This is a genomic window from Ruegeria sp. YTSA168 (genome assembly GCF_059610045.1).
In genome coordinates this window covers 1-57,083 of the sequence record NZ_JBXWMW010000014.1, presented here as the reverse complement: position 1 = coordinate 57,083, position 57,083 = coordinate 1, and the positions used below count along the sequence as shown (strand labels likewise).

The window sequence follows — 57,083 nt, the reverse complement described above, 5'->3', positions numbered from 1 at the left end:
GAAGCGGCGGAAGCGGACTGGAAGCAGGTAGAGCCTGCGATTTTCGGCACGCTTCTGGAACGCGCGTTGGACAAAAAGCAACGCCACAAGCTGGGAGCGCACTATACCCCTCGGGCTTATGTGGAACGTCTGGTGACACCAACGATTATGGAACCTCTGCGAGAGGATTGGCGCAACGTGCAGGCCGGGGTGCAGCGCTTGACTGCGGATGGTAAGGACGGGGCCGCACTGAAACTGGTTAAGGACTTCCACCATCAGCTCTGTGAGACAACTGTACTGGACCCGGCATGTGGATCGGGCAATTTCCTTTATGTTGCGCTAGAGATGATGAAGCGGCTAGAGGGTGAAGTCACAGCGCTAATCCATGAGTTGGGGGAAAGTCAGACCAGTTTCATCACAATCGACCCGCACCAGTTCCTAGGAATCGAGTTGAACCCATGGGCAGCCAACGTTGCGGAACTGGTGTTGTGGATCGGTTATCTGCAATGGCATTTCCGAACCCACGGTACTGCGTCACCCTCGGAACCTGTGCTTCGTGACTTTAGGAATATCACTAACGCCGACGCAGTGCTGGAATGGGAAGATCGTACGCCCCGTATGGATGAACAGGGCAACCCAGTGACCCGATGGGACGGGGTTACAACGACCATGCACAACGTAACTGGTGAAGAGGTGCCAGACCCTACCGCCCGCGTGCAGGTCTACGACTACAGCAAGCCCAGTGTGACGGTCTGGCCCGAGGCCACATTTATCGTTGGCAATCCGCCTTTCATCGGTTCGTCCCGCCTGCGCGACAGCCTTGGTGATGGCTATACCGAGGCACTGTGGAAAGCCTATCCCACTATCCCACAAAGCGCCGATCTGGTCATGTACTGGTGGGAAAAGGCAGCTCTTGCTGCGCGGAGATATGATGCGAAGAAAGGCACCGGCACACGCCGCTTTGGCTTAATCACCACCAACAGTCTGCGACAGACCTTTAACCGCCGTGTGTTGGAGCCGCATCTGAACGACTCTAATAAGCCACTGTCACTGTTGTTTGCTGTGCCGGACCATCCATGGGTGGATACGCTCTATGGGGCAGCGGTGCGGATTGCCATGACTGTAGGAGGCATCGGCAATCGGGCGGGCAGGTTGTTGACCATCGCCAGCGAGGGAAAACAGGACAGCGCAGAAGCTGACGGAAAGCCTGTGAGCTTTGCCGTGCGGCTTGGTAAAGTCTTTGCCAACTTGCAGATCGGTGCAGATGTGGCAGGGGCGAAGGCCTTGCAGGCGAACGCAGGTATTGCCGGTCGCGGTGTCCAACTGATGGGGCAAGGCTTTCTAGTTGGTCAGGCACAGGTATCAACACTTGTTGGCGAGGATGATGAATTAAACCAAAAGCACTACAAGCGTTATTGCAACGGGCGCGATCTTACGTCGTCTTCTCGAAACCTATGGGTACTGGACTTCTTCGGACTGACCGAGCCCGAGGTCAAAGCCAACTTCCCAATGGCTTATCAACATATTAAAGACTCGGTTTACCCAGAACGCATGCAAAACAACCGTGCCGCCTACCGTGAACGCTGGTGGCAGTTTGGTGAGAACGTTCATGCCGTAAGAAAAGCTCTGGCGACTTTGCCACGCTATGTTGGCACTGTTTATACAGCGAAGCACAGGGTATTTCAGTTTGTCTCTGGTGATATCATTGTTGATGCAACAATTAACGTAATTGCAACTGACGACGCCTCGTACATATCGCTGCTGTCTTCAAAGCACCATGTCATTTGGTCTTTGGCAGCAGGTGGCCGGTTAGGTGTGGGCAATGATCCTCGCTACAACAAGTCGCGCTGCTTCGACCCCTTCCCCTTTCCAGACCTCACAGACGACCAAAAAACCAAACTCCGCACCCTTGGCGAAGAGCTAGATGCTCATCGCAAACGCCAGCTATTAGCGCATCCCAAGCTAACAATGACGCAGATGTATAACGTCCTCGAAAAGCTTCGTGCGGGTAAGTTGATCGAAGGCAAGGACAGAGAGATTTACGATCAGGGTCTCATCGGCATCTTGCGTGACCTACATGATCAGATCGACGCTGTGGTGGCAGAAGCATATGGCTGGCTTGCAGACATCTCAGACGAAGAAATTTTGTTCAAGCTCGTCGCACTCAACCATGAACGTGCCGAAGAAGAGGCACGAGGTCACATTCGCTGGCTGAGACCTGACTATCAGAACCCATCCGGCGCTGTGGCAGAGGTGGGCAAAACTTCGGAAATGGATTTGGGCGCAAAACCCAAGGCAGAGAAAAAACCTCCATGGCCAAAAACCCTGCCCGAACAAATCGCCTCCGTGCGCGAGGTATTGGAGCAGTTGGGTGAAGCAACCCCCGACCAGATCGCACGCAACTTTGCCAGAGGCCGCAAATCCGCCGTACAGCCCTTGCTGGAGGCCCTCGCAGCATTGGGCGAGGCCGAAGAGATCGAAGAGGGTCGCTACGCAGCTTGAGGGCGCGAGGGGATCATAAATTTCCGGCACATTTTTTCGTGCTCCTATCTATGACTTCCCGCACCCGAGTTTCCCCCATAGCCCCCTATTCCGCTGCGCCTCCGCTGCACTTACGCTGCAATCTAGGCGATCCTGTCGGAGTTCGTTAGTCGGCTTGCTGATGTGGGGACTTGCGTACTCGTCGCGGGTGTGAAATGTATAAAGCACTGACAACACAAGACATCTTACTAATGCGATGTTAGTGGCGGCAGTGGAATACAGTACCTTGTTGCACGTGCGGATTGGGTTAGAGCGCTTCGTTTACACCGAAGATGTCGGGAGTTCGAGTCTCTCATCACCCACCACACTATCCCTTTGATACTAAAGAAAACTCTTGCAAATAAGGGCGTTTGTCCGTTTCAAGGTTACAACTTTGGTTACAAAAGGTGTTCCCATGGCAGGCAAGGTAATGCACTTAATCAACCGCAATGGCCGGTATCATGCCCGGCTTGTGGTGCCCAAAGACCTGCGTGGAATCATCGGCAAGACAGAACTCCGCACCCCGTTAGGTGGTGATCGCCGTCAAGCGCTTATGCGGGCCGGATCGTGCTGGTATCCGGTCAGGATGTCATCGCCGAGCACAAGCGGCGCTTCACCCGCTACGTCAGTTATTTTGAACCCTGGCACTATGTTCCCTTGCTGGATCGCAAGCCCGGCGCTCTGCGCGATGGTGCCCCATTCGTGGGCTGGCAAAGGTGGGGATCGGGAGTTCGTCGATCTGCTTCTTCTGGCCCAGGATCACGGGATCGAGGTGGTCGAGACGGCTTGCGAACTGGCGGTGGAACAAAACACCCTGCGCCTTCCCGCCATCATCAACCTGATCAACCAGTTGGTGGAGCCGGTCCTCACGCCGCTCAGCGACACCTATACCTACCCGCAGCTGACGATGCGGCCCGAGGCCGATTGCAAGCGCTATGAGACATTGTGCTCGGCTGAGGAGGCTGCCGCATGAACGCCCTCATCGACCAACTGACCGCCCTTCGCTTACATGGAATGGCAGCTTGCGCCCATGATTTGCTGTCCGCGCGCAAGCCACCAAGTCTGACCACAGCGATAAAGCAACTGATCGACGCCGAGACTGTAGAACGCCGGGTGCGCTCCATCCAGTATCAAATGCGGATCGCGAAGTTCCCCCACCACAAGGACTTCGCCACCTTCGATTACGGCGCGGCGGCCGTCACCCAGAGCCAGATCGAACCGTTCTGCTCAGGCCAGTTCACCGAAGAGGCGCATAACCTCATCCTGGTAGGCGGAACAGGAACCGGCAAAACCCATATCGCCATCGCGCTTGGAACAACGCTGATCAACAACGGCAAGAAGGCCCGCTTCTTTAATGCCGTCGACCTGATCAATGCGCTGATTAAGGAACAGGCCGAAGGCAATGCCGGGAAGATCATTCGGCAACTCTCGGCCCTGGACTGTGTCATCATCGATGAGTTGGGTTACATCCCGTTCCCCAAATCCGGCGGCGCGCTGCTCTTCCATCTGATCAGCAAGCTCTATGAGAAGACCAGCGTCATCATCACCACCAACCTTGAGTTCGGGGAATGGGTCTCGGTCTTTGGCGATGCCAAGATGACAACCGCGCTTCTGGATCGCGTCACGCATCACTGCGCAATCATCGAAACGGGCAACACCTCATACCGGTTTGCACAAAGCAAGCGACGCATAAAAACATAAACGTCCCGCAAGCAAAGCCCCCAGACGGACTCGCTATATGAGGGCGGCCCGCCTGGGGGCTTTGCACCACATAAGGTGGGTCAAATTTAAACGCTGAAACCGGATCAGTTTTGAACGCTCATTGACATTTCACCGTGGCTCTGTTTGGTTCCGGGTTTCTTTCTCATCTCCACTCCTTGGCGGTTACGATGAGCCAGAAACCCTCTCTTATCAAATCGCCCTAAACCGTCCCATTGGTGCTGACGTCAGACACACGGCCCAGGCGCTGCGAGCGCGCGCCATTTGCACAGGTGATGGTGCCGACGTTCGTCATCGTTGGCAGCGAAAACAAGGCCACGCTTCGCGGTGCACGGCTGAGCGCCAACAAGATCACGGTTGAGATCCTTACCGGCGGGCACTTTTTGCATATGGACAACCCTTGCGGTCTCCGGCGGTCTATCTCGGCGTTTTTGTCGCGCAATGCAGAACCAAACAACACTTCAACTGACTTGTGAGGTACTTCATAAAACATAAAAAGCGGTCCGCTTTCGCAATCCTCATCGCCGTGGCCGTCGCAGTCTTTGTCGCTATCACGCAGGGCAATTAACCTTTCGGCGCTCAACCCCCCGCTAAAGCACGATCGGGAAAGCATCGCTTACGAAAATCATTAACTAGTCGCCGGAGCCGTATATGCCAAACACAGGATTGTATCATGAGCTTCTCTTTTTGCCGCCTACCGACCGTCTCGCGGCTGGCGTCTGCTATCGCGCTTTTACTTGTCATGTCGGACGGTCACGCGTTTGCACAAACCGTCTTGCGCGGCCTGCCGGAGCAAATCTCGGCCGATACCCGTTACATCATCTATGTGCACGGACGCATTATCGAAACCGAAGGCCCCGAGGCCGTTTCGGACCGGTTTGGCCCTTACGATTTTAAAGGCATCACCGAGGCCCTGTCTTCACGCGGCCATGTCGTGATAGCGGACCTGCGAGAGCCGAGCGGGCTGGAATATGTCGAAACAATCGTCGGCCAGGTACGCGCCTTGCAGGGTGCCGGTGTCCCAAGTGATAACATCACGGTCGTCGGGTTCAGCAAGGGCGGATACATGACGCTGCGCGCCGCGCGGGAGCTGCGAGACCCAGAGGTCAACTACGCGATCCTCGCCGGCTGCATCGCCGAGACGATCGCCGGAGACGACCTGTCCGCCGACGGCCTCGACGGCCGTTTGTTGTCGATGGCCGATAACATCGATGGCCTGGGCTTCCCGTGCACTCCGCTTTTCGAGCGCAACGAACAACTCTCCAGTCCGATATCCATTGTCTTCCACGAAGGGACCGGGCATGGGCTCTTCTATGCCGCCGACCCGGTGTGGCTCAGCCCGCTGATGGCCTGGATTGATATGCCGGAGGGGCGCGTGGAACCAAAGCACTCACACTAAGTGATCTCCGGAACCTTTCATGACAAAACAAGCGAGATATCTGACCCACCCGCAGGTGGCGATTGACCCAAAGATCCCGGTCCCGGAATGGGGATTATCGGAGACCGGCCTTGCCCGCGTAGAAAGCCTTGCGCGGGCAGCGCCCTGGCCTAACACAACGCGCATCGTTGCCAGCGCGGAAAAGAAGGCCATCGAGACCGCGGCATGCCTGGCTGCGGCTTGGCAGGTTCCGATGGAGGTCTGTCCGGAAATGCACGAGAATGACCGGTCTGCGACGGGCTACCTTTCTCCACCTGCCTTCGAGGTTGCGACAAACCGCTTCTTTGCCGCACCAGGCGAGAGTTTCCGCGGCTGGGAAACGGCCGAGGCGGCACAGGTGCGGATCGTTAGCAAGGCTTTGGATTACGCCTGGCATCACTTTGATGGGGATATGCTGTTTGTCGGTCATGGGGCTGTGGGCACATTGCTCTATTGTGCCTTGGCCGGGCGTCCGATCGACCGGCGATACGACCAGCCCCAAGGCGGGGGAAACTGGTTTTCGTTCGACATCGATAGTCGGCAAGTCCGCCACCATTGGCGCTCTATGGAAGAAGCATTTGACGCACAACGCGAGGCAGATGTCGCACTCGGGAAAGCGGCACACGCATGAGCACGGCGCTTCACTGGACCAAACGTGGAGAGGGTCCACCGCTTTTGCTTCTGCACGGGTTCACCGGGGTTGGCACCGACTGGGACGCTGTCTTTGGAGACACCGTCACCGACTACACACACGTGATGCCGGATTTACCGGGCCATGGCACGTCCCTGCCCCTCGACAGGTTCTCCTTTCGCCAGGCTGCGCGCATGGTGGCGGATGACTTACATGAGATGGGCGTCGGACCGCTTCCTGCGATGGGCATGAGCGGTGGTGGGCAGGTCTTGCTGCACCTTGCAACGGGGGTGCCAGAGCTGATCACAGGCTCCGTCCTCGTCAGTACGGCCGCCTACTTTCCCGCGGCAGCGCGCGCCCTGATGAGGCAAGCGACGGCTGACGCGCAACCGGATGACGCCTGGATCGAAATGCGCTCCAAACATCCCGGCGGCGATGCCCAGGTGCGGGCCTTGTTCGAGACTGCCCACGGGTTTCACGCAAGCTACGGCGATGTCGCGTTCACGCCTGACCTTCTGGCACGTGTCTGCGGCCCATGCCTCGTGGTTCATGGAGACGCGGATCCGCTTTATCCGGTGACGAGCGCCATGGAGCTTTATACAGGCTTGCCGAATGCCAGCCTGTGGGTCCTGCCAGGGGCCGGTCATTGTCCGGTCTTTGGTGATCACGCGCAGTTGTTCGCCGAGGTCGCGCTCCGATTTCTGGCGGATGCGCAATACGGGCGATGAGACGCTCCATATACAAGGGATTTCACGATGATTGGCTATGTAACACTCGGCACCAACGACCTCGAAAGGGCCAGCACCTTCTACGACACTCTATTGGCTCTGTTCGGCGCAAAGCGCGCTTATACGCTTGAACGTATGATTGCTTGGAGCAACGATCCGGCCAAACCAATGTTGGTTGTCACGCACCCGAGCGATGGCAATCCAGCTGGGCCGGGCAACGGTGTCATGGTCGCGTTGATCTGTAAGGACGCCGATCACGTGCGCAGCGCCCACATGCGGGCGATCGATCTCGGGGCAGAAAATGCTGGCTCGCCAGGAGCTTATGGCGAACAGTTTTTCGGGGGATACTTTCGCGACCCTGACGGCAATAAAGTTTGTGTCTTCGTCACGACCTAGGGCATAGCGACCACGCACTTCAGTGTTCGTCTCCGCCCGACAGAATCCTCAAGCGCGCGGGACATCCGCCAGCCATTCGTCGCCAGCGTTGATTTGCTGTTGCGGCGTTTTGGGCGAAATCTCCAGGATCCGTGTGGGTCTCACTGTATCTGCCGCGCCGGTCCTGCGTTTTTTCCAACTGTGCTTTTCGCGATGGGAAAGTAAATTAGCGCCGAGAGCTCATCTGGCGCGGCGTCTGGTGTTGTGCTCAGATAGGTTTCAAACATCCAGCCGGGACGGAACTTCGCGCCGACCTGATTGAACCCGGCGCGCACGCAGCGGTTCCATGTCAGGTACAATGCGGCCAATGGGCCGTAATGTGGGAACACCGCATACAACCCTGCATCAAACCTTTTCCAGTCGGAGGGCCATGTCAGTTCCACATGCTCGGGCAAAATCGCGCCGTAATAGGCTTTTGCGTTGAGGTCGCGGAACCCTGTGGGCGCTTTGCACACCGCGGTGCAGATCATGGCGGGTCTGCCATCCAGCTCTTTCCGCAAGTCCCCAAACTCCTGGTGGATTTGCGCCGGGTCTTCGAAGAATCGTCCGTCGCGAACTCCTTGTGTCTCCCGCGCGCACAGCCAACAGTCGGAGATTGAGACCTCGTCCCAATGCGCGCAGAAGTTGCGAGACCTCTGAGACAAAAGATATGGCCGAGCAGGCAGGTCAGAGCACCGCGACAGCCTGCCGGTTGCCCGAAACTGCCGGGGGCTGGTCCCGAAATGGCTGCTGAACGCACGGGTCAGGGCGGCGTGTGTCTGGAACCCTGACTCGAGCGCAATGTCGATCACCCGTTGCTGCGTGTCTCGCAGAAGCTGGGCCGCACGTTCCATCCTGCGCGCCCGAATATAGCCTGCAACGGTTTCTCCGGTCACGGCCGCAAACTGCCGCTGGAAATGGTGCTGCGCCATCCCCGCCATCCGCGCCAGCGTGGCGGTGCGCCACGGCGCTGCAAGGTCCGCTTCGATGCGAGAGCACACATCAGAGATGCGCAAGGATGGGGCGCGTGGCATGGGTTAACTCGCGTTCGGGGCGCTTGCGACAAGCGATGCGACATCACCCACCTCCAAGGCCGGAAGTGCCTCTTCGATGGCCTCCTTCGGCCAATCCCACCAGCGCAACTCGAGCAGGGTTTCGATGTCTTTATCCGTGAAACGCATGCGGATGACCTCGGCGGTGTTGCCTCCGATGACCGCATAATCGGGAATGGTGCCTCGGACAACAGCATTGGCCGCATCAATCACACCATTGCCCAGTTCGGCACCGGGCAGGAGCACCGCGCCACGTCCGATCCAGCAATCATGGCCAACAATCGTATCACGGCCCCGAGGCAGGCTCGAGCGGTAGCCGCCAAAGCGGGGCGGATCAAAAACGGCAAAAGGATAGGTCGAAAGCCCGGCCATCGGGTGATTTGCCGTGGCTGTAAGGAACTCAACCCCTTCGGCAATCTGGCAAAAACGTCCGATCGTTAACCGCTCAGGGGCACCGGGGAACAGGTACGGTGCAAGTGTTTCGGCATAGCTTTCCGGTAGACGTCTGTCGTTGTAGTAGGTCCAATCACCGATCTCGATGTTCGGGTGATCGATAACCTGATTCAGGAACACCGTGGCGGGGTCATAATTACCATCTGGGAACACGAGCGGGTTGCGCAGCGTTGGATCGGGCAAGGTGTTAGGCATTGTGTGCGGTCCTGTTGGGAAGGCTCGGTCGGTCAGGTGTGGGACCTTGGCCATGTGATACTTGGTTCATCGAAGTCGCCATTTCTATCGTCGGGTTGTCTCAAACATCTGCCATCTTCCTTTTTAGACTGCGCCCAATCGCCGCTGCGCCAAACTCATTTGACGTGTCGCCGCCGCCGAAATGATTGCGGCTTTGCACAGGGTGTTTTTGCTGATGTTAACGGCCCGTCTCCACACTTGCCCGCAAACCGTCCGCGATCCGTCTTGCGGCACGGCGACCGCTGCGTATTGCACCTTCGACGTACCCTGCAAAGTCAGTGTCAAGCTCGGCTCCCGCGAAAGACACCGGCCCGGACCATTCCGCGAGTTGTGCCGCGGCATCCGCAGGTCGGTCATTGCGGACATAGACGTTGTACCCACCGCCGGACCACGGATGGTCGACCCAGATGCCTTCGTCGATGACGTGCGGGTGGGCGGCCTGTGCCCCGAGAACGCTGGAAAGGTCTTTCAGAAGAAACTCATTGCGCTCTGTTTTGGTCAGACTGGCGCGTGCGCGGGCCTCCGGGCCACCCAAGAACGCCGTCAACCTCGGTTTTCCTTTATCGTCAAAGCTGGTGTCTCGGACTTCCAAGCCAAGTGGGGAAGCAAACGACACTGATCCGCTGCGCCCATGTGCGCGCCAGAAGGCACGATCGTAGACCAGGGTTGTTTTTATCATGGCCCCGTCCGAAAAAGCCGACAGTAAGGCATGTAACTCTTCGCTGCGGTCAATATCGAATGCTATCCGGCGCGCTATAGTCGGCGGGACGGCAACAATCACACGCTCCGTGTGATACCCCCTCGAGGCCGTCGATCCCTGAACGCCGTCTTCATCGACGGCAATGCGTGTGACCGGCATACCCAATTCAGGCTTCCGGGAAAGCGTGCTTGCAAGCCGTTGGACGATCCGAGTCATACCTGCAGTCAAATGAAACTCCGAGTCGGTTGGACCTGTACGACCTATTAGCTTTCTTCATTGCGAGGGCGCTTATCTCGTCGGGATGTGCGCCGAATTGCTCGGTGATGACCGTCCGCACGATAGCCTCATCTTCGGCGCAAAGGAGCAGACGGCTGATCGCACATCCAAGGCTATCTTTCGGCGGGGTTGAGCGTGTGAATGCAAACTCCGCTCCACGTTTGACTTCGCCAAGACTATCCCAAGGCGCGGTCCACCAGCGGTACAAGGCCAGCGTCGAATCGAAGATTTCCCTTGGTGAAGACCAGGATCGAATGGCATCGTCCAAGAGTGCCTCGGCTTCATCTGCAGAAACAAGGTCGCTGCGTTGCAACACCTCTTGATTCACGTAGCAAAGATCGCGTCCCGTTGCTGGTACAGGGGACAGGTGGACCTTCCTGATCCACGAGCTCAAGGAACGCATTCATGTCACCATTGACCATTTGCGCGCCGCCATCATGCTCGGCAGTGTGGATTCGACCGCCGAGTCGCGGTTGCGCTTCGATCACCTGAGCGGATGCACCCAAACGTTCCAACTCTGCTGCTGCCGCCAAACCAGCGGCGCCGCCTCCAACGACAACAACATTGACTTCCGGCATTGTGTTTCTCTCCCATGGATTGAGCAAATGCTCAACAGTTTTTGGCGATGTCAAGGTGGAGTCGGCGTGAGCCGGTTGTTCGGACAAGAACGCCGCGAACAGATCATTGAAAGCGCATTCGAAGTCACTCTGAAAAAAGGTTTGGTCGGGCCCGCGACACGAGATGCAACCCGTCGCCACTTGGTTCTCTGCTGCCGATTGCTCGCGCAGCGAAGACCTGCTTCCTGCAACTGAAACGTCGGCCTAATAATGCCTTCGATCTACAAAGTCCTACGCCTTGGCGCGATATTGCGATGGCGTCATCCCGATCTCACGCTTGAAAGCCGAATAGAACGATGAGCGAGAGTTGAACCCAACGTCAAAAGTTATGGTTAGAATGGTGTCGTCAGTGCTGCGTAACCGATCGGCGGCATCACGAACCCGCCACCCATTCACGTAATCAAAGAAACGCAATCCAATTTTCTCGTTCAAAGCCTGTGACGCGTAGTGAGTCGTTACTCCGATCTTGTCTGCCAGATCCCAAAGCGAAAGATCAGGCTCAAGGTAGAGCTTCTTGTCCTGCATCAGCGCTTCTATCTTTGCCGCAATCCTATCAAGGCGATCGTCACTTAAGCCCGACTTGCCGTATTTTCTGAACTGCAAGGGTTTCGATCCGCTGATCGGTGCCGTTGCTTTTGGCGGAACAAGTCCCGGTCGTTGCCGCGTACCCCACAAAGCGATGCTCCACATCAAAGCAAAGCGGACGATAATTGCGGCTGCAAGTGAATCAAGCATGGCCACGCCCGGAAAGGACAGTTGTAGTTCCGTGGCAATGATTCCCAGTAAATTGAATATCCAAAATATGAAGACTGCCGCCGCGAGCCACCAGGCCCAAGCCAATTCGCGGCCCTCTGTACTGGCAAACAACTCCTTCAATCGGCTTCTATACTGCCTCAGTCTTCGGAGGATCAAAAAAGCGTAGATCGGAACAAGCGCATAGAAGAGTACCGTCGCGCCATACAGCCCAAGAAGTGCGATAGTTTGCCATATCACCAAATCCTTCGCACCAGGTCTTAGGCCGGCTTGCAGTGAGGGAGGCAAAAGCAAGATGTAGGCATAGACGATACAGGCAAATCCGATGGGTAGTATGTGCCAAACACGCCGCACAGGGACCGTTTTCTGTGTGGTATCTTTGGTCAGGCGATAGACATAGAGCCACAATAGATACGGCTGCACCATTGTCAGCGGGATCTCACCCAGTTCAAGCGCGATCATCGCGGGCCCCGGGCGTTCAGTTGGAAACAGAACAGAAACGGGAAGTGCCAACAGATCGGCCGCGCTGGCCATAAAGAACATGGCAAGTGGCAGCCGACTGTAGCGATCGCGGTCGGGCAACAGAAGAACGTTGCTGCAAAACAGTGACAAAACCAAAATGCCAACAGCCGCAGTTAGGCGCAATGTCTCTAGATCGAAATGTGTCGGTACAAGGTCCATAAACAAAGGTCATTTATTATGCAGTGCAAGGGCGCAACCAACACTGATTGGGTGCGCCCTGTGTCCTAGAGTTTTCGTTCAGAAGAGGAAACAGTCTTCTGTCAATGGGTCGCAAGAGGTTCCAAAAATCATAACCTCCGCGTCGCCATAGCTAATTGTTGTGAAGGTGCCATGCGTTTCTATTTCAAGATCGTCAAAGGCAATCCCGGTTTGAGAAAAGTCGAGGAGGTCTTCTTCTGCGTTGAAGCCGAAGATGCGATCCTGACCGGAATTTTCCTGGAAGACAAACGTGTCTGCTCCGTCACCGCCCCACATCAAATCGCGTCCGGTGCCGCCGTTCAGTATGTCGTCACCCTCGCCACCACGGATCATGTCATCACCTTCCCCGCCGGACAACGTGTCGTCGCCATGACCGCCACGGACGTGATCGCGCCCGTCACCCCCGTCGATGATGTCATCCCCGTGATCGCCGCGCAGAAAGTCATTTCCCTCGCCGCCGGAAATGCTGTCATCACCATCGCGCCCCCGGATGAAATCGCGCCCTTCACCCCCGTCGATCTTGTCGTCGCCATGGCCACCACGCAGATGATCATTGCCGGCGCCGCCGATCAGTTGGTTGTCGCTGTGCGCTGCATCAGGTGTTTGGCGAAGAACGTCGATGAAATCCCGACCATCTGTGCCGATCGACAGGGTCGAGCCGTCCGAAAAGGTGAAGCGGCCCGTATCCAGATCACCCAGCCGGCCATCGAAAGTCAGGCTGGCGTTGCCCAGTTCCAAAACTGTTTCCGGCCCGCCCGGCGCATCTTCATCCTCTGTCAGCGAAACATCGGCTGCTGTGCCATCGATCGTGAAGCTTTCGTCTGATGGGTCGAATTTGGCCCAGTTGTCGTCGTTGTAAATTGCGGAAAACGCTTCGAGCAAAAGATAACCGGGTTCGATCTGGGAAAATGTCGTTGCAATCGAGAAGATCGTGCCGGATTCGACATGCAAGTAGGTCGCCGTGTTTGTTCCGAGTGTACCGCCCGAGAACCCAATGAACTGTTGCCCAAACAGAACGGCTGACACCAGACCAAGGCTTTCTCCCTCCAGGCTTGGGGTGCCATCTTCTGCACGGAAGTCCAGCATCTCTTCCAGTTGTTCGGGGGGCAGCAGCGTCCGAGAGACCAGCAACGCGTCCATGAAACGAATGATGTCCGAAGTAGTCGATACAACACCGCCAGCCGCACCGAAATCCATGGGTACATCTGAGACGTCCCTAATTTGGCCGGGGAAAATCTCCGCATAGGACCGAAGCATACCATCTGTGTCGAACTCGGATCTCATTGAGCTGTCATCCATGCCGACGACCGAGAAGATGCGGTCAGACATCACTTCTGCAAAACTGTCGCCGGTCTTTTGTTCGATCAGCTTTTGCAACAGCAGGTAGTTTGTATTTGAGTACGCGTACCCCTCACCAGGCGCAAAGTCCGCAGGCTGATTTGCGGCCAGGTCCAACAACCTGTCTGGCCCCAACGTCTGCGTTGGATCGGCCAAGAGCAGTTCGATGAATGCCGGCAAGTCACCTTGACCCGGAACCGTGTTGAAATCGGGGATACCAGACCGATTTGCCAGCAACTCGCGCACGGTCACTTCCCCAATGTTGGGAATGTCTTCGAGACCCGTGAGGTTCATCTGCTCTGCCAAAGGCGCGTCGAAATCGATGACGCCTTCACCGACCAGCTGTTGCACGATCACAGATGTCATCATCTTGGTCTGCGACCCAACTTCAAACGTGTTGTCCGTGCTGGCAGCTTCAGAGCCATAGCGTTCAGTCGTTCCGGCTGCATTGCGGACCGACAAACCGCCCCGCGCGATTTCCATGAGCACCGCAGGCGCGTCTTCGTTATCTTCGGCAAAGTCCTGCAAAGCTTTTGCAGGGCTGGAGTTCAGGGCGTCGGGGTCAAATAGGGACATTGTGTCAATCCTTGTTGATGTCAGAATAAAGACGGACCGTGCGGCCCGTTGGGCATCACTTGGTTGAATTGATTGTGCGATGCGTCCGGATTGATCGGGACGGACAGAAAGTCTGCTCAAAGCGCTACTTCCATGAGGATTTAGCTATTTGTCCTTATCCTAACTGACGTATTTGGGCGAGCAACGGCAGGGACGGGCTGCTCCCCCTGCCGTCAGATTTGAATGCGAAGCGATGCTGCGTGGCGCGAGAAGGCAGAGTTGAACCAATTTGATCGAAGAGTTGAGCAGCCTCATCTGACTGGTCCAAGTTGATTGTTAGTGCATCATCGGCCTCTGATCCATCGGGATGATGGTTTCAGGCGCTGGCGGGCGATAGCCCAGTGCACTGTGGGGGCGTTTTGTGTTGTAGTGTCTCCTCCATTGTTCGATCAGGGTTTGTGCTTCGCGCAAGCTGTAGAAGATTTCACCGTTGAGCAGCTCATCCCTGAACCGGCCATTGAAGCTTTCACAGTATCCGTTCTCCCATGGGCTCCCAGGTTCGATGTAAGCTGTCTTGGCGCCAACGGCGGCGATCCAGTCTCGGACAGCCTGGGCGACAAATTCCGGCCCATTGTCAGAACGTATGAAACTCGGCGCGCCGCGAAGTATGAACAGGTCTGTCAGGACATCGATTACATCGGTCGAGTTCAGCTTCCGCTCGACCCTGATAGCCAAGCATTCCCGACTGTACTCATCAAGGATGTTCAGCGTCCGGAAAGCTTTGCCATCATCGGTTCGGCAATGGACGAAGTCATAGGACCACACGTGGTTGCGATACTCCGGCCTCAGACGGACGAAGGGGCGATCTGCATAGAAGGTTCGGGCGGCCTCGAAGCACATCTCAGTTGTCGCTTTGCCGTGTGCGTAGATGGTCACGAGGATACCTCGCGTCATTGGTACGAAATGCGGTGTGAAAACTAACCTTTCAGCGGGTGCTGAGCCGAGCTGGCCAATTGTCTCGGCCAGCTCTGGCATATGGGTGTGCTGAAGCAGGCCGTAGGGTATAAGATTTTCGTTGGTCTCCGCAAAGCTGAACCCACCTCCACCGCCTCGACCTGCGCCGGAGATGCCGGTTTTTGCATCTACCGTGATGCCTGCCGTCTCTATCAGACCTTCAGAAAGTAAAGGTGCGAGGGCAATCAAGGTTGCTGCCGGAAAGCAGCCGGGGTTTGCCACGCGACTTTGGCCCGTGATTTTGTCAGGCCAGATATCTGCCAGACCATATGTCCATCCGTTCGCATAGCGATGGTCTCCGCCAATATCGACGATCTTTACACAATCCGGAACATTTGCGAGTGCCGCCTCCGATGCACCGGTTGGGAGCGAGGAGAATAGCAAATCAAGGTCTGGCAAACCGAGAGGGTCCCATCGTTTGTGAATCGGCATGCAAAATTGACCCACTTTGGTGGGTTATGAGCGAGTAAAATTGACCCACCTGTTTTCGTAAACATCCGCACAAGAAGTGCGGAGGAAAGAGCAGGTGTTATTGATGGAAAGCGTATCGAAGATCCGAAGATGGATATTGCGGGAGGGTCGCAGCATCCGATCTGTGGCGCGGGCAACGGGATTATCGCGGAACACGATCAAGAAGTATCTGAAGGATGCGCGGCCCCCAAGCTACCAACGTCAGGCTCCGCCGGTTCGGCACAAGCTGTGCAATGGGTTTGATCTTCGGCTTCAGGAACTGTTCGAGCAGGATCAGAAGCGTCCACGCCGGGAACGTCGAACAGCGCAGAAGCTCTTTGAGCAGCTCGTGTTGGAAGGCTACACCGGGTCCTATTCGCCGGTTCAGCGTTTTGTCCGCGATCTGAAGCGGGCGGGTGCCGGTTCGGGCGAGGCTTTTATCCCGCTGCATTTTGCTGCTGGTGACGCACTGCAATTTGACTGGAGCGAAGAACGGGTTGTGCTGGGCGGTGTCGAACAGAAGATCAAGGTCGCCCATTTCCGCCTCTGCCACAGCCGCAAGCCCTTTGTCGTGGCCTATCCAGGCGAAGCCCAGGAGATGGTGCTGGATGCGTTTGCACAGGCGCTGTCTTTCTATGGCGGTGTTCCGCGCCGGGTGATCATCGACAATCCCAAAACGATGGTGACCTATGTATCGCGTTCGAAGGACCGGAAATTCCATCCCCGGTTCCTGGCGCTGATGAACCATTATGTGATGGAACCTGTTGCCTGCACCCCCGCCGCAGGCTGGGAGAAGGGACAGGTCGAGAACCAGGTCCAGTTTTTGCGCGGCCGGTTGTTTGTTCCCAAGCCAGCCTTTGATGATCTCGATGCGCTGAACGCCTGGCTACGCCTGCGCTGTGAAGAGCTGGCAAACCGGCCCCATCCCGAGCAATCGGATCGCACGGTTGCCGAAGTGTTCGAAGACGAACGCGTCGCGCTGCGCCCCCTGGGCCGGGCATTTGATGGCTATGTGGAGAAGACCGTTCGTGTCCGCTCCACCTGCCTGGTTCAATATGCCTCCAATCGCTACAGCGTGCCGTCCCACTTTGCAGGACAGCATGTCTCCCTGCGCGCCTATGCGGGCCGGATCGTGCTGGTATCCGGTCAGGATGTCATCGCCGAGCACAAGCGGCGCTTCACCCGCTACGTCAGTTATTTTGAACCCTGGCACTATGTTCCCTTGCTGGATCGCAAGCCCGGCGCTCTGCGCGATGGTGCCCCATTCGTGGGCTGGCAAAGGTGGGGATCGGGAGTTCGTCGATCTGCTTCTTCTGGCCCAGGATCACGGGATCGAGGTGGTCGAGACGGCTTGCGAACTGGCGGTGGAACAAAACACCCTGCGCCTTCCCGCCATCATCAACCTGATCAACCAGTTGGTGGAGCCGGTCCTCACGCCGCTCAGCGACACCTATACCTACCCGCAGCTGACGATGCGGCCCGAGGCCGATTGCAAGCGCTATGAGACATTGTGCTCGGCTGAGGAGGCTGCCGCATGAACGCCCTCATCGACCAACTGACCGCCCTTCGCTTACATGGAATGGCAGCTTGCGCCCATGATTTGCTGTCCGCGCGCAAGCCACCAAGTCTGACCACAGCGATAAAGCAACTGATCGACGCCGAGACTGTAGAACGCCGGGTGCGCTCCATCCAGTATCAAATGCGGATCGCGAAGTTCCCCCACCACAAGGACTTCGCCACCTTCGATTACGGCGCGGCGGCCGTCACCCAGAGCCAGATCGAACCGTTCTGCTCAGGCCAGTTCACCGAAGAGGCGCATAACCTCATCCTGGTAGGCGGAACAGGAACCGGCAAAACCCATATCGCCATCGCGCTTGGAACAACGCTGATCAACAACGGCAAGAAGGCCCGCTTCTTTAATGCCGTCGACCTGATCAATGCGCTGATTAAGGAACAGGCCGAAGGCAATGCCGGGAAGATCATTCGGCAACTCTCGGCCCTGGACTGTGTCATCATCGATGAGTTGGGTTACATCCCGTTCCCCAAATCCGGCGGCGCGCTGCTCTTCCATCTGATCAGCAAGCTCTATGAGAAGACCAGCGTCATCATCACCACCAACCTTGTGGTGAGGGAACTGGGTTGGTTACAGCACTCCCTAGATGTCGCCTGTGAGGATTGGGGGCAGAACCTGCCACAAGGAAACCCAGTAAAGCCTATCCGACGACCAAAGATTGACAACCGCCGAGAGAGACGACTGCAGGAAGGGGAATGGCATGCGTTGTTGGGTGCCGTGAACCAAGCTCGGTCTCCGCTGATGAAACCGCTACTTACGCTTGCTTTAGCGGGGCTTTTGTGGAGGTGTCTGCGAGGAAAACCACAGCCTTCTTCCAAACCGACCCGAACCTAGTCTGGTAAAACCGGCTTAAATTCCTGCTGGTAGCTAAACAGAAACCGCGATGCTGAACTTCTAACTCGCGGATTCCAGTTGCTTCAATCGCGGCATCAAATTCAACAGCTCTCTGGTGTAGGGATGCTCGGGCGTTGAAAACAGGGCATCTGTGTTCTGAACTTCGACCAGTTTTCCCTGTCGCATCACGCCCACCCGATCACACATCTGACGTACAACTGGTAGGTCGTGACTGATGAACAGCATGGTCAGTCCCAGATGATCCTGCAGATCTTTCAGGATGTTCAGGATTTGCGCCTGGATCGAGACATCCAACGCGCTGGTCGGCTCATCGCAAATCAGGAACCGGGGCTGCGTGGCTAGTGCGCGAGCAATACAGATGCGCTGACGCTGCCCGCCTGAGAATTCGTGCGGGTATTTGCGCCATGCGTCTTTCGCCAACCCGACCCAGTCCAGGAGTTCCTTAACACGCGGTTCAACCTGCGATTTGGGAAGGATGCGATGGTGCAGAATTGGTTCGGCAACGAGATCACCAACCTTCATCCTCGGGTTCAGGCTTGAGAACGGATCCTGAAAGATCATCTGGATCTGGCGGCGATAGGCTTGGAGCGCCTCTGATCCCATGGCCGTCACCTCCTGCCCGTCAAAGACAACGCGGCCTCCATCCACGGGATAGAGCGTGCCGATCATCCGCGCGACGGTGGATTTGCCTGATCCGCTTTCGCCCACAAGGCCAAAGACTTCGCCATCCCGGATATCGAAACTCACCTGATCAACAGCGGTGAAATACTGCCGCTGCGACGGTAAAATGGCGCCCTTCTGCAGGAACGTCTTGGTGATGTTCTCTACCTCTAGCAGCTTACCGGATTTGGACAGGCCGGTTTTGTCCCAATGGGCTGCCAGATCGTCGATCTTGAAGGTGCTTTCCCGTTCGCCGTAGCTGACCACCGGGAACCGTTCGACCTTGGTGTGCGGCCGTGGCACAGCGGCGATCAGAGATTTGGTATACTCATGTGTTGGTGCGCCAAGGATCTGATCGGTGGTGCCGCTTTCGACCACATGGCCGGAATACATCACCGTCACCGTATCGGTGGTATCGGCGATAACGCCCATGTCGTGGGTCACAAGGATAACACCGACCTGGCGCTCCTTGGCCAGTTCCTTGATCAGGTCCAGCACTTGCGCTTGCACAGACACATCCAATGCGGTCGTGGGCTCATCGGCAATCAGGACGCTGGGTTCCGTGCACAGCGCCAAAGCGATCACCACACGCTGACGCATCCCGCCGGAAAACTGATGCGGATACTGGTTGAACCGGTCCGCCGGGTCCGGGATGGACACGCGATCCAGCAGGGCAATCGCACGCGTCTTGGCCTCAGATGCAGACAGGCCAAGGTGTAGCTGAATCGTTTCGACCAATTGCTCACCAACAGTGAACAGCGGATTCAACGAGGTCAGCGGGTCCTGAAAGATCATCCCGATCTCTTTGCCTCGGATCCTGCGTTTGTCCTCGGCGTCCAGTTCGTCGATACGCCGACCGTTCAGCCAGACCTCGCCCTCGGACACATGGGCCGGAGGGTCCAGCAGACCGATCACGGCATTGCCGGTCATCGATTTGCCCGCGCCACTTTCGCCGACAACCCCCCGGATTTCACCGGGATGCAGGTCGTAGGTCACGTGTTCCACCGGCTTGAAAACACCATGGCGGGTGGGGATTTCTACCGTTAGGTTGCGGATCGAGAGAACGGGATCGGTCATTTCAGCCTCGGGTTCAATGCATCGCGCAGCCAGTCGCCCAGCAGATTTACACTCAGGGCCAGCGCCAGAAGGGTGCAGGCGGGGAAGAACAGTATCCACCACTCACCCGAGAACAGGAACCCCTGCCCGATGCGGATCAGCGTGCCCAGTGACGGCTGTGTGGGCGGAGCTCCGACGCCCAGAAAGCTAAGAGTCGCTTCGGCGATGATCGCCAGTGCAAGTGAAATCGTTGCAATCACCAGCACGGGTGACAGCACATTCGGCAGGATATGGCGCAGCATGATCGTCAACGGATTTTGCCCAATGATCCGCGCAGCGGCTACGTAGTCCTTGTTCTTTTCAACCAGCGTGGCGCCGCGAACGACCCGGGCAAATTGCACCCAGTCGGACAGCCCAATCGCCAGGATCAGCACCCAGATCGCCATCTGATCGCGGTACTCGATGGGCGTGATGCCCTTGGCGATACCAAAGATCAGCATGGCCAGCAGGATCGAAGGGAAGGTCAGTTGCACGTCCGCCGTACGCATGATGATGGTTTCGGTCCAACCGCCGAAATACCCTGATAGCAAACCCAGGATGATTCCCAGAACCATCGCAAACAAAACAGCGGCGACCCCGACAAACAGCGAGATCCGCATCCCGTAGAGGATGGTCGAAAACACATCCCGCCCCTGATCGTCGGTGCCCATCACAAAGCTTTCACCTGTGAAGGCATTCGGCTCCATCGGCGGGGTGAAGCCATTCATCAGGTTCAGACTGGAGGGGTCGAACGGGTTCGTCGGTGCAATAAGCGGCGCAAAGATCGTGACAAGAACCAGCAGCGAAGCAACTGCTGCCGAGACCATAGCCACCGGAGATCGGCGAAAGGCGTAGAATTGATCGCTGTCCAGAATGCGTTGCAGGCGGCTCATGCGCTGACCCTCAGACGCGGGTCGATGAAGGCGTAAAGAATGTCGACAGCAAGGTTAATCGTGACAAAGATGACCGAGATCATCATCAGGTAGGCTGCCATAACGGGAATATCCACGAACTGGACTGCGTTGATGAACAGCAGGCCAAGACCCGGCCACTGAAACACCGTCTCGGTGATGATGGCAAAGGCGATAATTGCCCCCAATTGCAGGCCGATGATGGTTATTACGGGCACCATTGTGTTCTTTAGGGCGTGGCGAAAGTTGATGACCCGATCACTTAGGCCGCGTGCACGGGCAAAGCGAATATAATCTTGCCGCAGCACCTCCAGCATCTCAGATCGCACCAACCGCATGATCAAGGTCATCTGATACAGCCCAAGCGTGATCGCGGGCAGGATCAGGGCCTTTAATCCGCTGCTGGTCAACAAGCCGGTGTTCCACCACCCCAAATCTACGACTTCACCGCGCCCAAAGCTGGGCAGCCAACCCAGTTCGACCGAGAAGACGTAGATCAGCAGAATGCCAATCAGGAAGGTGGGCAGCGAAACCCCGATCAGCGAGGCCGACATGATGAAATTCGCCGCGAACCCATCTCGTCGGATCGCGGTGAACACGCCCAGCGCGATGCCAAGAACAATCGCCAGAATCGCCGAGACCAACGCCAGTTCCAGTGTCGCCGGGGCGCGTTCGGCCAGAATCTCGGCAACCGGGCGGCCCTGACGGAAGCTAACACCAAAATTGCCCTGGACCGCCTCTTGCAGGAATTTCACGTATTGGACCGGGAAGGGTTGATCCAGGCCCAGCTGGCTGCGCAGCCGTTCCACATCCTCCATGGTCCGTTCCTGACCCAGCATGTTGTCGATCGGGTCGCCGACAAAACGGAACATGGAAAAGGCGACGAGGCCCACGACGAAAAGAACCAGCGCCGACTGGGCCACGCGCCTGATAATATATGACAGCATTTAGTTGACCGTGACCCAACGCAGAAGGAAGAAATTGTCGGGCCGTTGCGTTAGCTCGATATTGCTGCGCGCACCCCAAACCAGAGGCTGGACGTAGAGGGGGACATAGGCGACCTCGTCCTGAAGGATGGCAGTAACCTCATCCAACATGGCCTGGCGCTTTGGCTCGTCGATCTCGGACTGGATCAGCGGCAGCAGCTCATCGACGCGCGCGTTGGAGTATCCACCGAAGTTCCAGGACCCCAGCTTCTTTTCCTCATTCGGGGTTGAGGCCAGAAAGCGCACGGGATGTTCGGCGTCAAATGTACCCGGCGACCAGCCCAGAAGATACATGTCGAAATTATCGGCCCGCAATTCCGGCCAGTAGTTCTGAACCGGCATTGCATCCAGTGTCACATTCAGACCTGCCTGTGTCAGCATGGCCGTGATCGCCTGACAAACAGATTCGTCATTCAGATAACGGTTGTTGGAGCATTTGAAGCTGACTTCTGCTCCCTCAGCCCCGGCTTCGACCAACAGTGCCTTTGCGCCTTCCAGATCATAGCCATACGGGTCCGCATTCACAGCTGAGTACCCACGCATCGCAGGGCTGACAAGCTGGCTTGCGACTTCCGCATTGCCCCGCATGATTGTCTGCAAGATGGCCGGGACATTGACCGCCTTTGCAACCGCCTCGCGGGCACGCGGATCGAGGAACAGATCAGAGCCGCCCTGCCCGTCTGCGCTTGCGCCCTGTTTCTGGTCAAAACCCAGCATGATGACGCGCGCCTCAATGCCTTGGATAACCTTCACATCCGGGTTGCCCTGCAGGCGTGCAACGTCCTGAATCGGAACAGGGTTGATGAAATCAACATCACCCGACAGCAACGCCGCCAGAGCAGTCGCAGGGTTTTGGATCGGCACCAATTCTGCGCGGGTCAGGTTGTGTTCAACATCTCCCCACCAGCCGCCAAAGGGTTCCAGCACAGTGCGCAGGCCGGGCTCGCGCGCAGTCACTTGAAACGCACCCGTCCCGTTTGCGTTCAGGGTTGCGTAATTCCCGGCCTCTTTGTCGGGAAGAACCGTGTCATTCGCTTCGGCCCAGCCGCTATCCATAATCATCCAGTTGGCGATGCTATCGGGGAAGATCGGATTGGGCGCGGCGGTCATCACATCGATTGTGTAGTCATCGACCTTCACGACTTCGCTGACCGGGGCGAACCAGCTGCGTGTATCCGAGCTTTCATCAGACGCGCGTTGATAGGAAAAGATCACGTCATCGGCGTTGAATTCGGATCCATCATGAAACGTCACACCTTCACGTAGCTTGAACCGCCAACCAGCGCCACCGTCGATCGGCTCCCAACTGGTCGCTAAGGCTGGTTCGATGGTCATATCCTTGCCGCGCCGCACCAGCCCTTCGTAGACATTGTTCAGGAAACCCAGCACCGGAGCAGAATTAACTGCATGCGGGTCCAGTGTTTGCGGATCGGTGGTGACGGCAAAGGTGAATTCTTCAGCCATCACAGGCATGGAAAGCGCGCTCAGTAGCGCAGCAGCGGTCAGACGTTTCATGATAGCTCCCACTTCAAAAATTGCCGGGTCCCATGGAAAAGAACCCGGCAACAAAAGTTTAGTTCAGGCCAAAATGCTTGACCATGGGCTGATCTTCCGGATCAACTTCGATGCCCAGATTTTCTGCCATGCCCCAGTTCAGCACCTGGTGGTGAATCGGGATATACAGCTGTTCGTCCTGCACAACGCGCCAAATCTCGGCAATGTCCTGATTCCGTGCTTCGAGGTCAGTGTTCGAGGCCAGCGACTTGATCTTGGTGTCCAGGTCGTCACTGTCAAAGCCAGTGCCATTCCAGGTGCCGATATCGCTTTCACGACCGTGGACAAGGAAGTTGAAGATATACTCCGAATCGTAGGTCGGAACACCCCAGCCCAGCATGTAGAAATCGGTCTTGCCGTCGGTGATCAGCGGGAAATGCTGCGCCTTGGGCTTGGCGTCCAAGTTCACTGTAATGCCAATCTGACCCAGCATACCGACAGCAGCCTGACAAATGCCTTCGTCGTTGATGTAGCGGTCGTTGGGGCAATCGAGGCGGATCGAGAAGCCGTCGGGATACCCCGCTTCGGCCAACAGCGCCTTTGCGCCTTCGACATCCGTGCTGCTTTCGGCATCCATCTCTGCGGTCCAACCGTTCACGAAGGGCGGCGCAATCATGCCCGCAGGCTGAGACTGGCCGCGCATGACCACCTGCTTGATGGCATCCCGGTTGATCGCTTTTGACATGGCCTGTCGCACACGCACATCGGCCAAGGGGTTCTTGCCGTCCACATTGTCGGCTTCGATATCGTCCGCGCCTTGGTTCAACCCGAAGAAAATGACCCGGTTCTGGGGTGCCTGTTTCACAACCAGACCGTCCGCGGAGTTCACCCGTTCAAGGTCCTGCACTGGCATATCCTGAAGGAAGTTCACCTCACCCGACAGCATCGCGGCAACGCGGGTGGCGTCGTTCTGGATAGGTGTATAGATGATCTCGCTGATCGCCATCGGGAACTGATCGCGGCCCCAATAGTCTTCGTTGCGCGCCATCACGGTCTTCACATCCGGTTCACGGCTGACCAGCTTATAAGGCCCTGTGCCATTCACATTGGTGGTGGCAAAGGTGATCTCACCCCCTTCGAAATCCTGAACCGCAACCGCATTGTTTGCCTCGGTCCAACCTTTGTCCATGATGAATAGGTCAGTTAGGTTTGCGGGCAGGATCGGGTTCGGGCCATCGGTCACGATCTCAACCGTGTGATCGTCCACGGCACGCACTTCGACGATCGAGTTGATCAACTCTTTCATGTCCGAGTTCGGCTGCTTCGCCCGGTTGATGCTGAACACCACATCCTCGGCAGTAAAATCGGCCCCATCGTGGAATTTCACGCCCTGACGCAGATTGAATACCCAGACATTCGGGTCATCAGCGCTGGGTGCCCAGTCCGTGGCCAACGCAGCTTCGAACGCGCCCGTGGTGTCACGAATGATCAGCGGCTCGTACATCTGATGGCGCACGGTATGCGTGGGCCCTTCATTTTGCGAATGAGGATCAAGCGTCAGCGCATCCCCGGAGCGCGCCCAGCGCAAAGTCTCAGCCTGAACCAGCGTTGTTGAGGCCATCAACATCGCCAGCGCGAACATTGGTTTCTTCATTATTTTCTCCCTTTTTTTGCAGCCCGTTGACTGCACTGAATCCGCGATGCTGTGTCGCAAATTTCTGTTAACGCTAAAACTGAGGATAGCATACCAACCGCGTCGGCATGTCAATCGCTCAACAGCACAGAATTTGAAGAACGGAGATGAAACAAGAGTTTACCCCGTGTTAACCGAAACTCAAAACATTCCCGTGCTGATCCATAGCGTTGAGATGCGCGGGGGCGTTCCAGTCCGTTGGCGAAGGATAAACACCGTTTCAGTATCCCAGCCTTGGTGTTGGCGCAGTCCTTAGCGACCTGGCACGCACATCAAAGAATGATACGTCGCTCCACCCCAATTTGATTCAGGAATTCCTGATCATGGCTGACAAACACGATGGCCCCGTCATACGCATTCAGGGCGCTTTCAAGGGTCTCAAGGGCTTCGATGTCCAAATGATTGCTGGGTTCGTCCAGCATCAATAACTGCTTTGGCTGGCTGTGCCCAAGCGTGCAGGCCAAGGCCGCCCGCATGCGCTGCCCACCGCTAAGCGTACCGATCGCCCGATTTGCGTCGTCTCCTCGAAACAGAAATCGGGCAAGCACGGCGCGACGCGCATTTTCGCTTGCGTGCGGGTCAATCCGCGCAAGAGCGTCCCGTACGGTTTCATCAGCATGCAGCAGGCTTAGATCCTGATCGATCAAAACGGTGGGTACGTGAATCGAGGCGCAGCCCGTTTGCGGTTGAAACTGCCCCAACATGCAGGCCAGAAGCGTGGATTTTCCGGCGCCGTTCGACCCCTCAATCGCCACCCGTTCAGGGCCGCGGATCGAAAAAGACACACCATCAAGCAGACGTGGGCTATCGCTATAACCGAAACCAAGCTCATTCACAGTCACCACGTCACGCCCATGTGCTAGGCCCGATGACGGAATATCCATGCTCAGAGGGTCCAGAATTTCAACGGCTTCACGCGCCTTGTTCAATGCAGCTTCTGCCTCTTTGCTTTGTCGGTCGCGCAACCGTGCGGCCGGCCCTGTTGAGCCTTCGCTGCGTTCTTTCATGGCATTCAACAAAAGCTTTGACTGGCTGCCAGAAGCGCGCAGCCGTTCGCCTTGCCGGTCGGTGCGCGTCTTACGTTCTGACGCGCGTTGCGCACGTATCTGGGTTTCGGTCAGTTGGCGCTCTGCCCGTGCCAGATCTTGTTCGGCGGCGGCCAGCTCCGCATTCTTCACCAGACGATAGGCAGAGTAGTTTCCCCGATATGATCTGGCTCCAATGGTCGTCAGTTCGACGATGGTGTCCATTTCGTCCAGCAAGGTGCGATCGTGGCTTGCAACCACGATGCAGCCGCGCCATGCCCGCAGCGCATCGATGACATATCGGCGGCCATCGTGATCCAGATGGTTTGTCGGCTCATCCAGCAAAAGCACCTCGGGCTCAGCAAACATCAGCGACGCAAGGCTTGCGCGCGTTCTTTGACCGCCAGACAATGCACTAAGCGGTGTCTTTGGCGACTGATCCAGCCCAAGACCGCCAAGCGCGGTTTCCAACCTTGTCTCCAATGTCCAATCGGCTTCGGCAAGATCATCCAGCGTTGCGTCACCACACTCGGCGCGCGTGAGTATGGCAAGCTGATCTGCCACTCCAAACAGATCAGCCAATGTGGCGCCTTGCTCGAACTCAGGGGTTTGCCGAAGAATACCAATGGAGGCCGGAGATGTGATCGTGCCACCCATCGGAAGCAACTCCCCCGCGATGAGACGCAACAGGGTTGTCTTTCCGGTTCCGTTCCGACCAACAAGGCCCGTTCGTTCGGGGCCGAATTTCAATGTCAGATCAGTGAATACAGGATCGTTACAGGGGGTGTGCCAGGCCAGACCGGCAATTGATACGGAAGACATGATTTACGCTCGCAGAAAAAGACCGAAGGGGTGTCAGTTTGCGGGTGCGTGATCCATGTTCGTCTGCTCCTGATATCTGCCTTCAACACATAGCGATGGGATAGTGCATATACAAGGTTCTGTGCTTTCAGACTGAACCCGACCAATCGGTACAATACCGCGATTGGCTGCTTCATCGGCAGAAAACAGCGGGATTTTATACTGTCGCGCACACCCTTAAGGCATCAAGAATTGCCGCATGTATATTGCGGCCTGCGGATGCGTCCCCAATCCGGGCCAAATGGAATTGACCCTCTGGATTGATATCGACGAAGGGAGCCGTCCCATTGATGAGCGCCTTGTGGTCAATCTGGCCACGGTTGCGCGCGCTTGGTTTGAGGTCATGATACAGATCGGCCATTGGCGACAAACCATGTTCGACAACAACGTGATCAACAAGATATTCCGCGACATGCCCTGTCAACACGTGACGCAGTTGCGCACGAATACGACCACCGTCACGCTCCAATGCCACAAGCTCGTGCAAGCAAGTGAACGAGACGCCGTTGGCGGCTAGATCACGCAGAGCAACGGCAGAGGTCGTTGGGCCAAGGTCGTGCAAAAGCGCCCGATCAGGGGTGACAAAGGTGATGCGACACCCCGTGCATGCCAGCATGTCTGCGGTAACAGCCGCGGGATGATCGCCGACTTCGTCGAACAACAACACATCTCCCGCAACACGCGCCGCACCCGACAAGACATCCCAACTGGACACGGCCAGATCACCGCCGGTTACGGGCAACGGTGCGGGCCAGCCACCTGTTGCGATGATGACAAAGTCAGGGGCCTCAGACAGAACGTCATCAGCTTCGGCATAGGCGTTCAGCCGAATATCAACCCCAAGCCGCGTCACTTCTGAGATCAGCCAATCCGCAACGCCCCAAACCTGTCGGCGTGTCTTTCCTTTGGCCGCCAAAACCAGCTGTCCGCCCAGACGATCCGAGGCCTCGAACAGAACAACGTTGTGCCCACGCAAGGCACAGACGCGTGCGGCCTCCATCCCGCCGGGACCGCCCCCAACGACAACCACGTTCTTACGGGCATCACCCGGGGTGATGACATGGGGCAATATCTGCTCGCGGCCTGTGGCAGCGTTGTGCCCACAGACGGCGGGCTTGCCTTGGTTGACCCTGTCGACGCAATACCCCAAGCTCACACAAGGACGGATGCGTTCTTCGTCACCGTTGGTGAGTTTTTCGACCAGATAAGGATCGGCCATCTGCGCGCGGGTCATCCCCACAAGATCAACATGCCCGCCCGATAGCGCATGCCGCGCGGTGGCAATGTCCGCGATCCCTCCAGCATGCAGGATCGGCAGACCGACTGCATCACGGATACGGCTGGCCACCGTGATGTGCGGAGCGGCGGGCAGGCCCATGGGACGCACCCATTCAGCCAGGCCCAAATCGTCATAGGGCGCCCCTGCCAGAATGTTGAGCAGGTCGACATGTCCGGACTGCTCCAGCATCCGGGCTGCGGCCACGCAGTCTTCGGCGCTCAGGCCACCATCGGTCAGCTCATCGCCAGTGAGGCGCATCGACAGGATGAAGGCCGGCCCAACTTCGGATCGCACCGCATCAAGCACCTCAAGCGTTAGGCGCATTCGGTTCTCTAACGTCCCGCCATAATCGTCGTCGCGCTGGTTGGTCAAAGGGGACAGAAATTGCCCCAACAGGTGCGAATGAGAAAGCAGCTCAATCCCATCAAACCCGCCCTGCCGACACCGCCGCGCCGCCGCAGCGAAATCGCCGATCACACGGTCGATATCCTCTTGCTCCATTACCTTGGGGAACGCGCGATGCGCGCGTTCGCGGACAGCAGATGGCGCCAGAACCGGCAACCAATGTCCATCATCCCAAGCGGTGCGGCGCCCCATATGGGTGATCTGGCACATGATGGCAGCCTCATGCGCATGAACGCCGTCCGTAAGCTTTTGGAACCACCGGATAATGCTGTCGTCCCCGGCATAAAGCTGGCCGAACACGGATGGGCTGTCCGGGGCGATATTGGTCGACCCACCAACCATTGTCAGGGCCACACCGCCCTTTGCCTTTTCCTCGTGATACAACCTGTAGCGATCTTTTGGGTGACCATCTTCTACGAAATTCGGCGCATGGGATGTGCTTACAATCCGATTGCGCAATGTCAGGTGCTTTAGTTGAAACGGGTCGAGTAGATGTGCCACGTCCATATACCTTTGGTCATAACAGGCGTTGGAGCCGCCTTTTGCCGCGCACACGGAACTGCGCCGTCTCTTGCATGATATTTGTGAAGCAACCCTTAGCAACTATCTGCTTCCGACATCGGTGAACAAAAAGACGACCTTGTCAGAAACCTTCGATACAAAAAATACAGTTTGCCAATGACATGCACACTAGGTCCAGACTCTCGGGCTGCCCTCTTTCAACATTTACAAATTAAGATATTCATCTTATTGATTGTATATGACCATAGCCCGACTCTCCCGACGCACTTTTTTGCACAATGCTGCCTGCTTCGCGGCACTCGGCGCTCAGTCCAGGGGTGTACTGGCTGAGGTACAAATCGGTTCCTCGGGTCGCCTCACAACACTATCGGATGGGCATCTGTCCATACCGCCAGAAATGGCCTTCGGGTCAATGCCCCAGGATGAGTTGGAGCAGTTGCTAAAGCGCAATCAAATAGATGCGACAAGATACGAGCCAGAGTGTAACGTGACGCTCTACCGAGATGGCACAAACACGGTACTCTTCGATGTCGGGGCAGGCCCAGACTTCATGCCCACATCGGGCAAGCTGCTGGATGCTCTTTCTGCCATGGACCTCTCGCCCGAAGACGTTACCGATGTGGTCTTCACCCATGCGCATCCCGATCACATCTGGGGCGTTCTGGACGATTTTGACGACCTGCTTTTCACAAACGCCACGCACCACTTTGGCCGTACAGAATGGGACTATTGGTGGAACCCGGCAACGGTTGAAACGATTGGCGAAGATCGCGCCGCGTTTGCAGTCGGCGCAAAGCGGCGCATGGAAGCAATCGAAGACCAGGTCACGTTCTTTGAGGACGGGCAAGAAATCCTGCCCAGGATTGCCGCGCGCGCAAGTTTTGGGCACACGCCCGGACATATGGCGTTTGAAATTCGACACGGCTCGGACTCTGTAATGGTTGTGGGCGACGCGCTCGGGAATCCGCATGTGGCCTTTGAACGCCCGGACTGGCACAGCGGCACGGATCAGGACCCTCAGACAGCGGCAACCACGCGCAGCCTGCTGCTGGATCAGATTGCCGAAGAACAGATGAAAGTCATTGGTTTCCATCTGCCCGATGGTGGGATTGGCCGGGTCGAAAAGACAGGCTCGGCATATAGATTTGTAGGAGAGCCGTCATGATGCGATCACTCGTGATTGCCTTGGCCTTGGCCACACCCGTTTGGGCCAGCGAGGATATAGCCGATCAATACCCGCAAAGCGCACTCTACTCCAAGCCGGTCGAATACATCCCCGGCGTCTATTCTGCCATTGGCGCAACCGCGCCACCGACCTATGAAAACGCAGGCCACAACAACAACCTCAGCTTTATCGTCACCGGTGAAGGCGTGGTTGTTGTAAACGGCGGAGCGGCCTATGTGCTGGCGCAAGCCCTGCACAAGGAAATTCAGGCGATCACGGATCAACCGGTCAAGCTTGTCTTCAACGAGAATGGTCAGGGGCACGCGATGCTCGGCAACGCCTACTGGTCGGAACTTGGCATTCCAATCGTGGCGCATTCGGATGCAGCCGCGGAATTCGAGGAATATGGCCCCCAGATTCTGGAGGGTATGCAGCGATACAATCGCGACAAGTCAGAAGGAACCTTTTTGGCCGGTCCGACCGAGACATTCGATGATGACTACGTGGTTGAGATGGGCGATTTCCGGATTGAAGCCAAATACCTCGGACCTGCCCATAGCCCCGGCGATATCTCGATCTGGTTGCCAAATCAAAGCCTTGTCATCGCGGGGGATATGGCATTTCACGAACGTATGCTGCCGATCTTTCAGGAGACCTATACAGCAGATTGGCTTGAAACCTGGGACAACGCGTTCGAGCCTTTGGGCGCCACGTATGTCATACCCGGACACGGCCATCCGACAAACATGGATCAGGTGCGCCGTTATACGCGTGACTATTTAATTTACCTGCGTGGCAAAGTGCAGGAGCATATGGATGCGGGTGGCGATCTGGCCGAAGCCTACTATGTCGATCAATCCCCTTATGCCCATCTGGACACATTCGAAGAACTGGCGACCAAAAATGCCGGGCGCGTTTTTGAACAAATGGAGTTCGAATAGCTCACGATCGCTGCAGCGCGGGCAGTCGCGTTGCGACGCGATGTGTAGCAATCGCTCCGACCCACATAAAGAACACCGCAAGCCAAGCGGTCAGGGACAGGGCGGACCCTCCGGACAACCCTGCGCCCACGGCGCAACCGCCTGCCAGCATGGCACCAAAGCCCATTAGGGCAGCGCCAACCAGGTAGCGTTCCATCGGGGTGTCGTTGCCGAACCGTTCGATTTTCCATTCTCCGGCATACACGGCCGAGGCCGCAGCTCCGATTGCCACACCCGGAACCAGACCGATACCGAAAGACAAGGCAACGTTTCGCTGGGTGACCAAGGCCATCAACGTATCCGTCGCAGGGCCGGTAAAGGTGATCGAAGACACGGGCACGACCTCGAAAGAGGTCTGAGCAATTGTGAAGGTCATCAGCCAGCCGAGCGCGACCGCCGCCGCCACACCCGCAGCTGATAGAATCCGTGCGGGCTCGACCAACCGATGGATTGCGAACGCTGTTGCAAGGACCAAACCCAATGCCGCAATCGCGGTGTTAGTTGCGGGCGAAAACCCAAGTATTTCTGACAGATCGCGCGATGGGCCACCTGAAATCATCCAGAGGCCAGACAGCGCTTCGCGGGCGGGGCTAAGAACACCCGTATACGCAGTCTGGGCCACCAATGTCAGGACCAGACCGGTCACCAATGCACGCAGATTTCCGCAAGACGCCAAGACCAACAAGCGCGATGCACATCCGCGCGCCAGAATCATACCTGCGCCAAACATCGCACCACCGATGATTGCGCCACTCAGGCTACCGGTCGATGCGATGGCACGTGTCTCAGACAGATCCAACCACTCAAACAAGACGAGCGCCTGTACCAGGGTCAGCGCTGTGGTGAAAGCGATCAGCCAAACCGCCAGGCGCGGGCCAAACTCACCTTGGGCGACTTCGACGGTCGACGCACGCAAGCAAAAGTGAGAGGTCTGGGCCGTCGCGCCAAACAGGATGCCAACAAGCACTCCGGCGCAGGCCAAGGCACCTTGGTCACCCAGCAGATCAATGAGCTTCTCCATGCGCGGAAACTCTCACACCGTTGCGTGTTCGTCTTTGTCTTCGGTCAAGTCGTCATCTGGCGGCCATTGGCCTGCGCGCCATTGGAAACGCGCCGCATTGCCGTTCGAGGTCTGCAAAAATCCGGTAGTTTCCGTCTTCTTGCAGTTGGTCCAGTTGATCACGAAAATACTGTTGATAGTTCATTTCAGTTCCCAACAGCCTCTTCCACAATCTCAGACAACAGGGTCTGGACCTTTTGCATTGGTCCATCGGGATAGCTTCGGTACCCCACCATCACGCCATTGTCGTCTTCGGCCACAAAAATCCCATACGGACAAAAGCCGATGTTCATCGGGTCGGCCTCCATCATCTCACGCGAGAGTTTTGCTGAGCAGAAAATGAAGATATCAGCGGCCGCAAAAATCTGTTTGTCGCTGCCAACATCCGCACCTGTCCGGTTCAGCATCTCGCCGACATGGCTTACATAGTCGATGACCAGCCCTTGCCCGACTATCGCCGATTCAACGGCGAATGTGGCATCGTCAAAACTGCCGTCAAAAGGGGAGGTGATGACCTCTTGGGCCAGAGCCTGACCTGTGAGAACGGTGGAAAATACGGCTACAGCAACAACGTGTTTCATGATCTTTATGCTCCTCCTGAACCGCATTTTCTCAGATTGTCTTTCGGGGGCTTTGACACGGATCAAAGCCCCCGAAGCCCTTAGCTGAACATGTCCGAGGTGATACCCGCATACCAACCCAGCGATTCCTCGTAGGTTGCTTTCCTCAGATCGGCATCTTCGCCGGTTTGGCTGATAAAGCCGTCCACCTTGGCAATCTTTTCAGGCGTCGCCTCATAGGTCGCGCCAACTTTCACACCATCATTGGTGTCGATCAGCGACCAGCATGTGTTCGAGAACTTGGCCGGGAACACTTTGGACCCGGTCAATGCACCGCGCACGGCATTCGCACAGACCTTCGCCTGACTGTTGGCCGAGAAACCGGATTTCGGCATGTCACCTTGCTGGCTCGCATCGCCGAGAACATAGATATCCGGATCGGCCTTCGAGGACATGTCGGCCGCATTCACCGGCGCCCAGTTGCCATCGGTAACACCGGCCATCTCTGCAATACGCCCGGCCTTCATCGCCGGGATGACGTTGCAGACATCGACCTTGGTTTCTTCACCGTCGATGGTCACGGTCATTGCGTCCGGGTTCACGGATACATTGCCGCCGCCAAAGTCTTCGCCGATCCAGTCGACCATGCCTTCGTAATGGTTTGCCCAACCTTCTTGGAACAATGCCATTTTCGAGAATTTCGGCTTGGGGTCGGCGATGATGATTTTTGCCGTTGGATTATTCTCTTTCAGAACATGGGCCACCATGGAAATACGCTCATAAGGTCCGGGTGGGCACCGGTATGGGTTTGGCGGCGCAACCATTGCAAACGTACCGCCCTCAGGCATTGCCATAACCTGCGCTTTCAAAAGCTCGGTCTGCGATCCGGCCTTGTAGGCGTGCGGCATCTTGTTCTGCGCCGAAACATCCCAGCCTTCGACCGCACCATCGACAAAGTTGATACCCGGGCTCAGGATCAGCTTGTCATAGGGAACGGACCCGCCACCAGCCAAGGACACCGTCTTGGCATCGCGATCAACCCCAACGGCCCAATCATGGACCACGTTGATCCCGTAATTCGCCGCCAGAGCACCATAGCTATGCGCGATATCCGAGAGCTCCTGAAACCCGGCCAGATACAGGTTTGAGAAAAAGCAGGTGTAATAGGTCCGCGATGGCTCGATCAGAGTTACGTCCACTTCACCCTTGCTGTCTTTGGCGATGTAGCGCGCAGCGGTTGCTCCACCCGCGCCACCACCGACAACAACGACGCGGGGTTTGCCTTGTGCCAGCACCATCGGCGCAGATAACCCTGCTGCCATCACACCCGCGGCCCCCAAGAATGTTCGTCTGTTGAATGTCATCGCGTTTCCTCCCGTTTTGCACTGTTATTCTGGATTGTTGAAATAGGCGGCCAATGCCGCGATCTCGTCATTACTCAGCCGTCCGGCAATCATCTGCATGACAGGATGAGGGCGTTGTTTGGCTTTGTAGGCATGCATGGCGACCACGAAGTCTTCGTCTGGCCAAAAGACGATGGACGGGATGCCAGCGTCGCCCCCTTCGATCTGATGGCAGGTTGTACATTCGCTGCTGAGATAAGCGCCGTATTCCGGGTCGCCCTGAATGGCCAGTATCGCCGGATCAACAGAATGATCCGTGCCCCTGGCCGTTGGATCCGCTTCGGGGATGTCCTGCGGATTATCAGAGAATCCGCGCAAAAAGGCGATGATGTTGGCGCGGTCCTCGGGGTCTTTCAGGCCCCGAAAACTCATCCGTGTTCCAGATGCAAATGCACGTGGATTTTCAATATAGGCCGATAGAGTATCAGCGTGCCACTCCAGGCCCGAATTTCCCGCACGCTCAAGGCTCTTGGAGTAATTGAACCCGTCAAGGCCTGCCGCTTTGCGTCCAAAAACGCCATTCAGATGCGGGCCGATCTTGTTTTTGGCACCCTCACCGACCTGATGACATCCTTTGCATTTGGCAAACACCACTTTCCCGGCTTCGGCGTCGCCCAGGTCTTCAGTTGCGCTGACCGACGAGGTGGTCGCTATAGCGACCGCCGCGCAGGTCAGTATGTCCAACCAGCGCATGATCAGTTTCCGAACGACTTGAGATAGACGATCACAGCTTCGATATCGTCAGATTTCTTGAGCCCCGCAAAAGACATCCGCGTGCCTTTCATGTACTCTTTGGGTTTCTTCAGAAAGGCCGCCATTTCCTGGTCAGTCCAGACAAGCCCCTTCTCAGCAGCAGCGTTCATGGCCTTGGAGTATTTGAACCCTTCGACTGAGGCTGCATTGGCACCGATGATCCCGTTCAATACGGGTCCTGTGCTGTTTTTTGCACTTTCACCGACCTGATGACAGGCCTTGCATTTCTTGAAGACTTTCTCGCCAGCGGCAAACACTTCTGTGGTTCCGTCCGTATCGCTGGGTTCCTGAATGGTTGGCGTTGCAGCAGCTTCGTCCTCAGGCTTTGGCGCTGCAGTCGGAATGAACGAAGGACCTTCTGCCGTAAACGTTGGCAATTCGTCCGCGCTGGCGTCGTTCATGACCGAGTTTGAACCACCTTCGGGTGGTGTCTCCACCAAAAAGACAGAGCGCATAGTGACGGCGGCTTCTGACTTGCAATTCTCCATGCATGGCTCTTGCCGCCACTCGGCGTACTCAGTTTCAGGACGTACATCGACGACAAAGCCGTTGATGTTGTACATCTCAAAATCGGCGAAGTTTTCGTGGTTGAGCTCGAAGTCGTCATCCACCAGATCGTTAGAATAAAGGATGTAGGCGACGATCGCATAGGTCTCATCCGCGGTCAGCGTACCTGCTTCACCAAAGGGCATAGAGCGGGAAATATAGTCCCAAGCAGTTGACAAATGCGGCCAATAAGAGCCAACAGTTTTCACTGGATCTTCGTCAGCGAGCGTATCGAAGCCACCGGCCAGAACAGGCCAATTGTCAGCGCCTTCGGCAAACTCTCCGTGACAGGACGCACAGCGATCGACAAACACTTCTTCTCCGGTCCAGACATCGCCTGATCCAACCGGCAAGCCACGCCCGTCGGGCAAGACATCGACGTCCCAGGCCGCGATCTCTTGCTCAAGCGCGGAGCGCCCAAGCCCGTATGTGCCCTCGCTGCTGGGCGCAGGCGCGGTCAGGTTCATCTCGTTTGCGGCCCGCTCGGCCGCTGCGGTCTGGATTTCTTCGACCTTGGCCGCCAGTTCGGCTGCCCGGCTGGCCTCTGCTTGCGCGCTTTCCTGGGCAGTGGCTGCGTGCGCCTCAACCTGACTTATCCGGGTTTCCAAGGTTTCTATCTGCGATTGGCCGTAGTTCCGGTTCGCTATAGCCACTGCCGCCGCAAGCACCAACGCCGTGCCGCCGAATACGGGCAGGAAAACATGACTAAGAGACTTCGACATTCTCGGCGATCCCTTCTGCGCTCACGTACCAAGTCTGGATACAGTTGTTGTGGTAGACCGAGTTTTCACCGCGCTTCTCACGCAGTTGGTCTTTGGTTGGTTGGACATAACCGGTTTCGTCCATCGCCCGGGCCTGCAACAGCATCGGTGCCCCATCCCAGTTGGTGTCGAGATAGAACCGCGTCAAAGCCTTGCTGTCCCCCTGCTTGCCAAGACGCGCCGTCTCCCAAGTAATGCCACCGTCCTTGGACACATCGACCCGCGTAATTTGTCCGTGACCGGACCATGCAAGCCCGGAAATGACCAAGGGTCCCGGTCCGTGTTTGATCGGCATTTGCGGGCTGGGTGAGGTGATGACGGATTTTGCATCCATCACCCACGTCCATTTCTGGGCTGTGCCATCTTCGTAGACGTCGGTGTATTTTGATGTTTCTTCGCGGCTTTCGACCGCCATATCGACAACCTCAATGCGGCGCAGCCATTTGACCCACATGTTGCCTTCCCAGCCAGGAACAACCAGTCGCACGGGATATCCATGCTCCATGCGCAGCGCTTCACCATTTGCCTTGAAAGCTACCAGCACGTCATCCAGTGCTTTTTCCATCGGGATGGAGCGGCCATTGGATGACGCGTCTGCGCCTTCAACATAGACCCATTTGTCTGGTGAGATATCGGCGCCTGCTTCCTGCAGTAGCGTACGCAACGGAACACCGGTGTATTCCATGTTGTGAATCATGCCGTGGGTAAATTGAACGCCGTTGAGTTGCGCACCCGCCCACTCCATACCAGTGTTCGCCGCGCATTCGCAGAAATACACATGGTTTTCGCGCGGGAAACGTTCGATGTCGTCATACGTGAAGACAAGCGGACGATCGACCAGCCCGTTGATCATCAGGCGATAGTCCTCTTTGCGCAGTTCAATCGCTCCTGAATGGTGACGCTCAAAAGCGCAGCCCTGCGGCGTGATCGTGCCGTCAAGCGCATGGATCGGCGTGAAGTTGATCGACGAAATCGGAGAGGCGGTCAGCCATTCCACGTTGCGCCGAACGACATGGGATTCGAAGCTGATCGGCATGCCATAAGGTGACTCATCGACACCGGCGCCTGTGTAAGACGCCCAATCCTGAAGCTCTGTTATCAGTGGGTCGGGCGTGTCTGCCGCTGCCGCACCCGCAACTGACCCAGCCGCAACCGCAGCACTGCCTTTCAGGAAGGCCCGGCGGGACGGTTTGAACGCGTCATCCATATCTCTTAGGTCTCCATTGGTTTCTTAAGCGCCGACAACATCGACGCTGGTGTTCTCTTGCACCGTGACAGTGCCAAGGTTGCGAATGTGGTTTTCGACGACATCCCAGATCGGCGGACCTTCGGTGCCTTCGTTGACACTGGCCCAACCCGCTACGACATAGGTTTTCGATGGATTAATCGCTTCACCTGTCTTGAGCAGGGTCATTTCGCTGATCCGCTGCCCTTGTGGTTTAGTCACATCAATGCGGTAGCCCAGACCACCGACGCGGACCATATCGCCGCCTTGCTGGTAGTAAGGGTCGGGGTTAAACAGGTTGTCACCAACATCCTCAAGGATCACATGGATGAATTCACCTGTCATTTCTGTGCGATAGGCATTGGGATACGACATCGATGTGACGTTCCAGATGTCTTCACGTGTGATTTCCTGTCCCGGCAGGATTGAGGGTCCCCAACGGACGCCAGGCGACATCGCAATGTCTGCCTCACGCTCATTGATCAGGGCATCACAGATCAGGTCATCCCAGGTGCCGTTAAAGTTACCGCGGCGGTAGAGCAGCGAGTCCGTTTTGCCGATCACCTCACTCAGAGCAGCCTCATAAGGCGCGCGCTGATCATTTATCAGCGCAGTGATCGCAGGATCGGGCGCGATAACGTCAGAGAAGATCGGGATCAGCTTGTGCTTAAGCCCCATCATCTGCCCGTCCCTTACGTCGAGATCCACGCGGCTGACGAATTTACCGTTCGAGCCAGACGCGATGATATGCGTTTTATCGACCAGAACAGGTTCCGGCAGCGCATCATGGGTGTGGCCACTGAGGATCACGTCGATCCCTCGCACGCGGCCTGCCATCTTCTTGTCCACGTCAAAGCCGTTATGGCTGAGGACAACAACGACATCGGCACCGGCATCGCGAACCTCATCGACCATGGCCTGCATGTTTTCATCCCGGATACCGAATGAGTATTCTGGGAACATCCAGCCTGGGTTCGCAATTGGCATGTAAGGGAACGCTTGCCCGATCACGGCGACCTTTGCACCGCCCCGATCAAAGAACTTGTAGGGCTGGAACAATTCTGCAGGCTCATCCCACTCGGCATCAAAGATGTTCTGCCCCAAGGCGGCAAAGGGCAAACTTTCAACGATTTCGTTGACCCTGTCGCTGCCCAACGTGAACTCCCAATGGAAGGTCATTGCATCGGGTTTCAGCGCGTTCATGACATTGACCATGTCCTGACCGGCCGTCTGATAGCAGGTGTAAGACCCGTGCCAGGTGTCGCCACCGTCCAACAGCAGCGCATCGGGACGGTCTGCACGGATCGCGTTGATGACAGTTGAAACCCGATCCAATCCACCGACCCGACCGTAGGTCTTGGCCAGCGCAGCGAAATCATTGTAGGTCAGCGCATAGGCTGACGGGCTTCCATCTTCGATCCCATAGGCCTTGCGGAACGCGGCACCGGTAACATGCGGCATTTGCCCTCGCGCATCGCCAATACCAAGGTTTATCTCTGGCTCACGAAAGTAGATCGGCTTGAGTTGCGCGTGAATGTCAGTGACATGGATCAGGCTGATATTGCCGAAGGTCTCAAACTCCAGCAGTTGATCCTGTGTCAGGCTTTGCTGTGCGGCAAGTTTCGCCCAATTGCCAAACCCGGACGCCCCATAGAGCGCCGAGGCCGCCATTGAAACCTGCAAGAAGTCACGTCGCGAAATCATCAATCAGCTTTCCTATTTCACATATAAATATGTGAATGTTATTTTTGCTAAAAACCCGCGCAAAGCATTGCTAGCGCGGGCCCGTTGTTACTGACGTACAGCCGGGGTTTCGACTGAAAGCCCATTGCCTCGGGATGCTACATACAGCTCCAAGGCGCGGAACTCGTCCGACCCTTCGGCAAAGGTTTCCGCCCGCGTATCGCGAATACAGCCGCGGAAACGATTGTGACGCGAGATCAGCTTGGCCTGTTTCAGACGGTATGTCGGGAACCCGTTGATCATACCCTGGCTCAGGTGGTCGGCACGAATCATGTTGCCCCAGTTGTCTTCATGACAATTGGCACAGCTCAGCTCCAACTGACCATAGCGGGTATAATACATCTCTTTGCCCTGCTCCCAAAACGGGGCGGCATCGCCATCAATCGCGACATTCATTGGCATCCCGCGGGATTGCAGACCGATCAAAGCGACCATGCCCTGCATATCTCCCCCGGACCATTTCCAGGCATCAGCTTCCATGCGGTCTGTACGGCACTTGTTGATCAGATCTTCCATGACGACCAGCTTGCCAGTTTCGGCATCCACTTTCGGCATTGATGCCTGAAGCCCTTCGAAGCTTTCGACCCCATCGTGGCATGAGGCACAGCTCTCACCTGCGGCACCATCAACCGTCTCGAAGAGATCAGCGGCCTGATCGACGAAGATCATTGCAGGATTGTCGAAGTCATCAATTTGAAGCGCTTGGGTTTCATCCGTGCGGAAATGCCAACCCGAATAGATCGTGTCGAAGTTTTCGAGATGCGCCGGGGCTTCTGTGACCGAGGTCATGTCCAGCTCATCATTGATCACAAGCTTGTCTTCGTCCGGTCCAGCCATCACTGCAGCCGGGAAAACCAGAATTGCCGCGATCGCCGTAAGTACCTTGGTATTCATTGCGTTCCTCCCTTGGTGGATCAGCGCCAATTCCTCGGACCCGCGCTGATCTGCCTTAGTCGTCGAGCCGTCAGGCGATCTCGATCGTTTTCTTCTCATCGTAGACTGAGCCGTCGTCATCGTACCAGGTGAAGACAAACTCACCGGCCTCCGGCACAGTCGCTTCGAACTGGAAGTACGGGTTGGTCGAAATCGCCGGCTCCATCGTCACGTCAACAACCATTTCTCCGTTAAATTCACAGGTAAAACGGTTGATGATCGAACGCGGGATGACGTTGCCTTCTTTGTCCTTGCGCTGGCCGCTTTCCATCTTGTGGCTGATCAGGGTTTTGATCGTGATGGTCTCACCAGCCGCGGCTGTCTTTGGAACCTTGACGCGGGGTTTTACACCGGATGCCATGGATTAATCTCCTGTTCTTCGAGGCGCGCGTGGCAATCAGCCGCCGCAGCCACCGATTGTCACTTTTACGGTCGCGGATGCCTTGGCAAAGCTGCCATCAGCCATTTTGGCCACGGCGATGACATCCTGCGTACCGGCCAAACGGATACGGGTTGATGCGGCTTGTTCCGCCGCCAGCGGGCCAAAGTTGAAGGTTGCAACGCCCGGCTCGGGGTTGCCTGCAGCCACGATCAGGATAGACGCAGCGCCTGGCGCACTGACTTCGATTGGTACGGTGTTCCCGTTTTCGGCGATTTCCGGCGCCGTCAAAGTGACACCGCCATCGACCACATCCGCGCCACCCGTGAACGCAGCAATCGCATCTTCAGCGGCCGCATTTGCTCGGAGCGGCATCATTGTCAGGAACGCGGCGCCCAGGCCAAGGGCCAGAGTCTCGCGGCGAGAGAGTTCCATTTTCAATCTCCTTTGAATCTTCGCAAAGTCACGCCGGAAAGCGCGATTATTCTTCTTTCAGGGTCGCCAGAAACGCGACCACATCTTCGATTTCCTGTGCTGTCAAGATCGACGTCAAAGGTGCCGTAGGCGCTTTGCCCGTATAGGCATCACCCGGGCGGATATAGCCGTCATCCTTGTAGAATGCGGGCATGACCGTACCATCGAAAGTCATCTTTGCGTTAGCGACCAAGCCGCGAAGCTCGGCCTCGGACCAGCGGTCACCCGCCCCATCCAGCATTGGCCCAACTTCGCCATGAAATGGTATGTCCGCCAAAGCCGTGACAGCGTGACAGGCCACACAGTTGCCTTTTGACTTGTCCCCAACGATGAGCGCGCCGTTTGCGACATCGCCCGCGACCCCGGTCAGAGAGACCTCTACCGCACCATAGTCATCATAGGTTACGTCTTTCGGGCCTGTATCCGCTGCAAATGCGGCAACACCCGACATCGTGCAGACCAATGTTAAGAGTCTCAGCCTCATGATCCCTCCCGTTTGCTACCGCGCCCATGGCGCTTTGCGATCCAAAGCTTTTGTGTACCGTAGTCGACGGGCATTGCTCTTCGCAACATTAAATTCATCTTATTGAATTTTTTTATTTGTAACCGCAATGCTTAATCCTGCGAAACATTGTTACGCTCCTGAATGCGGCGTGCATGATACCGTTGAAAATCTTCACCATTCTCAAGGTCGTAGCGTTTCTCATCAACCCAGGTGAAAAGATCCAAGGTTGTTGAATTTGAGAACGCCCCCGGCATTACAGCAACCGCAGCCTGAACGGCTGTGGCGTCTTCGGGCACCTCTTCCGGTAGGAACACAAGCGTTGGGGTGAATAGAATCCCCCATTTGCGCATCAGTGCCCTTTGCTCATCTTCTTGCCCGTCAAAGTCGGTTGCCGTGGTGCTTCCATGCAAATCCATCTGTACGACAAAGAAGTTTTCTTCGATATACGCCGCCAGGTCGGGCTGTGGAAACACCTCTTCGTGCATCTTCTTGCAATAGATACAGCCTTGCTGTTCTATGAACAAAACCAATCGCTTACCTTCGCCCGCAGCCTCTTCAAGATCTTCTCGGAGGTCCTTGAACGTGTCACGCATCCACGGCGTTTTGTGCAGTCCATCATCCCCCAGTTCAGCGGCAGAAACCGACGCACCCACTAAAAGTACGACCAGAATTGAAAAGGCTCGTTTCATATCATCCTCCGCTATTAGCCGATGGTTGCAAGCCACGGCATGTGGTCCAGCATCCATTGCGCGATGTGATTGATGGAGTTGGTGGCGATCAGCACGCCGAACAGGATCAGCAGACAACCCATCGCCTTTTCGATCAAAGGCAAGTGTTTCCTGAACCGTGCCATCCATTGCATGAAAGGGCGCACCAGAAAGGCCGCCAGAACAAACGGGGCTGTCATTCCCACCCCATAGGCGAACAACAACAGCGCGCCCCGCCACGCAGTCTCGGTTCCTGCAGCAGTGAACAGGATCGCGGCAAGCACGGGCCCCACACAGGGCGTCCAGCCAAACGCGAAGGCCAGGCCAAGCACATAGGCCCCGATCAAGCCGACATTCGAGGTTTCGCCAACATCCGCTCGATATTGGCGATAGAGAAACCCGATGCGCACGAGCCCCAGAAAATGCAGGCCCATCGCGATGATGATTGCCGCAGCAATCCAGCGCAGGATATCAAAATACTCTCGAACCAGTTGTCCGAAAATCGACGCGGTAGCGCCAAGCGCCATGAAGATCGTGATGATGCCTGCCGCGAATGCGACTGCCGAAAGCGTCGCCCGGCGACGTGTATTGACGGGATTCTCAGCGCCTGCCGAGATCCGCTCCATCCCGACCCCCGCCAGATAACTGAGGTAAAACGGGACAATTGGCAGAATGCACGGGGAAAGAAAGGACAACAGACCGGCGACCACAGCTCCTGCAAATGTGATGTCGAACATGCTCAAAACAGTCCTGTCAGGCTATCATTCACACATTCAAAATAGTAAAGATATATCGTCGCGGTCAATCGGAGCTTGAGATGCGCACCCTGTTTCTGCTGCCTTTAGCAATGACTTTGCTTGTTTTTCCTGTGTGTTCGCAGGCCGAGATGACGCTTTTGATGGCCGAAGAAGATGGGTGCATGTGGTGTGCCCGCTGGGATGATGAAATCTCTGATATCTATCCCAAGACACCCGAAGGAAAAGCAGCACCGCTGCAACGGCTTGATATTCACCAAGCGACCCCGGACGATGTCACTTTGGAAAAACCTCTCTACTACACGCCGACTTTTGTTCTACTGGACAGCGGTCAGGAGGTGGGCCGGATTGAAGGCTACCCGGGCGAAGACTTTTTCTGGGGGTTCCTGGGCGTATTGCTACGTGACGCCGGGGTAGTTATTGAGACGTCTGGCTAAAATAAGACAAATCACATAAACTGTTTTGAATGCGTGAAGCCGAGAAAGCGAGGCGACCTTGTTGGACAAACCTTCGAAACTGCCAGTGTTCACAAAGGACATGTGCGCAGACGATCTGGACAGAATGATGGAGAATGCGCAGACGGCATCAAACTTCCTAAAGGCGATCAGCCACGAAGGACGTCTGATGATCTTGTGCTACCTGTCCTCGGGCGAGAAATCCGTGACGCAGATGGAAGAGATGCTTTCGGCCCGGCAAGCGGCGGTGTCACAGCAACTATCGCGCTTGCGGTTCGAAGGTCTGGTCAAAACGCGACGCGAAGGCAAAACGATCTACTACAGCCTGGCTGATGATCGATCGACGCAAATCCTGGAAGTCGTCTACGATCTATTCTGTAGGGAGAAGTAGAGGCCATTCAAAGACACCGCCAGCTTTGGGAGGAGACTGGCCATGCTCGAAACAATAGGAGACGCAAATACCGTTGCCCTGATCGGTTTGATTGGCGGCGTCGTCTTGGGCCTTGCTGCGCGTATCGGTCGGTTTTGCACATTGGGTGCGATCGAAGACTATCTGTATGCAGATGATGACCGACGGATGCGCATGTGGGCCATCGCCATCGGTGTTGCGATCCTAGGCAGCCACGTGGCCATAGGGCTTCAGTGGCTTGATCCTGTTGAGACACGATACCTTGCACAGACATGGAACCCGATCGGTTTAATCGTGGGTGGCCTGATGTTCGGCTATGGAATGGCCATCAGCGGGAATTGCGGTTATGGCGCATTGGCGCGGCTTGGAGGCGGCGATCTTCGATCATTCGTCATCGTTCTGATCATGGGCCTTTCAGCCTATATCGCAATGTCAGGCCCCCTGGCCTATCTGCGGGTTTGGGTTTTTCCGGTGGAGATGAATCTCAGCGCGCCCCAAAGCCTCAGCTATCTGGCAGAACGACTAACTTCGATTCCCGCGTGGGTCTTCGGATCGGTTGTTGGCACCATCCTGATCGTGTTTGCACTGGCAAATGATCGCTTCCGTCGAACCCCTATGCAAGTGTTTTGGGGCGCCGCGGTCGGGTTGGCGATTGTCTCTGGATGGCTTGGGACAAACTGGGTCGCGACATACGGATTCGATGCTGAGAGAGCCCAAACCCACACCTTCGCCGCACCATTGGGTGATACGATACTCTACCTCATGACCGCGTCCGGGAACACGTTGTCCTTTGCCGTCGGATCAGTTTCCGGCGTTCTGATCGGCGCGTTTCTGGGGTCCTGGTCTAAAGGTCATTTCCGCTGGGAGGCATGCGAGGACCCGCGTGAGTTAAAGCGACAAATTCTGGGTGCAGCGATTATGGGCCCCGGCGCAATCATTGCAGTCGGATGCAGCGTCGGACAAGGCATATCGGCCTTCTCGCTATTGGCATACAGCGCACCAGTGACCTTTGCCGCAATCTTTGCAGGTGCCACGCTGGGCCTGAAACAGCTTGTTTCGGGGCTGTCCTTCATAGCCGAACAATAAGATTCAAGCCATGGTCGGCACACCTTACGTCACTCGAAAATGGTGCCCGGGGGCGGAATCGAACCACCGACACGAGGATTTTCAATCCAAAACTAAAACAGTGTTTTCAAGATTTTAAATCGGAGCATACTGTCAAACCAGCTACCAAAAATCAAAGGCTTAGCCGCTGTTTGTCAAACCTATCCAAGAGGCAATTCGGCCCCAAAAAAACCGCTGAGGGGGCTGCCACCCACCTCAACGGCAATGCAAATCTTTCTGCACACACAGTTTATCAAAAAGACCATCTGACCGCAATCGCGGGAGCTGCACATGCCTAAGCTTAACCGTTTTGAATGGCTGAAAGCTGTTCTGCAATGTGCCGACCTCAATTCATCCACAAAAGCGGTCGCATCAGCGCTTTCCGTTCAGTTCGCCAACGATAAAACTGGCCAGCTCAATCCATCGCTGAACACATTGGTCGAGTTCTTGGCGGGTATGTCATTGGCAACCATCAAGCGATGCCTTCGACAGCTTGTTGAGTTCGGTTGGCTCTTTCGAACCGAAGGACGTGGCGCCGGAAACTGCACCAACTATGACCTTCGCGCGCCTTCCAAAATCATCCCATTTCGTCCCAAGAAAAAGGGCGCACCAATGAGCCATTCGAATACTGAAAAGGGGTCAATCGCGGGCGAAAAGAGGCTCGCAGGTGATCTTTCCTATATAAAGATTGAACAATCCAAAGAACAAAAAACCGCGCTTGAGCCGGATCTGCCGGATGGAGGGCCATCCGCCTCGGCGCGCGGAGGTGTACCGCAGGCTGTATTCGTTCCGCGATCATCATTCGGTTGTCGCCAATGGGAAGTGTTCGCAGAACGCATGTTTGGAACCTGGATTGACAGAATCCTGCCAGCTGCCTGGGAGAACGGCGCTAGCGGATACTGGCTTCCGGACAGGTTCCCGCCAACTAACAAGGACGACTGGCCCGCTTGGCAGCACTGGCTCATCGAGAAGGGTTGGACTGTTTTGTAGCCAGCTGAGCCGGAAGTGCGCCATGCGAGTTGAGCAAAGAGCAAGGCGACCCTTGTCATACACTGGCGCTTCTGACACGGGACCTTGCGAGGGGCGGCAAGCCTCCCCTTCGAACCCCACCGTCGCGGGCAAGCCCCACTTCAAAAAGCAGCTGACCGAGACCTTCGTATTCCGGTGTACAGCTGCCGAGAAGGCTGAGCTTCGTGCCAAGGCTGAGACCGCTGGCGTCCCCGCAGCGACACTCCTGCGCGAGGCGCTTGGCTTGACCGAAGCTCGCCGTCGCAAGTCCGCACCGCGCGTTGATCCAGCGTTGGTTCTTGCGGTCGGGCGCATCGGCGGAAATCTCAACCAGGTTGCGCGGTTTGTGAACCGGGCGCTTCTGGTTGGTCGAACCGACCTCGACAGCCTGACCGTTGCGCGCCGTCTGTTGGTGATCGAACGCCAGCTCGCGCAGCTCCTCGACGAGGCGCGGTAGTGCTGATCAAGTTCTTCCCCAACGGCAAGGGCGCGGGCGCAGGTCCTGTCGGTTACCTCGTGGCCGAGCGCGTGTTGGCCTATGACGGCAATCGCAACCTGGTCCGCGATGCCGATGGCCAGCCCCTGACCGTCACGCGCAATCCCTTGCCGGAAGTGCTGCGCGGCGATCCAAGCCGCACCGAGGCGTTGATCGACGCCAGTCGCCACCAATGGACCTACCGGGCGGGCGTGATCAGCTTTGCCGCCGGTGACGCGCCCGGCGAGGAACAGCAGGCCGAGGTCATGGATGCCTTCGAGCAGCTGGCCTTTGCCGGGCTGGATGGCGAGCAATACGACATGCTCTGGGTCCGCCACAGCCACGAAGATCGCATTGAATTGCATTTCTGCACGCCACGATTGGAGCTGACCACAGGCAAGAGCCTCAACATCGCGCCTCCAGGTTATCAGACAGCCTACGACAGCCTGCGTGACCTGATGAACAAGACGCACGGCTGGGCCGATCCGATGGAGCTAGAGCGGGCGCAAGAAGTGCAGGCGGCCCTGGAGACCCCGACACGCGCGCAAGGCCGCGAAGATCTGCACCGCTGGATCCTCGACCAGATCAGCATCGGTGCCATCACCGACCGCGCCAGCATGATCGATACCTTGACGGATGTTGGTTATGACATCCCCCGCGCCAGCAAGAATTACATCACCGCCAAAGACCCAGAGACCGGCGAACGCTGGCGATTGAAAGGAGAAATATTCCGTGACGAATGGCAAGCCGACGCGGCTGAGCGAGAAATTGAACGCGGATCTGGACGAGATCCGCAAAGAACACGCCGTCTTGATGGAGTCTCAACTGCAGAACTTCAGGAACGATATTCTGGAATGTGTGACACACGCGCGGAATACAATCGAAACCGATACCCGCATGTTTCTGGATTGGAGCGGGACGGCCTGGCAGAGTCACATCGACACGATCAAACGAATATTATGGATTTCACCCTGGGCGACCGCAACAGCCTGTCTAGTGCTGATCTCAGTGACGCTAGGGCTGACCTTTCTGTGGAGCTGGAAACTTTCGACGATGGCGACAACGGCGCAATTAGAGAGCTTGGGCATTCAGACGGTGCTGCACGAGCAAGCGACTTATTTGATCCTGCCGTCAGAGACATCAAGCATGCGCACCTGTTCGGTGGCGAGCCGATTGGTTTCCTGCATCAGAGTGGAGCCGAACTAGATGAATCAACCCCTGACAGCTTTGGAGCGAGATTTGCTCGCGTGCGTCGAGCGGTTGGTGACGGCTTGCGAGACCTCAGCCAAGGAATTGCGCAGCTTGGAAGAACGCTCGACGACCGGGATCGAAACCAGACTGAATGGCTTAGGACAGTGCGTGGAGCTGCTCATGAAATCGCATCTCGTGTCAGTCACCACATTAGCCGGCTTGCTGACCGAAGAGCAGAGCTACACGACGCTGGAAGAGAACTTGCAGACCAGTTTGAGACTAGCGAGAGCCGCCGAAAATCAGCTGAACGAGAACTGAACGAGCAACGCCTTGAGCAAGACCGTGACTACGGCTTCCAATTGTAATTTGAAGGGAAAGCAATGTTGTTTTCACATGATCGCTTCACCATGAGTTTTCGCCAAGCACTCGACTTCGGGATCGACTATCGCGACTTCGAGAAAGTGCGCTGCTTGCCAAAAGACGTCCCGTTGATCGCCATCGCAGGTGTTTGGGGCGAATACAGTGACCTCCGTTGTCTGTTTATGGACGCAGAAGGCAACGGCTACCTGCGCTACATCCGGAAGTGGGGCGACAAAGGGTTTTTGATCAGGGAGTTAGGATTGGACGCCAAGGTGATCGAGGTCGGACAGCTTTGTACGTCCGATTTCACTAGGCTGTAAAAATCTGTTGTTGTCAGATCGGGCACTTTTTCGGCAGGATTGGTCATGGGCAAAAGCTACGCAACCGCCCTGCAGCGCTCTACCCAAGTTCTTCTGACAAGACCCCATAGAATTCTCGCATCGCTAGCTTTGGATCACCGTATTACGTGAATCGAACACTTGGCATGATGCACGACTCTGTTCGCAGTGGAACCTAGGAATATGTCCTCGAATCCAGGTTTGTGCGAAGCCAAGACGATGCAATCAACATCGATCTGATTTGCGAAGTCGACAATAGCCCTACCCGCATGCCCGGAGATGAGCTGTACCTTCGCGCCTGGAATTTGAGAGGCAGTCTGATGCAGGTTTTCCAATATCTCATGCTGCGTATGTGCAAGCACTTCACTTGGAATCTGAGACCCTACATATGCCGGAATGGGTTCTTGGACGTGTACAACGGTGAAAACAGCGTCCGTATCAGCCAATTGGCGCGCGGCCTCAAACGACGCTTGTGTGTCGTGTTCTTGGTCCAGAGCAACCGGGATCAGGATATTCTTGTACATTTGACCTCCTATCTACTGCCTCGACGATTTCAGTTTGGTTTTTCGGCAGTAGGAATCCTACACAGGCTCAGACTTTGAAGACTTCCCCGCGTTCTTTGTAGCGGCTGCAACATCACCAACTGTTTTCTCGACAGCTTCAGCTTCGGTTTCGGCGACGTAAGATGCACAACTGGACACGGTTTCGAACCATTCCTGCGCGTCAGCAACCAACCGCTCAGCCGAATGGCGCTGCCATTCCGCCATGCTCTGAAGGGCTTTCGATGGATCGGACGGGTTCGCGGAAGACACATTGCGTGCAGCTTTTAGAGCCGTCCGGACCGCCTCATGACGCCGTTCGAACCAATGCTGTGCAAAGGCCTCTGTTTCTTCGAGCAATTTTTCTTGTGCGTCCCAAAACTGTTCGATCTGGGCACCGAAGGCCGGATTGCCAGACATGGGCGGCTGCATTTGCTTGAAAACATCCAAAAGTGAGGTCGGGCTATTTGTGTTAGATTTCTTTGTCGGCATCGAAAATTCCTCCTCATTCCCTGAATAGGCTATTGTGCCACCTGCGGCGCGCTTTCGCCTTAACACAGATCAAAATCCCTTATTTTTATTACCCTCGGCATAGGCCGCAACGGGACACTCGCATTCTCTCCGACATCGGTTCCTAGAGGGCAGTGTTGGAGTTAGAGTAGTCTAGACAAGAACTTAACGCTTGGTTTTCTATGCACATTGCCGGCTTTCTGATTACCCTTGGTATCCTCTTCCTTGCTGGATTGGCGGCCGACCAACTTGGCCGGGTCACGCATCTTCCTCGTGTTACAACCTTGCTTTTCCTCGGTCTGATCGCCGGGAACGCCGGAATGGGTTTGATCCCACTCGACGTTGCAATGTGGTTCGACGAGATTTCCATGGTGGCTTTAACGATGGTCGCGTTTCTTCTTGGAGGTTCTTTAACCCGCGAGAACCTGGTTCGGCATGGCAGAGCCATTCTGACGATTTCGATTTCAATCGTGGTTGCAACCCTTGTTATCGTGTCTGCTGGATTGACCGCAATCGGCGTACCCTTCGGGTTGGCAATGGTGCTGGCGGCAATTGCTACGGCTACGGCTCCGGCCGCCATGACGGACGTGATCAAGCAATCTGGGGTGTCCAACAGCTTCACCGAGACATTAAAGGGCGTCGTCGCAATTGATGACGCTTGGGGTCTGATCGTTTTCAGCATCGCCTTGGTTCTGGCCGGTCATTCGGATGGTTGGGCCACCGTCACGACCACAGCGATGTGGGATTTCGGAGGGGCTATTTTGCTGGGTTGCGCACTAGGCGTGCCATCCGCTTACCTGACCGGCCGCTTGAAACCGGGGGAGCCAATGCAGGCAGAAGCAGTGGGCATAGTCTTTCTTACCGCGGGCCTCGCGCTTTGGCTGGAGGTTTCCTTCTTGGTAGCAGGCATGGTTGCGGGCGCAGTTATCGGGAATCTTGCCCGCCATCACGACCGTGCTTTTCATGAGATCGAGCACATTCAGTGGCCATTCATGATCCTGTTCTTCCTGTTGGCTGGCGCCACGTTGGAAATTGAAGCCTTCGGTTTGATGGGCTGGGCTGGTGCTCTTTTCCTATTCTTGCGCGCCGTCGCCCGCCTCGTCGGGGGTTATAGCGGAGCGAGACTTGGCGGCCTGCCTCGCCGTCAGACCCGCTGGTACGGTCCCGCTTTGTTACCACAGGCCGGTGTCGCAGTAGGAATGGCCCTTGTAGCTGGAGAACAATTTCCGCATTGGGCCGCGTCGATCATGGCCTTTACTCTAGCCAGCACTGTGGTCTTCGAGGTGTTGGGGCCGCCACTCACTCTCATGTCAATCAGACGCACGGCTGACACGGACTAGCAGATTGGTCAGTGACTATTCAGACTGGATCGATTCAAGAAAGGCGAGCAAATTCGCCAACGGCAGGCCTACCATCATAGGTTGCCCATTAGGCAGAGCCACCGCGATTTGTTGGTCTGTCTCAAACACCGCGCCAAAGATTGGCATTTCGCCCCCATGGGCGAGCAATTGTGAACGACCATCAATCTGTTCAGCTATGCGAACTATCGGAAACACACCGTCGTTTTCGCCCGCCAATTTGGTAAGGTCCGGTGTTCGAATAGCAAGCATTTCCGCCATTGGTCCGTCTCCGGTCGCTTCGAAACCGTGACACTGCCAACAATACGTCCGATACAAATCACTTCCCTCATCGACGCTGACGTCCTGTGCCAGAGCGGGTCCCGTGACCAATAGTGCCAGTAAAATCCCGCGAAAAATCTGCATATGCTCCTCCAATTTGCTGCCCCGGAAGAAAATCTTATTATAAGGCATCCTTAAGAAAGCACTTTGACCTCGCTCATTTTGGACGCTCCTGTACGAGGATTGGCGTTTCAGTCGAATAGCGTTGGTTTACGCGCCTAATTTATTCCGGCCGGCCTACAACTACGCCACCTCATCGTTGACCTCACCACCCTTGCGCGCAGACGGTGCTCCTTCCAATATTTTCATATGCCTGAGAATTCGCCAGAGGTGATAAGGCACGCGATGCAACCATCTGAGCGCATCCATCCGAGCCCAAGACTGGTAACAGGTTCCAAAGCGTCACTAATTGCTTTCCACCCTAAATCTGAAACCGTCGAACATGTTTGCTTTGCCTTTAAGTCCGACGACAAACGACAGTTGGGTTGCGTTCAGCCTCGCAGACCCGACGCCGCGAGTTGATTGACATAGATCAAAGCACCAACATGAATTACATAGTGAAATTCGAATGTTTCAACATATTCTACGTTCACCGTCCTGTCCCCAAGTAAACACGAAGGTGAACGGAATTTTGAAGGAGTGGAAGTTCCACCCACGGGGGCTCGGCAGGAGTGATGGCGAGCCCCCATTTAGTTGATTGGCGCCTAATGTGCCCAGACGTTGAGACACAAAGCATTCGGTGCGGCTTTGACCATAGGATCAATCCGCTGCGCCAATCGAGACAAAAAGAGACGGACGCCACTGACGACGTTCGGAATGGGCAGTTGGCGGAAATCACTTATGAACTCAGTTGATTCAAACGAACAGAAACTCAGACGGGCCCTTACTACCCCGTTGCTCACGCTTTATGGCCTTGGGGTAACGGTCGGAGCGGGCATTTACGTTTTAGTCGGTGCAACAGCAGACATTGCCGGACCCTTTGCGGCGTTTTCGTTCGTTGTGGCCGCACTTGCCGTATCACTCACCGCGCTTTCGTATGCAGAACTCGCAACACGATTTCCCGTCAGCGCAGGTGAAGCAGCCTATGTTGAGGCAGGATTCCAGAAAAACTGGATGGCGGTTTTCGTCGGCCTCGCGGTCGCAGCTTCAGGGATTATCTCTGCCTCTGCAGTTGCAATTGGCGCAGCGTCATACCTGCACGCTTTAACCGGTTTTGCCATCCCTTTTTTGACCATCAGCGTCGTTTTGATCATGGGTCTAATCGCGCTCTGGGGGATCACTGAGTCAGTCTTTTTTGCGGCTGTCATTACGATCATCGAGATCGCAGGCCTTCTCTTTGTGATTGGCTGGGGTATGTCGATTCAGGATCCGCAGGGATACGAAATCAGTTCGATGCTTCCCCCGCTTGAACTCGACGCATGGAGAGGCATTTTCGCGGCATCACTCCTCGCCTTCTTTGCGTTTGTTGGCTTCGAGGACATGGCCAATGTCGCAGAAGAGGTCAAAGACCCCGTCCGCACCATCCCAAAAGCAATTTTACTAACGCTCGTTCTGGCGACCGTGTTATATCTGGGAACGTCAATGACGGTTCTACTTGTTGTTCCGATCGATGTTCTGTCGACATCTGCAGCCCCCCTCGCACTTGTCTTTTCAAACGCCCCTGAGGTGATTAAACAGGGCTTTTCCGCGGTCGCGATTGTGGCGACAGTCAATGGAGTACTGATCCAGATGATTATGGCCTCGCGGGTGATCTACGGACTGGCTGACCGTGACCATTTGCCGAAGGTTCTGGCGATAGTCCCTAAAACAACGCAGACACCAGTAGTTGCTACTTTGCTGGTCGTGGCGATCATCGTACTGCTTACTCAAACTATACCGATTGGTACTCTGGCAGAGCGCACATCCCAGATCGTTTTGGGCGTCTTTGTGCTTGTCAACATTTCGCTGATCCTGCTGAAGATGAAGCCGGAGGAGTCCGCAAAGCACTTCCGCGTTCCTCTTGTGATACCGATCCTTGGGGTGATCACCAGTGCATTGCTTTTCGGATCTGGATTTCTCTAACTGATACAACGACCCAAAGGCCTCAACTAGCTGCCACGGCATATGACGACTGACCAAACTTCCATAGGATCAAAACTTTCGGCCTGGTGGCATAGAACGTTTGTGGATCTGGTTCAGCAGCTGCAATGGTCCTATCTGCCGCCATTGATGGTCTATTTTGCGGCCGGCGTGTCCGGCCTGACCTCGGTCGTTGGTGCTTTTTTCCTGAAAGACTACCTCGATTTATCCGCCTCTTTCGTTGCAGGGCTAGCATTTTGGGCTGGTATCCCATGGATACTAAAAATGCCGCTTGGTCATGTCGTGGACCTGTTTTGGCGCTGGAAGTCCCTGCTGATCTTGTTCGGCGCGTCCTTGATCACGTTGTCTTTGCTCACCATGTACGGGCTCGTGACCGCACCTGCGCAGATGTCCAGTTTCATGCCGCTGGAAGACTGGTATGTTGTTGCCTTGCTCTTGGCGCCTTCGGGCTATGCAATTCAGGACGTTGTTGCCGACGCCATGACGGTTGAGGCGGTGTCAAAGGTTGACCAGAACGGCGCACCATTTTCGCCGGAAGAAACTCGTGCACAGCACACAACGATGCAGACCTTGGGCAGAGTTTCGATCATTTCCGGGGTTGCGGCGGTTGCGGCTGTAAACATCTGGGTTTTCTCTGGAACCGAAGAACTGCAAGAATCCGAACGCCTTGCGCTTTATGGCCAAGTATATCTGATAGCTCTGACCATCCCGGTGTTGTCCGTTAGTGGAGTCGTTCTTCACAGCTTTATCCAGCGTCAGCTTATTAGGCGCGGCCACCCGCCACATACGCCGGATGAAGCCACCGAAGTCAAATGGTCCATATTGCTCGGCGGCCTTGCATTCGTTGTGCTCAGCATCGTGCTGGGTACCGCAGATTTCGAATTCGCGCAAGAGACCGTTTTTGCGGTTTCCCTGACGGTGATCCTTTACCTCATGTCGCGTCTGCTGAAGGAGTTGGAACCAGCCCAAGCCAAAGCCTTGATCGGGACAGCGACAATCATTTTTGTATTTCGTGCCGTTCCTCTACCGGGACCAGGCCTGACATGGTTTGAAATCGATGAACTGGGATTCGATGAGCAATTCCTGGCAATTCTGGCTTTGTTGACTTCGATGTTGGCCCTGCTCGGGTTAATCGTCCTTCGACCATTTATGGCCAACCGCTCCATTGCGCATGTGGTGGTGTTGCTGACGATTGCGGCGGGCATTCTCGCCCTACCCAACCTTGCCCTCTACTACGGCGTGCACGAATGGACGGCGGCGCGTACCGGCGGAGTTGTCGACGCAAGATTCATAGCCATTCTTGACACAGCCGTTGAGTCGCCGCTTGGACAGATCGCCATGGTCCCTATGTTGGCTTGGATTGCACGCAATGCCCCTGTTCAGTTGAAAGCGACTTTCTTTGCGGTGATGGCATCGTTCACAAACATGGCTCTGTCAGCCAGCAGCCTAAGCACCAAATACCTCAACCAGACATACGTCGTCACGCGCGCTGTCACAAACCCGGAAACCGGTGAGGTCACGTCAACCGCGGACTACAGTCAACTTGGATACTTGCTGATCTCCGTGGCCGTGATCTCGGTGATCGTTCCACTGATCACAGTGTTTTTCGTTCAAAACTCGCGCTTCCGAACGAGCGAATGATCACTGGCTTTCAACCTCTCCCAGCAGAGCTCTGAGATGTGAGACCGGGACGCCGATGTTTGAGCCACCAAACTCGGGCAAGATCGCAGCATTGATTGCAACGACCTCACCCCGCCGATTCAATGCTGGCCCCCCGCTCCCACCGGTCGTGGTCTCGGCGTCATAGACGAAGGCGTTCCCGCTTGTCCGTGCAACTATCCCTCTACTTGCCAACGGGTGTATCTTACCTTGTGCAGAAAGCCGGGACGCGATCGACCAAAAGTTCAACGTTCCTTCTGCTTCCAGTTCCTCTAAAAAGCCCGGACCAGCCTGCGCGATCAAAGCTTTCAAACCCGTTGGATATCCCAACAGATACAGCTCTTCACCTACGCGCGACGTGGCATCCCCCAATGGAATTCCAAGGTCCTGAACGCGGCTTGGCTCAACTTCCAAAATCGCCAAGTCTGCCGCTTCACTAAACCGCACCAAACGGGCCTCTATTGGTTCCGTTTGATCAGGCAAATAGGCCAGCAGCCTCAACATCTCTGGCTCAAGACCCGCGTCTATCAGCGCTTGTTCTCGGTTCCCGGAAGTCCAAGGCAATATGCCACTGTTCTGTGTTGCATTCCCGACCTCCGTCCGGAATTTAACTTTGCCCGAAAGCCGTGCGCACTGATTAAGCCAACAAAAAGGCCGATGTTGTTGGTCGCTCTTCTTATTTCGGCAGCATGAAGAACTCTTCCAGCACAATCTTGCCTTCTGCCACCGAATACACTGCGATCTCGCGCAGGGTCATACGCTCACCCGTGGCCTTCTGAATGACTTCGGCTCTGAAGCGGACTCCAAAGCGGTTGGGTGGGTGGACGTAGGGACCATCCACTTCTAGTTCTTGGATTTCATGCGATGCCAACCAATCCTCTCTTTTTCCCTTAATGGCTTCGCGACCCTTTGAAACGCGGAATTGTCGAACCGGAGGCACAACGGCTTCTATCGACTGCGCGTTTTCGGCATACATTTCATCAACACTTCCAAGGCCCCGGCGCTCACGCATCGCCTGAACGAAGGACCTACCGATTTCAATTAACTCTTCCATGAATCCCCCCTGAGTTACCATTGAGTGTACCACTTCTTGCCCGCTCAAATCTTGACAAGGATCAATAAGAATATTGATGGATACTGTGCGGCCGGTTCGAACCAGCCTCAGTCAAGCCAGTGTAGCTGCCCTCTATGCCGCACCAAGATCACGCCACTCGGCGAGAGCGGCATTGCGTGTCAACTTGAAAGTGTCTCGACTGGGAAGAGATCGTCCCTGGTTGAAGTGATTGGAGACGGAGGAGTGAACGGCGGCGAGCTTCTGCAAACTTCGCATCCGCCTTAACCGCTGCATCGTATGTCGCGAACGGCTGTTTTGTCCCGCAGAACGGTTGTTCGTCGCAACTCGCTCTAACGACGGCTCCGCGGACAAACCGGACTTGCGCACATGCCGCTATTGCTGACGCAGAAAGCTCTCGCTCATGCGGAGGGGTTAATTCGGCGGTGCGGCATGTTTCTCCAAATCGGCTGTTCAAGAGCAGCAAACCCGCAAGATTCTAGGCCGACCCATCGCCGCGATCATTTTCAATCCGCAACCAGTCCAAGAATACTTTCGCGCCATGTGACATCGGCCGATCTGTGGAAATGACAAAGTAACCCGCGTTTTCAACTCTGACACCGGACAATCTGACAAGGGTTCCGTCGCTGAATTCAGGCGCGACCAGATCATCCCACAGGGCGATCCCCTGGCCATCCACGACCGCCTGAACGCGGCTGTTTGAATCCGGGATCGTGAGGCTGGACCGGCTGGGCGCGTAGAGTCCTATGACGTGAAGCATCAGTCATTGGTGAGGAAAAGGGCACGGCCCGCTACCGCGCCTTGAAAGATGTCTGCCAGGGCTGTCCATCCAAAGCCAAATGTTGCCCGAACGCCGATGCCCGCAAGATCACCCGTTAGGAGCACGAAGACGCCCGTCAGGTCGCGCGCGACATTGCCAAGACCCCTCGGTACGAGATCTCAATGAAGCTCAGAAAGAAGGTCGAAATGCTCTTTGCCCGCCTCAAGCGCATCCTGGGCCTCGGACGGCTCCGATTACGCGGACCATGTGGTGCCAATGACGAATTCCTCCTCGCCGCCACCGCCCAGAACCTCCGCAAACTGGCGAAGATCTTTACCGCACCGCAGCAAATGAGAAAAGCCTGATCAGAAAGGCACTCGCGCCCAGCTCAGGCGACCTCTTTCTGCGCCAGCAACACGTTGTTTTTCAACAGAATCTGTGGGAACCGGACATTGGCTAAGAACCTTCATCGCTGCATTGCGGCCCGTCGAACCGGATGGGGTGGATGGCTCCTGCTCCACCGGCGTCGCAATGCGCCATAATGCAGTTGTCTATCACTGCTAGGAA

The 57,083-nt window shown here is 56.1% G+C and carries 55 protein-coding genes and 4 pseudogenes (1 of these 59 running past the window's edge); 22 read left to right on the top strand and 37 right to left on the bottom strand.

Annotated features, from left to right (window positions below; genetic code table 11):
* The 3 genes from AC2FFE_RS18550 to istB all read left to right on the top strand — a co-directional run.
* Nucleotides 1-2,481, top strand: the 3' portion of a protein-coding gene (locus AC2FFE_RS18550) for a class I SAM-dependent DNA methyltransferase (RefSeq protein WP_496847349.1). It extends 966 nt beyond the left edge of the window; 2,481 of the gene's 3,447 nt are visible here — the last part of the coding sequence; its start codon lies off the left edge, out of view; its stop codon occupies nt 2,479-2,481.
* A gap of 433 nt (nt 2,482-2,914) precedes the next feature.
* A complete protein-coding gene (locus AC2FFE_RS18545) occupies nt 2,915-3,472 on the top strand; it encodes a DUF6538 domain-containing protein (protein WP_496847348.1) in 558 nt (185 codons plus the stop codon).
* Nucleotides 3,469-4,200 carry an IS21-like element helper ATPase IstB gene (istB, locus tag AC2FFE_RS18540; RefSeq protein WP_496847347.1) on the top strand — a complete coding sequence of 244 codons (732 nt, stop codon included), beginning with the start codon at nt 3,469-3,471 and terminating at the stop codon, nt 4,198-4,200. The genes AC2FFE_RS18545 and istB overlap by 4 nt, the downstream gene beginning before the upstream one ends.
* Before the next feature lie 220 nt (nt 4,201-4,420).
* Here the strand turns inward: istB and AC2FFE_RS18535 are convergent, their stop codons facing one another.
* Nucleotides 4,421-4,801 (bottom strand): hypothetical protein, encoded by a 381-nt coding sequence (locus AC2FFE_RS18535; protein WP_496847346.1) that lies wholly within the window; start codon nt 4,799-4,801, stop codon nt 4,421-4,423.
* A 90-nt stretch (nt 4,802-4,891) separates the two neighbouring features.
* Here AC2FFE_RS18535 and AC2FFE_RS18530 point away from each other — a divergent pair, with 90 nt between their 5' ends.
* From AC2FFE_RS18530 to AC2FFE_RS18515, 4 genes are read left to right on the top strand one after another with little or no spacing between them, the layout of a single operon-like run.
* Entirely contained in the window at nt 4,892-5,617 is a 726-nt protein-coding gene (locus AC2FFE_RS18530; protein ID WP_496847345.1) for an alpha/beta hydrolase family protein, read from the top strand.
* Between the two features lie 19 nt (nt 5,618-5,636).
* Nucleotides 5,637-6,266: a histidine phosphatase family protein gene (locus tag AC2FFE_RS18525; protein WP_496847344.1), complete on the top strand. Its 630-nt coding sequence runs from the start codon at nt 5,637-5,639 to the stop codon at nt 6,264-6,266.
* Nucleotides 6,263-6,994, top strand: coding sequence for an alpha/beta fold hydrolase (locus tag AC2FFE_RS18520; RefSeq protein ID WP_496847343.1), 732 nt, complete (start codon nt 6,263-6,265; stop codon nt 6,992-6,994). Before AC2FFE_RS18525 ends, AC2FFE_RS18520 begins: the two co-directional genes overlap by 4 nt.
* Before the next feature lie 27 nt (nt 6,995-7,021).
* Nucleotides 7,022-7,390, top strand: a complete 369-nt coding sequence (locus AC2FFE_RS18515) for a VOC family protein (protein WP_496847342.1) — start codon at nt 7,022-7,024, stop codon at nt 7,388-7,390.
* 140 nt (nt 7,391-7,530) lie between these two features.
* On the opposite strand, the gene AC2FFE_RS18510 is transcribed toward AC2FFE_RS18515, so the two are convergent.
* The 8 genes and pseudogenes from AC2FFE_RS18510 to AC2FFE_RS18475 form a co-directional block, all read right to left on the bottom strand.
* Complete coding sequence (locus AC2FFE_RS18510; protein WP_496847341.1) at nt 7,531-8,442, bottom strand: helix-turn-helix domain-containing protein; 912 nt, start codon at nt 8,440-8,442, stop codon at nt 7,531-7,533.
* A 3-nt stretch (nt 8,443-8,445) separates the two neighbouring features.
* Nucleotides 8,446-9,108, bottom strand: coding sequence for a CatB-related O-acetyltransferase (locus tag AC2FFE_RS18505; RefSeq protein ID WP_496847340.1), 663 nt, complete (start codon nt 9,106-9,108; stop codon nt 8,446-8,448).
* A gap of 217 nt (nt 9,109-9,325) precedes the next feature.
* Nucleotides 9,326-10,075: a flavin monoamine oxidase family protein gene (locus AC2FFE_RS18500; RefSeq protein ID WP_496847339.1), complete on the bottom strand. Its 750-nt coding sequence runs from the start codon at nt 10,073-10,075 to the stop codon at nt 9,326-9,328.
* Between the two features lie 329 nt (nt 10,076-10,404).
* Nucleotides 10,405-10,881, bottom strand: coding sequence for an FAD-dependent oxidoreductase (locus AC2FFE_RS18495; RefSeq protein WP_496847338.1), 477 nt, complete (start codon nt 10,879-10,881; stop codon nt 10,405-10,407).
* A gap of 90 nt (nt 10,882-10,971) precedes the next feature.
* Nucleotides 10,972-12,174, bottom strand: a complete 1,203-nt coding sequence (locus AC2FFE_RS18490; RefSeq protein WP_496847337.1) for a helix-turn-helix transcriptional regulator — start codon at nt 12,172-12,174, stop codon at nt 10,972-10,974.
* 78 nt (nt 12,175-12,252) lie between these two features.
* Nucleotides 12,253-14,127, bottom strand: coding sequence for a serine hydrolase (locus tag AC2FFE_RS18485; protein ID WP_496847336.1), 1,875 nt, complete (start codon nt 14,125-14,127; stop codon nt 12,253-12,255).
* 315 nt (nt 14,128-14,442) lie between these two features.
* A pseudogene (locus AC2FFE_RS18480) lies at nt 14,443-14,967 on the bottom strand (IS3 family transposase); the annotation flags it as partial.
* Nucleotides 14,953-15,552, bottom strand: a pseudogene (locus AC2FFE_RS18475) (Asd/ArgC dimerization domain-containing protein); the annotation flags it as partial. The pseudogenes AC2FFE_RS18480 and AC2FFE_RS18475, both read right to left, overlap by 15 nt.
* A 103-nt stretch (nt 15,553-15,655) precedes the next feature.
* On the opposite strand from AC2FFE_RS18475, the gene istA reads away from it, so the two are divergent.
* Both istA and AC2FFE_RS18465 read left to right on the top strand, forming a co-directional pair.
* On the top strand, nt 15,656-17,074 hold the full coding sequence (istA, locus tag AC2FFE_RS18470; protein ID WP_496847335.1) for an IS21 family transposase: 1,419 nt from the start codon (nt 15,656-15,658) through the stop codon (nt 17,072-17,074).
* A 30-nt stretch (nt 17,075-17,104) separates the two neighbouring features.
* Nucleotides 17,105-17,977 (top strand): ATP-binding protein, encoded by an 873-nt coding sequence (locus AC2FFE_RS18465; RefSeq protein ID WP_496847334.1) that lies wholly within the window; start codon nt 17,105-17,107, stop codon nt 17,975-17,977.
* A 60-nt stretch (nt 17,978-18,037) separates the two neighbouring features.
* Here AC2FFE_RS18465 and AC2FFE_RS18460 read toward each other — a convergent pair whose 3' ends face one another.
* The 7 genes from AC2FFE_RS18460 to AC2FFE_RS18430 all read right to left on the bottom strand — a co-directional run bounded on the left by AC2FFE_RS18460 (nt 18,038) and on the right by AC2FFE_RS18430 (nt 28,914).
* The gene (locus AC2FFE_RS18460) at nt 18,038-19,735 is read right to left on the bottom strand and encodes an ABC transporter ATP-binding protein (protein WP_496847333.1); all 1,698 of its coding nucleotides are present in this window, start codon (nt 19,733-19,735) and stop codon (nt 18,038-18,040) included.
* Nucleotides 19,732-20,646 carry an ABC transporter permease gene (locus AC2FFE_RS18455; protein WP_496820701.1) on the bottom strand — a complete coding sequence of 305 codons (915 nt, stop codon included), beginning with the start codon at nt 20,644-20,646 and terminating at the stop codon, nt 19,732-19,734. Before AC2FFE_RS18455 ends, AC2FFE_RS18460 begins: the two co-directional genes overlap by 4 nt.
* A complete protein-coding gene (locus tag AC2FFE_RS18450; RefSeq protein ID WP_496820699.1) occupies nt 20,643-21,611 on the bottom strand; it encodes an ABC transporter permease in 969 nt (322 codons plus the stop codon). Before AC2FFE_RS18450 ends, AC2FFE_RS18455 begins: the two co-directional genes overlap by 4 nt.
* On the bottom strand, nt 21,612-23,165 hold the full coding sequence (locus AC2FFE_RS18445) for an ABC transporter substrate-binding protein (RefSeq protein WP_496847332.1): 1,554 nt from the start codon (nt 23,163-23,165) through the stop codon (nt 21,612-21,614).
* 58 nt (nt 23,166-23,223) lie between these two features.
* Nucleotides 23,224-24,798: an ABC transporter substrate-binding protein gene (locus tag AC2FFE_RS18440; RefSeq protein WP_496847331.1), complete on the bottom strand. Its 1,575-nt coding sequence runs from the start codon at nt 24,796-24,798 to the stop codon at nt 23,224-23,226.
* Nucleotides 24,799-25,109: 311 nt separating this feature from the next.
* Nucleotides 25,110-26,684, bottom strand: coding sequence for an ABC-F family ATP-binding cassette domain-containing protein (locus AC2FFE_RS18435; protein WP_496847330.1), 1,575 nt, complete (start codon nt 26,682-26,684; stop codon nt 25,110-25,112).
* Between the two features lie 196 nt (nt 26,685-26,880).
* Nucleotides 26,881-28,914 (bottom strand): oxidoreductase, encoded by a 2,034-nt coding sequence (locus AC2FFE_RS18430; protein WP_496847329.1) that lies wholly within the window; start codon nt 28,912-28,914, stop codon nt 26,881-26,883.
* Between the two features lie 502 nt (nt 28,915-29,416).
* On the opposite strand from AC2FFE_RS18430, the gene AC2FFE_RS18425 reads away from it, so the two are divergent.
* Nucleotides 29,417-30,094, top strand: coding sequence for an MBL fold metallo-hydrolase (locus tag AC2FFE_RS18425; RefSeq protein ID WP_496847328.1), 678 nt, complete (start codon nt 29,417-29,419; stop codon nt 30,092-30,094).
* A complete protein-coding gene (locus AC2FFE_RS18420) occupies nt 30,091-31,035 on the top strand; it encodes an MBL fold metallo-hydrolase (protein WP_496847327.1) in 945 nt (314 codons plus the stop codon). The genes AC2FFE_RS18425 and AC2FFE_RS18420 overlap by 4 nt, the downstream gene beginning before the upstream one ends.
* Before the next feature lies 1 nt (nt 31,036).
* Here the strand turns inward: AC2FFE_RS18420 and AC2FFE_RS18415 are convergent, their stop codons facing one another.
* From AC2FFE_RS18415 to AC2FFE_RS18350, 14 genes are all read right to left on the bottom strand, one after another.
* A complete protein-coding gene (locus AC2FFE_RS18415; protein WP_496847326.1) occupies nt 31,037-32,095 on the bottom strand; it encodes a YeeE/YedE family protein in 1,059 nt (352 codons plus the stop codon).
* 52 nt (nt 32,096-32,147) lie between these two features.
* The gene (locus AC2FFE_RS18410; protein WP_496834445.1) at nt 32,148-32,279 is read right to left on the bottom strand and encodes a hypothetical protein; all 132 of its coding nucleotides are present in this window, start codon (nt 32,277-32,279) and stop codon (nt 32,148-32,150) included.
* 1 nt (nt 32,280) lies between these two features.
* Nucleotides 32,281-32,715 carry a DUF302 domain-containing protein gene (locus AC2FFE_RS18405; RefSeq protein ID WP_496820689.1) on the bottom strand — a complete coding sequence of 145 codons (435 nt, stop codon included), beginning with the start codon at nt 32,713-32,715 and terminating at the stop codon, nt 32,281-32,283.
* An 80-nt stretch (nt 32,716-32,795) separates the two neighbouring features.
* Entirely contained in the window at nt 32,796-34,058 is a 1,263-nt protein-coding gene (locus AC2FFE_RS18400) for an FCSD flavin-binding domain-containing protein (RefSeq protein WP_496847325.1), read from the bottom strand.
* 24 nt (nt 34,059-34,082) lie between these two features.
* Nucleotides 34,083-34,790, bottom strand: coding sequence for a c-type cytochrome (locus AC2FFE_RS18395; RefSeq protein ID WP_496847324.1), 708 nt, complete (start codon nt 34,788-34,790; stop codon nt 34,083-34,085).
* Nucleotides 34,791-34,792: 2 nt separating this feature from the next.
* Nucleotides 34,793-36,118 (bottom strand): c-type cytochrome, encoded by a 1,326-nt coding sequence (locus tag AC2FFE_RS18390; RefSeq protein ID WP_496847323.1) that lies wholly within the window; start codon nt 36,116-36,118, stop codon nt 34,793-34,795.
* Entirely contained in the window at nt 36,102-37,364 is a 1,263-nt protein-coding gene (soxC, locus tag AC2FFE_RS18385) for a sulfite dehydrogenase (RefSeq protein WP_496820685.1), read from the bottom strand. Before soxC ends, AC2FFE_RS18390 begins: the two co-directional genes overlap by 17 nt.
* Before the next feature lie 24 nt (nt 37,365-37,388).
* Nucleotides 37,389-39,086 (bottom strand): thiosulfohydrolase SoxB, encoded by a 1,698-nt coding sequence (soxB, locus tag AC2FFE_RS18380; protein WP_496847322.1) that lies wholly within the window; start codon nt 39,084-39,086, stop codon nt 37,389-37,391.
* An 87-nt stretch (nt 39,087-39,173) separates the two neighbouring features.
* Nucleotides 39,174-40,019 (bottom strand): sulfur oxidation c-type cytochrome SoxA, encoded by an 846-nt coding sequence (gene soxA / locus AC2FFE_RS18375; protein ID WP_496847321.1) that lies wholly within the window; start codon nt 40,017-40,019, stop codon nt 39,174-39,176.
* A 70-nt stretch (nt 40,020-40,089) separates the two neighbouring features.
* Nucleotides 40,090-40,419 (bottom strand): thiosulfate oxidation carrier complex protein SoxZ, encoded by a 330-nt coding sequence (gene soxZ / locus AC2FFE_RS18370; RefSeq protein ID WP_170394054.1) that lies wholly within the window; start codon nt 40,417-40,419, stop codon nt 40,090-40,092.
* 36 nt (nt 40,420-40,455) lie between these two features.
* Entirely contained in the window at nt 40,456-40,872 is a 417-nt protein-coding gene (gene soxY, locus AC2FFE_RS18365) for a thiosulfate oxidation carrier protein SoxY (RefSeq protein WP_496847320.1), read from the bottom strand.
* 46 nt (nt 40,873-40,918) lie between these two features.
* Nucleotides 40,919-41,395 carry a sulfur oxidation c-type cytochrome SoxX gene (gene soxX / locus AC2FFE_RS18360; protein ID WP_496847319.1) on the bottom strand — a complete coding sequence of 159 codons (477 nt, stop codon included), beginning with the start codon at nt 41,393-41,395 and terminating at the stop codon, nt 40,919-40,921.
* A 131-nt stretch (nt 41,396-41,526) separates the two neighbouring features.
* Nucleotides 41,527-42,105, bottom strand: coding sequence for a thioredoxin family protein (locus tag AC2FFE_RS18355; protein WP_496847318.1), 579 nt, complete (start codon nt 42,103-42,105; stop codon nt 41,527-41,529).
* A gap of 14 nt (nt 42,106-42,119) precedes the next feature.
* On the bottom strand, nt 42,120-42,860 hold the full coding sequence (locus tag AC2FFE_RS18350) for a cytochrome c biogenesis CcdA family protein (RefSeq protein WP_496847317.1): 741 nt from the start codon (nt 42,858-42,860) through the stop codon (nt 42,120-42,122).
* Nucleotides 42,861-42,940: 80 nt separating this feature from the next.
* Between AC2FFE_RS18350 and AC2FFE_RS18345 the strand changes: the two genes are divergently transcribed.
* The 7 genes from AC2FFE_RS18345 (at nt 42,941) to AC2FFE_RS18315 (ending at nt 48,200) form a co-directional block, all read left to right on the top strand.
* Complete coding sequence (locus AC2FFE_RS18345) at nt 42,941-43,315, top strand: hypothetical protein (RefSeq protein WP_480551317.1); 375 nt, start codon at nt 42,941-42,943, stop codon at nt 43,313-43,315.
* A gap of 100 nt (nt 43,316-43,415) precedes the next feature.
* Complete coding sequence (locus AC2FFE_RS18340; RefSeq protein ID WP_170536475.1) at nt 43,416-43,724, top strand: ArsR/SmtB family transcription factor; 309 nt, start codon at nt 43,416-43,418, stop codon at nt 43,722-43,724.
* A gap of 42 nt (nt 43,725-43,766) precedes the next feature.
* On the top strand, nt 43,767-44,828 hold the full coding sequence (locus AC2FFE_RS18335; protein WP_496847316.1) for a YeeE/YedE family protein: 1,062 nt from the start codon (nt 43,767-43,769) through the stop codon (nt 44,826-44,828).
* A 309-nt stretch (nt 44,829-45,137) separates the two neighbouring features.
* Complete coding sequence (locus AC2FFE_RS18330) at nt 45,138-45,836, top strand: helix-turn-helix domain-containing protein (RefSeq protein ID WP_496847315.1); 699 nt, start codon at nt 45,138-45,140, stop codon at nt 45,834-45,836.
* A 52-nt stretch (nt 45,837-45,888) separates the two neighbouring features.
* A complete protein-coding gene (locus AC2FFE_RS18325) occupies nt 45,889-46,311 on the top strand; it encodes a plasmid mobilization protein (RefSeq protein WP_496847314.1) in 423 nt (140 codons plus the stop codon).
* A complete protein-coding gene (locus AC2FFE_RS18320) occupies nt 46,311-47,885 on the top strand; it encodes a relaxase family protein (RefSeq protein WP_496847313.1) in 1,575 nt (524 codons plus the stop codon). Before AC2FFE_RS18325 ends, AC2FFE_RS18320 begins: the two co-directional genes overlap by 1 nt.
* A 42-nt stretch (nt 47,886-47,927) precedes the next feature.
* Nucleotides 47,928-48,200: a hypothetical protein gene (locus AC2FFE_RS18315; RefSeq protein WP_496847312.1), complete on the top strand. Its 273-nt coding sequence runs from the start codon at nt 47,928-47,930 to the stop codon at nt 48,198-48,200.
* Between the two features lie 134 nt (nt 48,201-48,334).
* On the opposite strand, the gene AC2FFE_RS18310 is transcribed toward AC2FFE_RS18315, so the two are convergent.
* Nucleotides 48,335-48,742, bottom strand: coding sequence for a universal stress protein (locus AC2FFE_RS18310; RefSeq protein WP_496820665.1), 408 nt, complete (start codon nt 48,740-48,742; stop codon nt 48,335-48,337).
* A 57-nt stretch (nt 48,743-48,799) separates the two neighbouring features.
* Nucleotides 48,800-49,249: a phasin family protein gene (locus AC2FFE_RS18305; RefSeq protein ID WP_496820664.1), complete on the bottom strand. Its 450-nt coding sequence runs from the start codon at nt 49,247-49,249 to the stop codon at nt 48,800-48,802.
* Nucleotides 49,250-49,449: 200 nt separating this feature from the next.
* Between AC2FFE_RS18305 and AC2FFE_RS18300 the strand changes: the two genes are divergently transcribed.
* Nucleotides 49,450-50,607: a cation:proton antiporter gene (locus AC2FFE_RS18300; RefSeq protein ID WP_496847311.1), complete on the top strand. Its 1,158-nt coding sequence runs from the start codon at nt 49,450-49,452 to the stop codon at nt 50,605-50,607.
* Nucleotides 50,608-50,622: 15 nt separating this feature from the next.
* On the opposite strand, the gene AC2FFE_RS18295 is transcribed toward AC2FFE_RS18300, so the two are convergent.
* Nucleotides 50,623-51,030 carry a c-type cytochrome gene (locus AC2FFE_RS18295; RefSeq protein ID WP_496820662.1) on the bottom strand — a complete coding sequence of 136 codons (408 nt, stop codon included), beginning with the start codon at nt 51,028-51,030 and terminating at the stop codon, nt 50,623-50,625.
* A gap of 756 nt (nt 51,031-51,786) precedes the next feature.
* On the opposite strand from AC2FFE_RS18295, the gene AC2FFE_RS18290 reads away from it, so the two are divergent.
* Together AC2FFE_RS18290 and AC2FFE_RS18285 are read left to right on the top strand one after the other, a co-directional pair.
* Nucleotides 51,787-53,007: an APC family permease gene (locus AC2FFE_RS18290; RefSeq protein ID WP_496820661.1), complete on the top strand. Its 1,221-nt coding sequence runs from the start codon at nt 51,787-51,789 to the stop codon at nt 53,005-53,007.
* Nucleotides 53,008-53,424: 417 nt separating this feature from the next.
* Nucleotides 53,425-54,666, top strand: a complete 1,242-nt coding sequence (locus AC2FFE_RS18285; RefSeq protein WP_496847310.1) for an MFS transporter — start codon at nt 53,425-53,427, stop codon at nt 54,664-54,666.
* On the opposite strand, the gene AC2FFE_RS18280 is transcribed toward AC2FFE_RS18285, so the two are convergent.
* The 4 genes and pseudogenes from AC2FFE_RS18280 to AC2FFE_RS18265 form a co-directional block, all read right to left on the bottom strand.
* Complete coding sequence (locus AC2FFE_RS18280; protein WP_496847309.1) at nt 54,667-55,188, bottom strand: S1 family peptidase; 522 nt, start codon at nt 55,186-55,188, stop codon at nt 54,667-54,669.
* 172 nt (nt 55,189-55,360) lie between these two features.
* A complete protein-coding gene (locus AC2FFE_RS18275) occupies nt 55,361-55,738 on the bottom strand; it encodes a SnoaL-like domain-containing protein (protein WP_496681225.1) in 378 nt (125 codons plus the stop codon).
* 132 nt (nt 55,739-55,870) lie between these two features.
* A pseudogene (locus AC2FFE_RS18270) lies at nt 55,871-56,038 on the bottom strand (IS6 family transposase); the annotation flags it as partial.
* A gap of 196 nt (nt 56,039-56,234) precedes the next feature.
* Nucleotides 56,235-56,516, bottom strand: a complete 282-nt coding sequence (locus AC2FFE_RS18265; RefSeq protein WP_496847308.1) for a LysR substrate-binding domain-containing protein — start codon at nt 56,514-56,516, stop codon at nt 56,235-56,237.
* Between the two features lie 17 nt (nt 56,517-56,533).
* On the opposite strand from AC2FFE_RS18265, the pseudogene AC2FFE_RS18260 reads away from it, so the two are divergent.
* Nucleotides 56,534-56,881, top strand: a pseudogene (locus tag AC2FFE_RS18260) (transposase); the annotation flags it as partial.
* Nucleotides 56,882-57,083: the final 202 nt, after the last annotated feature.

Bases quoted from the DNA above. Each gene is read 5' to 3' on its own strand.
- AC2FFE_RS18440 (WP_496847331.1), bottom strand. From the start codon at position 24,798: ATGAAGAAACCAATGTTCGCGCTGGCGATGTTGATGGCCTCAACAACG.
- AC2FFE_RS18285 (WP_496847310.1), top strand. From the start codon at position 53,425: ATGCCGCTGGAAGACTGGTATGTTGTTGCCTTGCTCTTGGCGCCTTCG.
- istA (WP_496847335.1), top strand. From the start codon at position 15,656: ATGGAAAGCGTATCGAAGATCCGAAGATGGATATTGCGGGAGGGTCGC.
- AC2FFE_RS18400 (WP_496847325.1), bottom strand. From the start codon at position 34,058: ATGACATTCAACAGACGAACATTCTTGGGGGCCGCGGGTGTGATGGCA.
- AC2FFE_RS18300 (WP_496847311.1), top strand. From the start codon at position 49,450: ATGCACATTGCCGGCTTTCTGATTACCCTTGGTATCCTCTTCCTTGCT.
- AC2FFE_RS18315 (WP_496847312.1), top strand. From the start codon at position 47,928: ATGAGTTTTCGCCAAGCACTCGACTTCGGGATCGACTATCGCGACTTC.
- AC2FFE_RS18415 (WP_496847326.1), bottom strand. From the start codon at position 32,095: ATGGAGAAGCTCATTGATCTGCTGGGTGACCAAGGTGCCTTGGCCTGC.
- soxC (WP_496820685.1), bottom strand. From the start codon at position 37,364: ATGGATGACGCGTTCAAACCGTCCCGCCGGGCCTTCCTGAAAGGCAGT.
- AC2FFE_RS18280 (WP_496847309.1), bottom strand. From the start codon at position 55,188: ATGTTGAGGCTGCTGGCCTATTTGCCTGATCAAACGGAACCAATAGAG.
- soxY (WP_496847320.1), bottom strand. From the start codon at position 40,872: ATGGAACTCTCTCGCCGCGAGACTCTGGCCCTTGGCCTGGGCGCCGCG.
- AC2FFE_RS18395 (WP_496847324.1), bottom strand. From the start codon at position 34,790: ATGCGCTGGTTGGACATACTGACCTGCGCGGCGGTCGCTATAGCGACC.
- AC2FFE_RS18430 (WP_496847329.1), bottom strand. From the start codon at position 28,914: ATGGACGTGGCACATCTACTCGACCCGTTTCAACTAAAGCACCTGACA.
- AC2FFE_RS18525 (WP_496847344.1), top strand. From the start codon at position 5,637: ATGACAAAACAAGCGAGATATCTGACCCACCCGCAGGTGGCGATTGAC.
- AC2FFE_RS18305 (WP_496820664.1), bottom strand. From the start codon at position 49,249: ATGCCGACAAAGAAATCTAACACAAATAGCCCGACCTCACTTTTGGAT.
- AC2FFE_RS18410 (WP_496834445.1), bottom strand. From the start codon at position 32,279: ATGAACTATCAACAGTATTTTCGTGATCAACTGGACCAACTGCAAGAA.
- AC2FFE_RS18450 (WP_496820699.1), bottom strand. From the start codon at position 21,611: ATGCTGTCATATATTATCAGGCGCGTGGCCCAGTCGGCGCTGGTTCTT.
- AC2FFE_RS18420 (WP_496847327.1), top strand. From the start codon at position 30,091: ATGATGCGATCACTCGTGATTGCCTTGGCCTTGGCCACACCCGTTTGG.
- AC2FFE_RS18355 (WP_496847318.1), bottom strand. From the start codon at position 42,105: ATGAAACGAGCCTTTTCAATTCTGGTCGTACTTTTAGTGGGTGCGTCG.
- AC2FFE_RS18455 (WP_496820701.1), bottom strand. From the start codon at position 20,646: ATGAGCCGCCTGCAACGCATTCTGGACAGCGATCAATTCTACGCCTTT.
- soxA (WP_496847321.1), bottom strand. From the start codon at position 40,019: ATGAATACCAAGGTACTTACGGCGATCGCGGCAATTCTGGTTTTCCCG.
- AC2FFE_RS18505 (WP_496847340.1), bottom strand. From the start codon at position 9,108: ATGCCTAACACCTTGCCCGATCCAACGCTGCGCAACCCGCTCGTGTTC.
- AC2FFE_RS18465 (WP_496847334.1), top strand. From the start codon at position 17,105: ATGAACGCCCTCATCGACCAACTGACCGCCCTTCGCTTACATGGAATG.
- AC2FFE_RS18510 (WP_496847341.1), bottom strand. From the start codon at position 8,442: ATGCCACGCGCCCCATCCTTGCGCATCTCTGATGTGTGCTCTCGCATC.
- AC2FFE_RS18335 (WP_496847316.1), top strand. From the start codon at position 43,767: ATGCTCGAAACAATAGGAGACGCAAATACCGTTGCCCTGATCGGTTTG.
- soxB (WP_496847322.1), bottom strand. From the start codon at position 39,086: ATGATTTCGCGACGTGACTTCTTGCAGGTTTCAATGGCGGCCTCGGCG.
- AC2FFE_RS18330 (WP_496847315.1), top strand. From the start codon at position 45,138: ATGCCTAAGCTTAACCGTTTTGAATGGCTGAAAGCTGTTCTGCAATGT.
- AC2FFE_RS18350 (WP_496847317.1), bottom strand. From the start codon at position 42,860: ATGTTCGACATCACATTTGCAGGAGCTGTGGTCGCCGGTCTGTTGTCC.
- AC2FFE_RS18445 (WP_496847332.1), bottom strand. From the start codon at position 23,165: ATGAAACGTCTGACCGCTGCTGCGCTACTGAGCGCGCTTTCCATGCCT.
- AC2FFE_RS18290 (WP_496820661.1), top strand. From the start codon at position 51,787: ATGAACTCAGTTGATTCAAACGAACAGAAACTCAGACGGGCCCTTACT.
- AC2FFE_RS18295 (WP_496820662.1), bottom strand. From the start codon at position 51,030: ATGCAGATTTTTCGCGGGATTTTACTGGCACTATTGGTCACGGGACCC.
- AC2FFE_RS18435 (WP_496847330.1), bottom strand. From the start codon at position 26,684: ATGTCTTCCGTATCAATTGCCGGTCTGGCCTGGCACACCCCCTGTAAC.
- AC2FFE_RS18390 (WP_496847323.1), bottom strand. From the start codon at position 36,118: ATGTCGAAGTCTCTTAGTCATGTTTTCCTGCCCGTATTCGGCGGCACG.
- AC2FFE_RS18275 (WP_496681225.1), bottom strand. From the start codon at position 55,738: ATGGAAGAGTTAATTGAAATCGGTAGGTCCTTCGTTCAGGCGATGCGT.
- istB (WP_496847347.1), top strand. From the start codon at position 3,469: ATGAACGCCCTCATCGACCAACTGACCGCCCTTCGCTTACATGGAATG.
- soxX (WP_496847319.1), bottom strand. From the start codon at position 41,395: ATGAGGCTGAGACTCTTAACATTGGTCTGCACGATGTCGGGTGTTGCC.
- AC2FFE_RS18340 (WP_170536475.1), top strand. From the start codon at position 43,416: ATGTGCGCAGACGATCTGGACAGAATGATGGAGAATGCGCAGACGGCA.
- AC2FFE_RS18485 (WP_496847336.1), bottom strand. From the start codon at position 14,127: ATGTCCCTATTTGACCCCGACGCCCTGAACTCCAGCCCTGCAAAAGCT.
- AC2FFE_RS18265 (WP_496847308.1), bottom strand. From the start codon at position 56,516: ATGCTTCACGTCATAGGACTCTACGCGCCCAGCCGGTCCAGCCTCACG.
- AC2FFE_RS18345 (WP_480551317.1), top strand. From the start codon at position 42,941: ATGCGCACCCTGTTTCTGCTGCCTTTAGCAATGACTTTGCTTGTTTTT.
- soxZ (WP_170394054.1), bottom strand. From the start codon at position 40,419: ATGGCATCCGGTGTAAAACCCCGCGTCAAGGTTCCAAAGACAGCCGCG.
- AC2FFE_RS18515 (WP_496847342.1), top strand. From the start codon at position 7,022: ATGATTGGCTATGTAACACTCGGCACCAACGACCTCGAAAGGGCCAGC.
- AC2FFE_RS18310 (WP_496820665.1), bottom strand. From the start codon at position 48,742: ATGTACAAGAATATCCTGATCCCGGTTGCTCTGGACCAAGAACACGAC.
- AC2FFE_RS18545 (WP_496847348.1), top strand. From the start codon at position 2,915: ATGGCAGGCAAGGTAATGCACTTAATCAACCGCAATGGCCGGTATCAT.
- AC2FFE_RS18460 (WP_496847333.1), bottom strand. From the start codon at position 19,735: ATGACCGATCCCGTTCTCTCGATCCGCAACCTAACGGTAGAAATCCCC.
- AC2FFE_RS18490 (WP_496847337.1), bottom strand. From the start codon at position 12,174: ATGGACCTTGTACCGACACATTTCGATCTAGAGACATTGCGCCTAACT.
- AC2FFE_RS18520 (WP_496847343.1), top strand. From the start codon at position 6,263: ATGAGCACGGCGCTTCACTGGACCAAACGTGGAGAGGGTCCACCGCTT.
- AC2FFE_RS18530 (WP_496847345.1), top strand. From the start codon at position 4,892: ATGAGCTTCTCTTTTTGCCGCCTACCGACCGTCTCGCGGCTGGCGTCT.
- AC2FFE_RS18405 (WP_496820689.1), bottom strand. From the start codon at position 32,715: ATGAAACACGTTGTTGCTGTAGCCGTATTTTCCACCGTTCTCACAGGT.